Source organism: Burkholderia sp. Bp8994, assembly GCF_003853805.1.
GTDB lineage: Bacteria > Pseudomonadota > Gammaproteobacteria > Burkholderiales > Burkholderiaceae > Burkholderia.
Genome location: NZ_QTQH01000015.1, coordinates 1 through 57,671, shown reverse-complemented (window position 1 = coordinate 57,671; position 57,671 = coordinate 1). Strand labels below are relative to the sequence as shown.

The 57,671-nt window shown below is 66.3% G+C and carries 47 protein-coding genes, 1 tRNA gene and 1 pseudogene (1 of these 49 running past the window's edge); 17 read left to right on the top strand and 32 right to left on the bottom strand.

The window, feature by feature from the left end:
- The 4 genes from sdhA to DIE04_RS17850 form a co-directional block, all read right to left on the bottom strand.
- Nucleotides 1-452: the start of a succinate dehydrogenase flavoprotein subunit gene (gene sdhA, locus DIE04_RS17865; RefSeq protein WP_124521336.1), read on the bottom strand. It extends 1,324 nt beyond the left edge of the window; only the first 452 of its 1,776 coding nucleotides appear in the window; it begins with the start codon at nt 450-452; its stop codon lies off the left edge, out of view.
- Between the two features lie 3 nt (nt 453-455).
- The gene (sdhD, locus tag DIE04_RS17860; RefSeq protein ID WP_006399546.1) at nt 456-824 is read right to left on the bottom strand and encodes a succinate dehydrogenase, hydrophobic membrane anchor protein; all 369 of its coding nucleotides are present in this window, start codon (nt 822-824) and stop codon (nt 456-458) included.
- Nucleotides 825-828: 4 nt separating this feature from the next.
- Nucleotides 829-1,245: a succinate dehydrogenase, cytochrome b556 subunit gene (sdhC, locus tag DIE04_RS17855; protein ID WP_012365678.1), complete on the bottom strand. Its 417-nt coding sequence runs from the start codon at nt 1,243-1,245 to the stop codon at nt 829-831.
- Nucleotides 1,246-1,415: 170 nt separating this feature from the next.
- A complete protein-coding gene (locus tag DIE04_RS17850; RefSeq protein ID WP_082088449.1) occupies nt 1,416-2,246 on the bottom strand; it encodes a GntR family transcriptional regulator in 831 nt (276 codons plus the stop codon).
- Nucleotides 2,247-2,534: 288 nt separating this feature from the next.
- Here DIE04_RS17850 and DIE04_RS17845 point away from each other — a divergent pair, with 288 nt between their 5' ends.
- The 5 genes from DIE04_RS17845 to acnA all read left to right on the top strand — a co-directional run bounded on the left by DIE04_RS17845 (nt 2,535) and on the right by acnA (nt 9,687).
- A complete protein-coding gene (locus DIE04_RS17845; protein ID WP_044843799.1) occupies nt 2,535-3,521 on the top strand; it encodes a malate dehydrogenase in 987 nt (328 codons plus the stop codon).
- A gap of 184 nt (nt 3,522-3,705) precedes the next feature.
- Entirely contained in the window at nt 3,706-4,710 is a 1,005-nt protein-coding gene (locus DIE04_RS17840; RefSeq protein WP_124486401.1) for a CoA ester lyase, read from the top strand.
- A gap of 223 nt (nt 4,711-4,933) precedes the next feature.
- The gene (locus DIE04_RS17835) at nt 4,934-5,443 is read left to right on the top strand and encodes a hypothetical protein (protein WP_044845313.1); all 510 of its coding nucleotides are present in this window, start codon (nt 4,934-4,936) and stop codon (nt 5,441-5,443) included.
- Between the two features lie 22 nt (nt 5,444-5,465).
- Entirely contained in the window at nt 5,466-6,917 is a 1,452-nt protein-coding gene (locus DIE04_RS17830; RefSeq protein WP_124486402.1) for a bifunctional 2-methylcitrate dehydratase/aconitate hydratase, read from the top strand.
- Nucleotides 6,918-6,969: 52 nt separating this feature from the next.
- Entirely contained in the window at nt 6,970-9,687 is a 2,718-nt protein-coding gene (gene acnA / locus DIE04_RS17825) for an aconitate hydratase AcnA (protein ID WP_044845311.1), read from the top strand.
- A gap of 117 nt (nt 9,688-9,804) precedes the next feature.
- On the opposite strand, the gene DIE04_RS17820 is transcribed toward acnA, so the two are convergent.
- The 3 genes from DIE04_RS17820 to DIE04_RS17810 are packed head-to-tail and all read right to left on the bottom strand — an operon-like array spanning nt 9,805 to nt 10,993.
- Nucleotides 9,805-10,242, bottom strand: coding sequence for a DUF1801 domain-containing protein (locus DIE04_RS17820; protein ID WP_124486403.1), 438 nt, complete (start codon nt 10,240-10,242; stop codon nt 9,805-9,807).
- On the bottom strand, nt 10,239-10,670 hold the full coding sequence (locus tag DIE04_RS17815; protein WP_124521334.1) for an SRPBCC domain-containing protein: 432 nt from the start codon (nt 10,668-10,670) through the stop codon (nt 10,239-10,241). The genes DIE04_RS17820 and DIE04_RS17815 overlap by 4 nt, the downstream gene beginning before the upstream one ends.
- Nucleotides 10,667-10,993, bottom strand: coding sequence for a helix-turn-helix transcriptional regulator (locus DIE04_RS17810; protein ID WP_044845308.1), 327 nt, complete (start codon nt 10,991-10,993; stop codon nt 10,667-10,669). The genes DIE04_RS17815 and DIE04_RS17810 overlap by 4 nt, the downstream gene beginning before the upstream one ends.
- Before the next feature lie 700 nt (nt 10,994-11,693).
- On the opposite strand from DIE04_RS17810, the gene DIE04_RS17800 reads away from it, so the two are divergent.
- Nucleotides 11,694-13,433, top strand: coding sequence for a protease pro-enzyme activation domain-containing protein (locus DIE04_RS17800; RefSeq protein ID WP_124486405.1), 1,740 nt, complete (start codon nt 11,694-11,696; stop codon nt 13,431-13,433).
- 82 nt (nt 13,434-13,515) lie between these two features.
- On the opposite strand, the gene DIE04_RS17795 is transcribed toward DIE04_RS17800, so the two are convergent.
- The 5 genes from DIE04_RS17795 to DIE04_RS17775 form a co-directional block, all read right to left on the bottom strand.
- Nucleotides 13,516-15,006 carry an MFS transporter gene (locus tag DIE04_RS17795; RefSeq protein WP_260426910.1) on the bottom strand — a complete coding sequence of 497 codons (1,491 nt, stop codon included), beginning with the start codon at nt 15,004-15,006 and terminating at the stop codon, nt 13,516-13,518.
- 261 nt (nt 15,007-15,267) lie between these two features.
- Entirely contained in the window at nt 15,268-16,104 is an 837-nt protein-coding gene (locus DIE04_RS17790) for an ABC transporter permease (RefSeq protein WP_044845306.1), read from the bottom strand.
- Between the two features lie 37 nt (nt 16,105-16,141).
- Nucleotides 16,142-17,416 carry an ABC transporter permease gene (locus tag DIE04_RS17785; RefSeq protein WP_044845305.1) on the bottom strand — a complete coding sequence of 425 codons (1,275 nt, stop codon included), beginning with the start codon at nt 17,414-17,416 and terminating at the stop codon, nt 16,142-16,144.
- A 93-nt stretch (nt 17,417-17,509) separates the two neighbouring features.
- Nucleotides 17,510-18,556 (bottom strand): ABC transporter substrate-binding protein, encoded by a 1,047-nt coding sequence (locus DIE04_RS17780; RefSeq protein ID WP_044845304.1) that lies wholly within the window; start codon nt 18,554-18,556, stop codon nt 17,510-17,512.
- A 78-nt stretch (nt 18,557-18,634) separates the two neighbouring features.
- Nucleotides 18,635-19,729, bottom strand: coding sequence for an ABC transporter ATP-binding protein (locus DIE04_RS17775; RefSeq protein WP_044845303.1), 1,095 nt, complete (start codon nt 19,727-19,729; stop codon nt 18,635-18,637).
- Nucleotides 19,730-19,837: 108 nt separating this feature from the next.
- Here DIE04_RS17775 and DIE04_RS17770 point away from each other — a divergent pair, with 108 nt between their 5' ends.
- Nucleotides 19,838-21,364 (top strand): PLP-dependent aminotransferase family protein, encoded by a 1,527-nt coding sequence (locus DIE04_RS17770; protein WP_124521332.1) that lies wholly within the window; start codon nt 19,838-19,840, stop codon nt 21,362-21,364.
- Nucleotides 21,365-21,385: 21 nt separating this feature from the next.
- Here the strand turns inward: DIE04_RS17770 and DIE04_RS17765 are convergent, their stop codons facing one another.
- The 5 genes from DIE04_RS17765 to DIE04_RS17740 all read right to left on the bottom strand — a co-directional run bounded on the left by DIE04_RS17765 (nt 21,386) and on the right by DIE04_RS17740 (nt 27,028).
- Entirely contained in the window at nt 21,386-22,420 is a 1,035-nt protein-coding gene (locus tag DIE04_RS17765) for a lipase secretion chaperone (protein ID WP_124521330.1), read from the bottom strand.
- A 3-nt stretch (nt 22,421-22,423) separates the two neighbouring features.
- Nucleotides 22,424-23,518 (bottom strand): triacylglycerol lipase, encoded by a 1,095-nt coding sequence (locus DIE04_RS17760; RefSeq protein ID WP_124486408.1) that lies wholly within the window; start codon nt 23,516-23,518, stop codon nt 22,424-22,426.
- A gap of 232 nt (nt 23,519-23,750) precedes the next feature.
- Nucleotides 23,751-25,883 (bottom strand): TonB-dependent copper receptor, encoded by a 2,133-nt coding sequence (locus tag DIE04_RS17755; RefSeq protein ID WP_124521328.1) that lies wholly within the window; start codon nt 25,881-25,883, stop codon nt 23,751-23,753.
- A gap of 83 nt (nt 25,884-25,966) precedes the next feature.
- Nucleotides 25,967-26,335, bottom strand: a complete 369-nt coding sequence (locus tag DIE04_RS17745; RefSeq protein ID WP_124521326.1) for a DUF2946 domain-containing protein — start codon at nt 26,333-26,335, stop codon at nt 25,967-25,969.
- Between the two features lie 156 nt (nt 26,336-26,491).
- The gene (locus DIE04_RS17740; RefSeq protein WP_124521324.1) at nt 26,492-27,028 is read right to left on the bottom strand and encodes a cytochrome b; all 537 of its coding nucleotides are present in this window, start codon (nt 27,026-27,028) and stop codon (nt 26,492-26,494) included.
- Between the two features lie 231 nt (nt 27,029-27,259).
- Here DIE04_RS17740 and DIE04_RS17735 point away from each other — a divergent pair, with 231 nt between their 5' ends.
- Nucleotides 27,260-27,898 carry a Pr6Pr family membrane protein gene (locus DIE04_RS17735; RefSeq protein WP_124486411.1) on the top strand — a complete coding sequence of 213 codons (639 nt, stop codon included), beginning with the start codon at nt 27,260-27,262 and terminating at the stop codon, nt 27,896-27,898.
- 48 nt (nt 27,899-27,946) lie between these two features.
- On the opposite strand, the gene DIE04_RS17730 is transcribed toward DIE04_RS17735, so the two are convergent.
- Nucleotides 27,947-28,681, bottom strand: coding sequence for a peptidoglycan DD-metalloendopeptidase family protein (locus DIE04_RS17730; RefSeq protein ID WP_124486412.1), 735 nt, complete (start codon nt 28,679-28,681; stop codon nt 27,947-27,949).
- Between the two features lie 427 nt (nt 28,682-29,108).
- Here DIE04_RS17730 and DIE04_RS17725 point away from each other — a divergent pair, with 427 nt between their 5' ends.
- Nucleotides 29,109-29,429 carry a hypothetical protein gene (locus tag DIE04_RS17725; RefSeq protein WP_044845295.1) on the top strand — a complete coding sequence of 107 codons (321 nt, stop codon included), beginning with the start codon at nt 29,109-29,111 and terminating at the stop codon, nt 29,427-29,429.
- Nucleotides 29,430-29,544: 115 nt separating this feature from the next.
- Here the strand turns inward: DIE04_RS17725 and DIE04_RS17720 are convergent, their stop codons facing one another.
- From DIE04_RS17720 to DIE04_RS17705, 4 genes are all read right to left on the bottom strand, one after another.
- Nucleotides 29,545-29,889: a DUF4148 domain-containing protein gene (locus tag DIE04_RS17720; protein ID WP_044845294.1), complete on the bottom strand. Its 345-nt coding sequence runs from the start codon at nt 29,887-29,889 to the stop codon at nt 29,545-29,547.
- Nucleotides 29,890-30,089: 200 nt separating this feature from the next.
- The gene (gene gndA, locus DIE04_RS17715) at nt 30,090-31,502 is read right to left on the bottom strand and encodes an NADP-dependent phosphogluconate dehydrogenase (protein WP_124521320.1); all 1,413 of its coding nucleotides are present in this window, start codon (nt 31,500-31,502) and stop codon (nt 30,090-30,092) included.
- 97 nt (nt 31,503-31,599) lie between these two features.
- Complete coding sequence (locus tag DIE04_RS17710) at nt 31,600-32,241, bottom strand: DUF938 domain-containing protein (RefSeq protein ID WP_124521318.1); 642 nt, start codon at nt 32,239-32,241, stop codon at nt 31,600-31,602.
- Entirely contained in the window at nt 32,238-33,134 is an 897-nt protein-coding gene (locus DIE04_RS17705) for an NAD-dependent protein deacetylase (RefSeq protein ID WP_124486414.1), read from the bottom strand. Before DIE04_RS17705 ends, DIE04_RS17710 begins: the two co-directional genes overlap by 4 nt.
- Nucleotides 33,135-34,316: 1,182 nt before the next feature.
- Between DIE04_RS17705 and DIE04_RS17695 the strand changes: the two genes are divergently transcribed.
- Both DIE04_RS17695 and DIE04_RS17690 read left to right on the top strand, forming a co-directional pair.
- Entirely contained in the window at nt 34,317-35,276 is a 960-nt protein-coding gene (locus DIE04_RS17695) for an LLM class oxidoreductase (protein WP_124521316.1), read from the top strand.
- A gap of 352 nt (nt 35,277-35,628) precedes the next feature.
- Nucleotides 35,629-38,103: a mechanosensitive ion channel domain-containing protein gene (locus tag DIE04_RS17690; RefSeq protein ID WP_124521509.1), complete on the top strand. Its 2,475-nt coding sequence runs from the start codon at nt 35,629-35,631 to the stop codon at nt 38,101-38,103.
- 73 nt (nt 38,104-38,176) lie between these two features.
- Here the strand turns inward: DIE04_RS17690 and DIE04_RS17685 are convergent, their stop codons facing one another.
- On the bottom strand, nt 38,177-38,392 hold the full coding sequence (locus DIE04_RS17685) for a hypothetical protein (protein ID WP_124573158.1): 216 nt from the start codon (nt 38,390-38,392) through the stop codon (nt 38,177-38,179).
- Between DIE04_RS17685 and DIE04_RS17680 the strand changes: the two genes are divergently transcribed.
- From DIE04_RS17680 to DIE04_RS17670, 3 genes are all read left to right on the top strand, one after another.
- Nucleotides 38,372-38,629 (top strand): hypothetical protein, encoded by a 258-nt coding sequence (locus DIE04_RS17680; RefSeq protein WP_124573156.1) that lies wholly within the window; start codon nt 38,372-38,374, stop codon nt 38,627-38,629. The two genes, DIE04_RS17685 and DIE04_RS17680, sit on opposite strands and share 21 nt — an antisense overlap.
- A 318-nt stretch (nt 38,630-38,947) precedes the next feature.
- Nucleotides 38,948-39,133 (top strand): hypothetical protein, encoded by a 186-nt coding sequence (locus tag DIE04_RS17675; protein ID WP_124521312.1) that lies wholly within the window; start codon nt 38,948-38,950, stop codon nt 39,131-39,133.
- A gap of 240 nt (nt 39,134-39,373) precedes the next feature.
- Complete coding sequence (locus DIE04_RS17670) at nt 39,374-41,209, top strand: protease pro-enzyme activation domain-containing protein (RefSeq protein WP_124486419.1); 1,836 nt, start codon at nt 39,374-39,376, stop codon at nt 41,207-41,209.
- 136 nt (nt 41,210-41,345) lie between these two features.
- On the opposite strand, the gene DIE04_RS17665 is transcribed toward DIE04_RS17670, so the two are convergent.
- The 9 genes from DIE04_RS17665 to DIE04_RS17620 all read right to left on the bottom strand — a co-directional run bounded on the left by DIE04_RS17665 (nt 41,346) and on the right by DIE04_RS17620 (nt 54,657).
- Complete coding sequence (locus DIE04_RS17665; RefSeq protein WP_124521310.1) at nt 41,346-42,896, bottom strand: phospholipase D family protein; 1,551 nt, start codon at nt 42,894-42,896, stop codon at nt 41,346-41,348.
- Between the two features lie 411 nt (nt 42,897-43,307).
- Nucleotides 43,308-45,758: a glucose/quinate/shikimate family membrane-bound PQQ-dependent dehydrogenase gene (locus DIE04_RS17655; protein WP_124521308.1), complete on the bottom strand. Its 2,451-nt coding sequence runs from the start codon at nt 45,756-45,758 to the stop codon at nt 43,308-43,310.
- A gap of 630 nt (nt 45,759-46,388) precedes the next feature.
- A tRNA-Ile gene (locus DIE04_RS17650) sits at nt 46,389-46,467 on the bottom strand.
- A gap of 138 nt (nt 46,468-46,605) precedes the next feature.
- Complete coding sequence (gene rpoD, locus DIE04_RS17645) at nt 46,606-49,023, bottom strand: RNA polymerase sigma factor RpoD (RefSeq protein ID WP_124486422.1); 2,418 nt, start codon at nt 49,021-49,023, stop codon at nt 46,606-46,608.
- Nucleotides 49,024-49,111: 88 nt separating this feature from the next.
- The gene (dnaG, locus tag DIE04_RS17640; RefSeq protein WP_124521306.1) at nt 49,112-50,983 is read right to left on the bottom strand and encodes a DNA primase; all 1,872 of its coding nucleotides are present in this window, start codon (nt 50,981-50,983) and stop codon (nt 49,112-49,114) included.
- 72 nt (nt 50,984-51,055) lie between these two features.
- The gene (locus DIE04_RS17635) at nt 51,056-51,502 is read right to left on the bottom strand and encodes a GatB/YqeY domain-containing protein (RefSeq protein ID WP_059524656.1); all 447 of its coding nucleotides are present in this window, start codon (nt 51,500-51,502) and stop codon (nt 51,056-51,058) included.
- A 185-nt stretch (nt 51,503-51,687) separates the two neighbouring features.
- Nucleotides 51,688-51,900: a 30S ribosomal protein S21 gene (gene rpsU / locus DIE04_RS17630; RefSeq protein ID WP_006479415.1), complete on the bottom strand. Its 213-nt coding sequence runs from the start codon at nt 51,898-51,900 to the stop codon at nt 51,688-51,690.
- A gap of 105 nt (nt 51,901-52,005) precedes the next feature.
- Nucleotides 52,006-53,226 (bottom strand): NAD(P)/FAD-dependent oxidoreductase, encoded by a 1,221-nt coding sequence (locus DIE04_RS17625; RefSeq protein WP_124521304.1) that lies wholly within the window; start codon nt 53,224-53,226, stop codon nt 52,006-52,008.
- Nucleotides 53,227-53,718: 492 nt separating this feature from the next.
- Nucleotides 53,719-54,657, bottom strand: coding sequence for a LysR family transcriptional regulator (locus DIE04_RS17620; RefSeq protein WP_124521302.1), 939 nt, complete (start codon nt 54,655-54,657; stop codon nt 53,719-53,721).
- Between the two features lie 119 nt (nt 54,658-54,776).
- Here DIE04_RS17620 and DIE04_RS17615 point away from each other — a divergent pair, with 119 nt between their 5' ends.
- From DIE04_RS17615 to DIE04_RS17605, 3 genes and pseudogenes are all read left to right on the top strand, one after another.
- Nucleotides 54,777-56,108 carry an MFS transporter gene (locus DIE04_RS17615; RefSeq protein WP_124521300.1) on the top strand — a complete coding sequence of 444 codons (1,332 nt, stop codon included), beginning with the start codon at nt 54,777-54,779 and terminating at the stop codon, nt 56,106-56,108.
- On the top strand, nt 56,105-57,511 hold the full coding sequence (locus DIE04_RS17610) for an FAD-binding oxidoreductase (protein WP_124521298.1): 1,407 nt from the start codon (nt 56,105-56,107) through the stop codon (nt 57,509-57,511). Before DIE04_RS17615 ends, DIE04_RS17610 begins: the two co-directional genes overlap by 4 nt.
- Nucleotides 57,512-57,522: 11 nt before the next feature.
- Nucleotides 57,523-57,671: pseudogene (locus tag DIE04_RS17605) on the top strand (electron transfer flavoprotein subunit beta/FixA family protein); the annotation flags it as partial.

The following is a 57,671-nucleotide window of genomic DNA, read 5'->3' as shown; positions in this document are numbered from 1 at the left end:
AGCAGCGCGTGACCGGTACGGTCGGCGGCCGCGCATGCGCGCTGGACCGGCTTCTCGCCGTAGTTCGCGGTGTGGCCGCCGAACGGACGCTGGTAGATCGTGCCGTCCGCGTTACGGTCGAACGGCATGCCGAAGTGTTCCAGTTCGTACACGACGTTCGGTGCTTCGCGGCACATGAACTCGATCGCGTCCTGGTCGCCGAGCCAGTCGGAACCCTTGATCGTGTCGTAGAAGTGGAAGTGCCAGTTGTCTTCGCTCATGTTGCCGAGCGACGCGCCGATGCCGCCCTGTGCGGCCACCGTGTGCGAACGGGTCGGGAACACCTTCGACAGCACGCCGACCGACAGGCCCGCGCGCGACAGTTGCAGCGCTGCGCGCAAGCCCGAGCCGCCCGCGCCGACGATCACCACGTCGAACTTGCGGCTCGGCAGGGAAGTTTTGATTGCAGCCATTCTTTACACTCTCCAGAGAATCTGCGCGGCGTAGCCCGCACATGCGAGCAGCCAGACGATGGTCAGCGATTGCAGCAGCAGGCGCACACCGACGGGCTTCACGTAGTCCATCCAGATGTCGCGCACGCCGACCCATGCGTGGTAGAAGAGGGAAAGCAGCGTCACGAAGGTCGCGAGCTTCATCCATTGCGCGGAGAAGATCGATGCCCAGCCTTCGTACGAGAAGTCATGCGCGCCGAAGAACAGGACGAGCAGAATGACCGTGTAGACCGCCATGATCGTGGCGGTGACGCGCTGCGCGAGCCAGTCGCGCAGGCCGTAGTGAGCGCCGACGACGAGGCGCTTCGAGCCGATTCGGTTATTGGCTGCCATTTTCTTAGAATGCTCCGAACAGTTTGAGTGCCATGGCGATCGTCAGCGCGATCGAGACGACAAAGACGACGACGGCCGTCCGCTTGCCGCCTTCCTTCGAGACGGCGTCGTGGTTGACGTCCATCAGCAGGTGGCGAATGCCGGCGCAGAAATGGTGGAGGAACGCCCAGGACAGCGCGAGGACGATCAGCTTGACGACGATGTTGGAGAGGAAAGCCTTGAAGACTTCGAAGCTGAGCTCGGAGGTGAGGCTCTGGTCGAAGAGGAACAGCAGGAACGGCAGGAACAGGAACAGCAGCGCGCCGCTGACTCGGTGGAGAATCGACAATATCGCCGCCAGCGGCATGCGATATTTCAAGGTGATGTCGCCGATTCCGATGTTCCGGTATTCCGGCCTCGGCTTTCTTACTGCGTCAGTCATGCTAGACCCCTACTATGTTGTCACACTAATCCGCGATTTTAGCGCCTTTTTATATCGCGCTGCAGCGAAAGTCTGCTCTGGATCATTACGCGAACGGGAATAAAGGCGGCCCGAAACGTGCTACGCGAAAACGGGAAACCCGCGTGCACGCTGCTTGTGCCGATCCGTCGTCAGCTCAAGTCATTCTGATAGTAATACCCGGTTGTGACATACCAGCCGCGCCGCACTTCCACCGGCCGGTCTCCGTATGTATAGGACACGCGCTCGACCGACAGCAACGGAAAACCCGCCGGCACGTGCAGCAGGTCGGCCACCGCCGGCTCCGCCGCCACCGCGCGGATCTTCTCCGTCGCGCGGATCATCCGCGTGCCGAATTCCGTCTCGAACATCGCGTAGAGCGGGCCCTTGTACTCGCTCAGCCGCTCGAACGTCAGCCCGCGGAACATCGCGCCCGGCAGCCAGATCTCGTCGAGCACCGTCACTTCGTTCTCGAATTCCAGCAGGCGACGCACCTGCACGACCGGATCGGCCGGCTTCAGGTCGAGCTGCCGCGCGATCTCGGCCGGCGCGCGCAGGCGCCGGCATTCGAGCAGGCGGCTCACGTGCGGATGCTCGGCACCGTCGTCGGCCAGCAGCCGCAGGAAGCGGAACTGCGCGCGATCCTCATTGTGCGTCGCAACAAAAGTACCCTTGCCTTGCCGCCGGACCACGAGGTTTTCCGCGGCCAGCTCGTCGATCGCCTTGCGAACCGTGCCCTGGCTGACCTTGTAACGGGCAGCCAGCTCCACTTCGCTCGGGATGATCTCGCCCGGCTTCCATTCACCGGATTCGAGACTTTGCGTGATCAATGACTTGATCTGCTGGTATAACGGACTGAAGGTCGGCGACGGCGAAGCGGCAGGCGCAGGCGCCGGCACGGAATCGCCCGCGCCCGGCTGCCCTGGGCCGCCTGCGCCGGTCGGATTCGCGTTGTTCGCCTGGTTCGATGTCATGGCGCGCATTTCATCACAAACCGCGCTTTTCCGTCCACTCAAATTCCGCAAAACATCTGTCTTATATAAGACATATGATACCGTTTGACTTTGGGTCCATCGGCTCCTACACTCCGGGGCGAGCAAGGGTTCGCGGGTGCAAAATGCGTCCCCGGCTACGTGCCACGGCCGTCTCCAGGTTCACCGCGTCTGCCTTTCGCGAATCCTCCGCCCTGCTTCAATGCAACGCTACGCGTAACGCGCATAGAATGGCGTTTTGCCTAGCGTCCACCGCTTCACCCGTCCTGGAGATTTTCAATGGCTAAGCCCGCAAAGCGCGTTGCCGTCACCGGCGCCGCAGGTCAAATCGCTTACTCCCTGCTGTTCCGCATCGCGAACGGCGACCTGCTCGGCAAGGACCAGCCGGTCATCCTGCAACTGCTCGACCTCCCGCAAGCCCAAGCCGCCGTCAAAGGCGTCGTGATGGAACTCGACGATTGCGCGTTCCCGCTGCTCGCGGGCGTCGTGATCACCGACGATCCGAAGGTTGCATTCAAGGATGCAGACGTCGCGCTGCTGGTCGGTGCACGTCCGCGCTCGAAGGGCATGGAGCGCAAGGACCTGCTGTCGGCGAACGCCGAGATCTTCACGGTCCAGGGCGCTGCGCTGAACGAAGTCGCGAGCCGCGACGTGAAGGTGCTGGTCGTCGGCAACCCGGCGAACACCAACGCGTACATCGCGATGAAGTCGGCACCGGATCTGCCGAAGAAGAACTTCACGGCGATGCTGCGCCTCGACCACAACCGCGCGCTGTCGCAGCTCGCCGCCAAGTCGGGCAAGCCGGTCGCGTCGATCGAGAAGCTCGCCGTGTGGGGCAACCACTCGCCGACGATGTACCCCGACTTCCGCTTCGCGACCGTCGAAGGCGAGTCGCTGCTGAAGCTGATCAACGACGACGTGTGGAACCGCGACACGTTCATCCCGACCGTCGGCAAGCGCGGCGCGGCGATCATCGAAGCGCGCGGCCTGTCGTCGGCGGCGTCGGCAGCCAACGCGGCGATCGACCACGTGCGTGACTGGGTCCTCGGCACGAACGGCAAGTGGGTCACGATGGGCATCCCGTCGGACGGCTCGTACGGCATCCCCGAAGACATCATCTACGGTGTGCCGGTCACGTGCGAAAACGGTGAGTACAAGCGTGTCGAAGGCCTCGAAATCGACGCGTTCTCGCGCGAGAAGATGGACGGCACGCTGGCCGAGCTGCTCGAAGAGCGCGACGGCGTCGCCCACCTGCTGAAGAACTAAGCAGGCTGCATGGCCGGGCCGCCTGCGGGCGGCCCGGCCACGGCACGGGCGGCGGGGCTGCAACCGGCCCCGCCGCCCGATCCGATCCGGGCACGTTTTGCCGCTCCAGGCGCCCCGCGCGCCGGCCCAGAACGTGCCCGAATCCGATTTTCTCCACGTTGCCCGCTTCCTTGACGTAGAAGAGATGTCCGCGCTCACTCCTGCACAAGTGCTGTACGACGGGGCGTCCCCGCCCGCGATCCTGCCCTGCTGCGATCACTACGCGGGCAGCGAGAAGCTGATGCGCAAGTCGCTCGCGCTCCAGGCCGAACTCGGCCCCGTGTTCGACATCACGCTCGACTGCGAGGACGGCGCGGCCGTCGGCCAGGAAGCCGCGCACGCGCAGCTCGTCGCCGAACTCCTCGGCGGCGCCGAGAACCGCTTCGGGCGGGTCGGCGTCCGCATCCACGACTTTTCCCATCCGCACTGGCGCGACGACGTGCGCATCGTGCTGCGCGCCGCGCGCGCGCCGGCCTACGTCACGCTGCCGAAGATCGCGAGCGCCGCCGACGCGGCCGAGATGGTCGCGTTCATCGAAGGCACGCGCCGCGAGCTCGGCCTCGCGCAGCCGATTCCGGTGGATGTGCTGGTCGAGACGCACGGCGCGCTCGCCCAGGCGGCCGCCCTCGCCGCGCTGCCGCTGGTCGGCACGCTGAGCTTCGGGCTGATGGACTTCGTGTCCGCGCATCACGGCGCGATTCCCGATGCGGCGATGCGCTCGCCCGGCCAGTTCGACCACCCGCTCGTGCGCCGCGCGAAGCTGGAAATCGCCGCCGCCTGCCATGCGCACGGCAAGACGCCGTCGCACAACGTGACGACGGAAGTGCGCGACATGGCCGTCGTCGCCGGCGACGCACGCCGCGCGCGCGACGAGTTCGCGTTCACGCGGATGTGGAGCATCCATCCCGCGCAGATCCGCCCGATCGTCGACGCGTTCGCGCCGCGCACCGATGAAGTCGCGCTAGCCGCCGACATCCTGCTGGCAGCGCAGGCCGCCGACTGGGGCCCGACGCGCCATGGCGATACACTGCACGATCGCGCGAGCTACCGCTATTACTGGTCGGTGCTGCGCCGCGCACGGGCGACCGGCCAGCCGGTGCCGGCCGAGGCCGCGCCGCTGTTCGGCCCGGCCGCCGGAGACGCGCGGTGAGCGCGCGCCGACACACGAATTTCATCGAATCACCGGGGCGCGAACCCGAGACGGGTTGGCGAAACGACAAAAAACGTAACGGAGCCCGAAAACCTGATATGAGCGCGGCCAAATAGGTGAAAATAGCGGCCGCTGCGCGCTTCCGGGGCGCGTGCAGTTTCAAACCGGCCGGCGGTGTCAGCTGCCGGCCCTTGTCAACTGATTATCGAAAGGTTCTGACTCCATGAAGAAACTCCTGATCGCTACCGCCATCGGCGCCTTGTCCGCCACGATGCTGGTGTCGGCTCCGAGCGCGTTCGCCCAGGATACGGCGACGACTGCGAAGAAGACGGCCAAGCGCCCGGCGCCGGCCAAGCGCATCGTTCCGCGCAGCAAGAAGGCACAGGCGCGTGCCGCGGCCAAGGTCGATCCGGTACCGGACGGCGCGGCCAAGTGGTCGTGCAAGGACGGCCTGTCGTTCGACCTCGCCGGCGACATGAAGCGTGACCAGGTCGTCACGGTTCACTGGGCGAAGAAGAACTACAAGCTGCCGCGTCAGGCCACGACGACGGGCGCCGACACGTTCTATGATCCGGCAGCAGGCTTCAAGCTGGTCGTGATCCCGAGCAAGGCGATGCTGTTCAGCGACGCGAACGGCGGCGAGCGTCTCGCCGACGAATGCGTGACGCCGGAAATGGCGCAAGGCACGCCGGCTCCGACGCAATCGAACGAGCTGAAGCCGGCAACGAACTAAGCGCGCTCTCCCGAGCTCCTCGATGTCCGCCTCGGTCTCCAACGTCCGCCCCGCTCCGGATACGGTACTCGTCGATATCGTCGACTACGTGCTGAACACCGGCATCGACAGCGCGCTCGCGCTGGAGACGGCGCGTCATTGCCTGATCGACACGCTCGGATGCGGACTCGAGGCGCTGTCCTACCCGGCCTGCACCAAGCTGCTCGGCCCCGTCGTGCCGGGCACGATCGTGCCGAACGGCGCGAAGGTGCCCGGCACGTCCTTCCAGCTCGATCCCGTCCACGCTGCTTTCGACCTCGGCGCGATGATCCGCTGGCTGGACTTCAACGACACCTGGCTCGCCGCCGAATGGGGTCATCCGTCCGACAACCTCGGCGGGATCCTGGCGACGGCCGACTGGCTGTCCCGCACGGCCGTCGCGGCCGGCAGGAAGCCGCTTGCGATGCGCGACGTGCTCGTCGCGATGATCCAGGCCCACGAGATCCAGGGCTGCCTCGCACTCGAGAATTCATTCAACGCAGTCGGGCTCGACCACGTGCTGCTCGTGAAAGTGGCGTCGACGGCCGTCGTCGGCCGCCTGCTCGGGCTCACGCGCGACGAGCTGATCAACGCGGTATCCAACGCATTCGTCGACGGCCACGCGCTGCGCACCTACCGCCACGCGCCGAACACCGGTTCGCGCAAGTCGTGGGCGGCCGGCGACGCGACGTCCCGCGCGGTGCGCCTCGCGCTGATCGCGAAAACGGGTGAAATGGGCTACCCGTCGGCGCTCACCGCGAAAACCTGGGGCTTCTACGACGTGCTGTTCGACGGCAAGCCGTTCCGCTTCCAGCGCCCGTACGGAACGTACGTGATGGAAAACGTGCTGTTCAAGATCGCGTTTCCCGCCGAATTCCATGCGCAGACGGCCGCCGAGGCCGCGCTGCAGCTGCACGCGCAGCTCGCCGCGGCGGGCCGCACGACCGACGAAATCAGCCGGATCACGATCCGCACGCACGCGGCCGCGATCCGCATCATCGACAAGCAGGGCCCGCTCGCCAATCCGGCCGATCGCGACCACTGCATCCAGTACATGGTCGCCGTGCCGCTGCTGTTCGGCCGGCTGACCGCGGCCGATTACGAAGACGCGGTCGCCGCCGATCCGCGCATCGACGCGCTGCGCGCGAAAACCGTGTGCGTCGAGGATCCGCAGTTCACGAAGGATTACCATGACCCGGCCAAGCGGTCGATCGCGAATGCGCTGACGATCGAATTCGCGGACGGGTCGACGCTTGCCGAAGTAGCGGTCGAATACCCGATCGGCCATCAGCGACGCCGTGCGGACGGCATCCCGCTCCTGGTCGAGAAGTTCCGGACCAACCTCGCCCGCCGTTTCCCGGCAAAGCAGCAACAAGCGATTCTCGACGTGTCGCTGGACCAGGCAAAGCTCGAAGCGATGCCGGTCGATGAGTACGTCGACTTGTATGTGATATAGCCGTCATCTACAGGACTCTTTGTTTCCTAGCCTTAAACCCAGGAAAATCACCATGGCCCACAATCTCCACAAGACCCTCAAGGAATTCGACAGCGGTTCCGGCAAAGGCAAGTTCTACTCGCTGCCGCAGCTCGGCAAGGAACTGAAGACGAAGATCGAGCGCCTCCCGGTGTCGATCCGTATCGTGCTCGAGTCCGTGCTGCGCAACTACGACGGCAAGAAGATCACCGAAGAACACATCGAGCAGCTCGCGAACTGGCAGCCGACCGCGAAGCGCGTCGACGAGATTCCGTTCGTGGTGTCGCGCGTCGTGCTGCAGGACTTCACGGGCGTGCCGCTGCTCGCCGACATCGCGGCCATGCGCGGCGTCGCGGAGCGTTCGGGCAAGAATCCGAAGAAGATCGAGCCGCTGGTCCCGGTCGATCTCGTCGTCGACCACTCGGTGCAGATCGACTACTTCCGCCAGAAGGACGCGCTCGACCTGAACATGAAGCTGGAATTCCAGCGCAACAACGAGCGCTACCAGTTCATGAAGTGGGGCATGCAGGCGTTCGACACGTTCAAGGTCGTGCCGCCGGGCGTCGGCATCGTCCACCAGGTGAACCTCGAATATCTCGCGCGCGGCGTCCACAAGAAGACGGACGGCGGCGACACCGTGTACTACCCGGATACCCTCGTCGGCACGGACAGCCACACGACGATGATCAACGGCATCGGCGTGGTCGGCTGGGGCGTGGGCGGCATCGAGGCCGAAGCCGGCATGCTCGGCCAGCCGGTGTACTTCCTGACGCCGGACGTCGTCGGCGTCGAGCTGAAGGGCAAGCTGCGCGAAGGCGTGACGGCCACCGACCTGGTGCTGACGATCACCGAAATGCTGCGCAAGGAAAAGGTCGTCGGCAAGTTCGTCGAATTCTTCGGCGAAGGCACGAAGTCGCTGTCGCTGCCGGACCGCGCAACGATCGGCAACATGGCGCCGGAATACGGCGCGACGATGGGCTTCTTCCCGGTCGACGAAAAGACCATCGAATACTTCGAAGGCACGGGCCGCACGAAGGCGGAAATCGCCGCGTTCGAGAACTACTTCAAGGCCCAGAAGCTGTTCGGCATTCCGAAGGCGGGCGACATCGACTACACGAAGACGGTCACGCTGGATCTCGCCACGGTCGCCCCGTCGCTGGCCGGCCCGAAGCGCCCGCAGGACCGCATCGAGATCGGCAACGTCAAGTCGACGTTCACCGAGCTGTTCTCGAAGCCGGTCGCGGAAAACGGCTTCGCGAAGAAGGCGGACGACCTGAACGCGCAGTACACGACGAGCAACGGCGTCGACGTGAAGAACGGCGACGTGCTGATCGCCGCGATCACGTCGTGCACGAACACGTCGAACCCGAGTGTGCTGCTGGCTGCCGGCCTGCTCGCGAAGAAGGCCGTCGAAGCCGGCCTGACCGTCGCGCCGCACATCAAGACCTCGCTCGCGCCGGGATCGCGCATCGTCACCGAATACCTGACGAAGACGGGCCTGCTGCCCTACCTCGCGAAGCTCGGCTTCGAAGTCGCCGCCTACGGCTGCACGACCTGTATCGGCAACGCGGGCGACCTGACGCCGGAACTGAACGAAGCGATCACGAAGAACGACATCGTCGCGGCAGCCGTGCTGTCGGGCAACCGTAACTTCGAGGCGCGCATCCACCCGAACATCCGCGCGAACTTCCTCGCGTCGCCGCCGCTGGTCGTCGCCTACGCGATCGCCGGCAACATCACGCGCGACCTGATGACCGAGCCGGTCGGCAAGGGCAAGGACGGCTACGACATCTACCTCGGCGACATCTGGCCGACGAGCGAGGAAATCCACGCGCTGCTCAAGTTCGCGCTCGACCCGAAGAAGTTCGAGGACAACTACTCGAAGCTGACCAAGAAGGGCGACCTCTGGAGCAAGATCGAGGGCGAGACGGGCCAGGTCTACGACTGGCCGAAGTCGACCTACATCGCGGAGCCGCCGTTCTTCGGCAACGACTTCTCGATGGAGCCGGCCGATTCGATCCCGACGGTCAAGGGCGCGCGCGCGCTGGGCATCTTCGGTGACTCGGTCACGACCGACCACATCAGCCCGGCAGGCTCGATCAAGGAAGATTCGCCGGCAGGCAAGTGGCTGAAGGAGAACGGCGTGCAGAAGGCCGACTTCAACAGCTACGGTTCGCGCCGCGGCAACCACGACGTGATGATGCGCGGCACGTTCGCGAACGTCCGGATCAAGAACCTGATGATCCCGGCGAAGGCGGACGGCACGCGCGTCGAAGGCGGCCTGACGATTCACCAGCCGAGCGGCGAACAGCTGTCGATCTACGATGCGGCGATGAAGTACGTCGACGCCGACACGCCGACCGTCGTGTTCGCGGGCGAAGAGTACGGCACGGGCTCGTCGCGCGACTGGGCCGCGAAGGGCACGCAGCTGCTCGGCGTGAAGGCCGTGATCGCACGCAGCTTCGAGCGGATCCACCGCTCGAACCTGGTCGGCATGGGCGTGCTGCCGCTGCAGTTCAAGGGCGCGGACAGCATCCAATCGCTCGGCATCACCGGCGAAGAGACCTACGACATCGAAGGCCTCGGCGACGACTTCAAGCCGCAGCAGGACGTCACGCTCGTGATTCACCGCAAGAACGGCGAAACGACCCGCGTGCCGGTGCTGCTGCGCATCGATACGCCGATCGAAGTCGACTACTACAAGCACGGCGGTATCCTGCCGTTCGTGCTGCGCTCGCTGCTCGCAGCGTAAGCGCGCGGCTTTTGCAGGTGCCGCAGCCGCCTCGCGGCGGTTGCGGCCGATTTGGAAGCCCGACCTCGTGTCGGGCTTTTTTTTACCTGCGGGGCGGTGTACCGGCGCGCCGCCGCGTCATGCGGCCTTGTCGGCGCGTGTCCTGCCGCCTGCGGCCGGCCGCGCATTCTTCTTCAGGTGCGCGCGGTTGTAGTCGATCGCCGCGCGAACGAGACGCTTCAGCGCCCGTTTGTCGAGCTTGTCGCCTTCGAGGAAATCGATCGCACGCCGCGCATTGCCTTCAAGGCCCGCATTGAACAGCCCGTCGGGATCGGACAGGTGCGCGCCATGCATGAACGTGAGCTTCACCTTGCCCTTGTGCGCGTTCGCGACCGCGATCATCCCGTCGCACGACCATACCGGGCTGCCCATCCATTTCCATTCCTCGACGATGTCCGCTTCGGCGTCGAGGATTGTCTGGCGGAGATCGGCGAACGTCTTGCCGCGCCAGTCGGCAATACCGGCGATCAGCGCGTCGATGCGTTCCGACGGGCTCGGGTCCGATGCCGCGCTCATGAGCGGGCCTCCGTGCCTTCGTCAGGACGGGCCAGCACCTGTTCGAGCGACTCGAAGAACCGCGCCCACCCGTGCTGCGCACCGCGGTACGCCTGCTCCTGATCCGCGCGGAAACCGGCCTGCTCCATCCGCAACAGCGTGCCGACCGGCGTCGGCGTGAGCGTCCAGGTGACGACGCTTTCCAGGCCGTACGCGGCCCACGCGTAGGACAGCACGCGCTGCGGCTCGATCGTCAGCAACGTGCAGTCGACCGAACCCCAGTCCGCGCGGAAGCTGAACGCGCGGCCCGCGACGGGCTCGAAATCGCTCTGCATCAGCCATGCCTCGATCAGATGCGGTTGCGTGAGCGCACGCCAGACCTTCTCCGGCGGATGCGACAGTTCCCGTTCGACGACGACGGTGCGTGTTTCAGTGGTGGCCTGGTTCATGACTGATCCATCCTCTTGAGCAGATCTTCGAGCGCGTCGAACCGGTTCTGCCAGAAGCCTGCCATCTGGCTGGTCCAGTCGATCAACGGAGTCAGCGCTTGCGGCTGTGCGCTGTAGTGCGTCTGCCGGCCTTCGTGACGGTCGCTCACGAGCCCGGCCTGCTTCAGTACCCCCAGATGCTTCGATACCGCCGGCTGCGTCACGCCTGCGTGCGCCGTCAGCGCGGCAACCGTCAGCTCGCCCTCCTCGCACAGCCGCTCGAAGAGCGCGCGGCGGGTCGGATCGGCAAGCGTCCTGAACAGCATGTCGGGAACGTTTTGCATGGCTTGATTCATAACCCGATAGTTATGGATTCAAGAATATCCCCGGATCGACGCACGTCAAGGAGCGATTTCGCAGGAAGCATCAGGCGATCCTGCAGCGGGGCCGTTCGCCGGAACGGACGGAATGGCGGCGAATCGACTTGCGAAGAACATCACGCGCGCGTCGAGGCAGCGCCACCGTCCGATTCGAGCGTTTCTTCTAATCTGCTCGCCGGACGCTCCAACCGAAAGCACGCTGCAAGACTCGCCACTACGTCGTTCCACAGTTCGGGAAACGCGCGCGATCGACGGGTTCCGTTTTTATGCATTCGCGCATTCGTACGTCGTCGCGCCGGCCGCGCGGCAACGCCTGACCACATATTGCAACGCGCAATGCGTTCACGCGCGATCGAAAGCGCCGCTCACACACGGTCCTTCGCTCTGCAATCGCGCGCAATCCACTGCCGAAACGAACGAGTCGTGCGCGCAATCGCCAGCGACCGATGCGCGGTCGCGTGGCGAACCGGTTCCCTTTGCCGCGGGCCGCTGCCGCATGCATGAACGACGCATCGCCGGCACGCGAGCACGCCGATGTCAGAACTGACAGCTATGGAAACTGGCAGCTACCTGAACGGCACCGACGCCCTACGCTCGTCACCGCTCGCGGCCCCACAAGGGCCGGGGCTTCCAGCAACGTCGTCTCTCCTAAAAAGGACTCCCGATGAAAAGGAACGCCTGGTTTGCCCTTCCCCTTCCGTCGCCGCGCCGCCTCGCGTGCGCGTGGCCGCTCGTGCTCGCCGCCGGCGCGGCACATGCGGCGACGGACTGGGTCGACACCCACACGAAGGCCTTTCTGACCGGCCCGCAATTGATGGCGCGCAGCGCCGCACCGTCGCTCGAACTCGCGGCCGGCGAAACGGCCGACATCGTCGTCAGCCTGAAGCTGCGCAACGCGGCGCAGCTCAAGCAGCTCGCGCACGACGTGAACCGGCCCGGCAACGCGCATTACCGCCAGTACCTGACGCACGAACAGTTCCTCGCCAGCTACGCGCCGACCGACGCGCAAGTGAAATCGGTCGTCGACTATCTGCGCAAGAGCGGCTTCGTGAACATCGAGGTCGCGCCGAACCGGCTGCTGGTGTCCGCGCGCGGCACGGCCGGCACGGTGAAGACCGCGTTCAACACGTCGCTCGTGCACTTCGAGTACGCGGGCCGCTCGGGCTTCGCGAACGCGTCGGCCGCGCAGGTGCCGCGCGCGCTCGGCGACGTCGTCGGCTCGGTGCTCGGGCTGCAGAACGTCGCGCGCGCACGGCCGATGCTGCGCATCGGCAACGTCGCGAAGCCGCAGGCGCTCGCGGCCGGCACGGCCACCGGCCACTATCCGAAGGAATTCCCGGGCCTCTACAACGCGACCGGCGTGCCGACCGCGGCCGGCGTGAGCGTCGGCATCATCACGATCGGCGGCGTATCGCAGACGCTGCAGGACCTGAAGCAGTTCACGTCGAGCAACGGCTACGGCACGGTCGCGACCCAGACCGTGAAGACCAACGGCACCGGCACGACCGGCAGCTACAGCGACGACCAGGACGGCCAGGGCGAATGGGATCTCGACAGCCAGTCGATCGTCGGTTCGGCCGGCGGCCAGGTCGGCAAGCTCGTGTTCTACATGGCTGACCTGAACGCCGCCGGCAACACGGGGCTCACGCAGGCGTTCAACCGCGCGGTGTCGGACAACACCGCGAAGGTGATCAACGTGTCGCTCGGCTGGTGCGAGACCGACGCGAACGCGGACGGCACGATCGACGCCGAAGAGCAGATCTTCACGACGGCTGCCGCGCAGGGTCAGACGTTCTCGGTGTCGTCGGGCGACGAAGGCGTGTACGAGTGCAACAACCGCGGCTATCCGGACGGCGCGAACTACACGGTGTCGTGGCCGGCCGCGTCGCCGCACGTGCTCGCGATCGGCGGCACGACGCTGTACACCACGTCGGCGGGTGCGTTCTCGAACGAAACGGTGTGGAACGAAGGCCTCGACGGCAACGGCAAGCTGTGGGCGACGGGCGGCGGCGTCAGCACGGTGCTGCCGGCGCCGGCGTGGCAATCGGGCAGCAATCGTCAGTTGCCCGACGTATCGTTCGATGCCGCGCAAAGCACGGGCGCGTACATCTACAACTACGGCCAGTTGCAGCAGATCGGCGGCACGAGCCTCGCCGCGCCGATCTTCACCGGCTTCTGGGCGCGTCTGCTCGCGGCGAACGGCACGGGTATCGGTTTCCCGGCTGCGAAGTTCTATGCGGACATCCCGTCGAATCCGTCGCTCGTGCGCTATGACGTCGTGTCAGGGAACAACGGCTATCAGGGGTATGGCTACAGAGCAGGCACCGGCTGGGATCTGACGACCGGCTTCGGCAGCCTGAACATCGCGAACCTCAATAAGCTGATCCAGACGGGCGGCTTCTGAGCCCGACGCGACGGCCGGCGCGCGGCGGTCGTTCGCCGCGCACCGGCCGGGAAAGATTCGGGCAGCGGGCGGGCGCGGAGCCCTACTCCGTCGCCCGCTCGTTCGTCGCTGTCGTCGCTGTCGTCGCTGTCGTCGCTGTCGTCGCTGTCGTCGCTGTCGTCGCTGTCGTCGCTGTCGTCGCGACCGACGCGACCGGCGCGCCGGCCCGGTGCGATGGCGCGAAGAGCCGCAGCCCGCTCGCCACGCTCGCCGCCCCGGCAAAACCCGCCCCGAACATCAGCGCGAGCGTCGGCCCGTGACGCCCCGCGATCCCGAACGACAGCGCGACGAGCGCCGCGCCGGTCGCCTGCCCGATCAGCCGCGCGGTCGCGATGATCCCGCTCGCACCGCCGCTGCGCTCGGGCGGCGCGCTCGACATCAGCGCCTTCAGGTTCGGCGACTGGAAGAAGCCGAAGCCCGCGCCGCACAGCATCATCCGCCAGCCGATGTCGACGACGCTCGGCGCTGCCGGCAACGCGGCGAGCGACACCATCCCCGCGCTCAGCAGCGCGAGCCCGATCGCACCGAGCAATCCGGGCGGATAACGGTCGGACAAGCGGCCCGCGATCGGCGCGGCGAGCGCGACGATCGCCGACCACGGCGTCATCAGGAATCCGGTCTCGACCGCGTCGCGATGCAGGACGGTTTCGAAGTAGAACGGCAGCGACACGAACGCGAGCCCCTGCGCGGCAAACGCGCACACGGCCGTCAGCGCGGACAGCGTGAACACGGGTCGGCGAAACAGGTCGACCGGGAGCATCGGCGCCGGGTGCCCGGCCTGGCGGCGGATCAGCAGCCAGCCGAACGCGAGCGCGACCGCGGCGGCCGCGAACACGACGGACAGCGGCCCGCGCTGCGCGAACTCTCCGAGCGCGAAGATCAGCGACGCGAACGTGATCACGTTGAACAGCGCGGCGAGCGGATCGAATGCGTGCTTGCCCCGCGCCGTCTGCGGCAGCGACGGAATCGCCACGGCAAGCGCGAGCACGCCGAGCGGCACGTTCACCGCGAACAGCCACGGCCACGCGGCCAGCGACAGGATCAGCGACGCGATCGTCGGCCCCACCGCGAACGACACGCCGACGACGAGCGCGTTGAAGCCGACGCCGCGCCCGAGCCGGTGCGCGGGAAACAGGTTGCGGATCAGCGCGACGTTCACGCTCATGATCGCGCTCGCGCCGAAGCCCTGCACGATCCGCGCCGCCGTCAGCTGCGGCAGCGTCGCCGCGAGGGAGCAGCCGAGCGACGCGAGCGTGAACACCGCGAGGCCGCCGACATACACGCGCTTGTGGCCGACGATGTCGCCGAGCGACGCGAGCGGCAGCAGCGTCGCGACCATCGCGAGCTGGTACGCGTTGATGATCCACACCGACGCGGCCGGAGACGCGTGCAGGTCGGCGGCGATCGCAGGCAGCGCGGTGTTCGCGATCGCGGTGTCGAGCGTCGCGAGCGCGACGGCCAGCAGCACGGCGGACATCGCGCGCCAGTTGACGGCCGGCTCCCGGGTGCCGGCGGGGGATGCGAATTCGGACAAGATGAGGCTCGGCTGACTGACGAGCGACGCGCGGCGTCGCGGATTGAGCGGCGCGGCAACGGGCGCTCCGTGCGTGCGACGGCAACGGAACGCGCGGCACCACGAGCCGTATTGTTGCAGAGCCGCATCGAACGTGCAGGCAACCGCTTCGTCAGTCAGCGAAACGAAAGCTTCGCCGCGCCGGGTCAGGCGCGCGGCTTCGTCGAGAACGCAACGATCGCCGGCCCGGCAGCCGGCTCAACGTCACGCATCCGGCCGCCGTTACGACACCGCGCGCCGCGCGTTGCGGCCGCGCAGCCATTCGAGCGCGAGCAGCAGGCTCGTCGAGAAGATGATCAGGATCGTCGCGAGCGCGGCGATCGTCGGGCTGATGTTCTCGCGAATGCCGGTGAACATCTGGCGCGGCAGCGTCGTCTGGTCCGCGCCCGCGAGGAACAGCGTGACGACGACTTCGTCGAACGACGTCGCGAACGCGAACAGCGCGCCCGACATCACGCCCGGCGCGATCACCGGCAGCGTCACGCGGAAGAACGTCGTGACGGGGTTCGCGCCGAGCGACAGGCTCGCGCGCACCAGGTTCTGGTTGAAGCCCTGCAGCGTCGCGGCCACGGTCGTCACGACGAACGGCACGCCGAGCGCCGCGTGCGCGGCGATCAGGCCGGTGTAGGTGTTCGCGAGCCCGAGCGGCGCGAAGAACAGGTACATGCCGACGCCGACCACGACGACCGGCACGATCATCGGCGACAGCAGCACGGCCATCAGCAGCCCCTTGCCGCGGAAGTCCGCCTTCGTGAGGCCGATCGCGGCGAGCGTGCCGAGCACGGTCGCGACGACGGTCGCCGACGGCGCGACGATGAAGCTGTTCTTCGCGGCCATCCGCCACTCGTCGGATGCGATCAGGTTCTCATACCAGCGCGTCGAGAAGCCCGGAATCGGATAGACGAGGAACGTGCTCGACGAAAACGACAGCGGCACGATCGCGAGCACCGGCAGGATCAGGTACAGCAGCGTCAGCACGACGAGCACGCGCAATGCGACGTACCACGCGCGCTCGGCGAACGACATGTGCGGCGCGAACAGCGGCCTGGCGAGTTTCATGGTCGGCTTCCCCTTCCCGTTTTCCTGTCCCCGGCGCTCAGCCGAGGCTCACGTTGGTGCGCGTGAAGCGCCCGTACACCGCATACAGCACCAGCGTCGCCGCGAGCAGCAGCCCGCCGAGCGCGCACGCCATGCCCCAGTTGATCGTCACGTTGGTGAAGTACGCGACGTAGTAGCTGACCATCTGGTCGTTCGGCCCGCCGAGCAGCGCGGGCGTGATGTAGTAGCCGATCGCGAGGATGAACACGAGCAGCGCGCCCGCGCCGACGCCCGGATAGGTCTGCGGCACGTACACGCGCCAGAACGCGGCGAACGGATGGCTGCCGAGCGACACGGCCGCGCGCTGGTAGGTCGGCGGGATCGACTTCATCACGCTGTACAGCGGCAGGATCATGAACGGCAGCAGGATGTGCGTCATCGAGATGTACACGCCGACGCGATTGAACAGCAGCGTCAGCGGATGCGAGATCAGCCCGGCGCCGATCAGCGCGGTGTTGATCAGCCCCTCGCTCTGCAGCAGCACGATCCATGCGGCGACGCGCACCAGCACCGAGGTCCAGAATGGAATCAGCACGAGGATCATCACGAGGTTCGCGCGGCGCTCGGACAGCGTCGAGATCCAGTACGCGAGCGGATAACCGAGCAGCAGCGCGAACAGCGTGACCGCGACGCCGATCACGAACGTGCGGCCGAAGATCGCCAGATAGATCGACTGGTCCGGATCGGCCCGCACGATCTGGCCGAAGCCGTCCTGCTTGTGGTCGAGCGCGGCGAGCAGGTAGAACGGCGACACCTGGCTGCCGTTCTTCGCGATCGCCTGCCAGTACGCGGGCTCGCCCCAGCGCGAATCGAGGTCGATCAGCTTCGCGCGGGTCTGCGCGGGTGTCAGCGCCGCGGTGCCCGCGCCCTCCTCGCCCTTCAGCGGCATCGCGCGCGCCGTCTTCGCGACGAGCGAGCGGTAGCCGGGAATCTCGGTGTTCAGGCGCCGCGCGAGCGCGCCCATCGCCTCGCTGTCGGCGACCTTCGTCATGTCGGCCGCCAGTGCGGCATACGCGGCATCGGCCGGCGGTGTCTTGCGGTCCCAGCCCGACAGCGCGGCCACCGTGTTCGGCAGCGCGGTCGCGATCTCCGGGTTCTGCACCGCGCGCGTGAGCAGCGTGCCGATCGGCACGACGAAGATGAGCAGCAGGAAGATCGCGAGCGGCGCGATCAGCAGCAACGCCATCGTGCGCTTGCGGGCCTCGGCGGCCTTCAGCTCGCGCTTGAGCGCGGCTGTCGACGGCGAGGAAGGAGCGATCGTCATCGTGTTCAACGGTTCTCTCCGGCCGGGCTCGATCCGGCGGAATGCCGCGCGACGCGTTCGACGCGCCGCGCGGCAGGTTGCATCAGGACACCTGAGTAGCGGTTACTTCGTCGCCCACGCGGCGAAGCGCTGCTCGAGCTCGTCGCTGTGGTCGGTCCAGAAGCCGATGTCCTCCAGCACCGCGTTCTTGCCGTTGGCCGGCGAGTTCGGCAGGTTCGCGAGCGTCTTCGCGTCGAGCGACTTGATCGCCGCGACGTTCGCGGGGCCGTACGCGATGTGATGCGCATACTCTTGCTGCGGCTTCGGCGTCAGCGTGTACGCGATGTACTGTTCGGCCAGCGCCTTGTTCGGGGAGCCCTTCGGAATCGCCCAGTAGTCGAGGTCGTAGATGCTGCCGTTCCACACGACCTTCAGGTTCTTGCCTTCCTTCTGCGCGGCGTCGATGCGGCCGTTGTACGCGGTCGACATCACGACGTCGCCGGCCACGAGGAACTGCGGCGGCTGCGCGCCCGCTTCCCACCACTGGATGTACGGCTTCAGTTCGTCGAGCTTCTTGAACGCGCGATCCTGGCCGGCCTTCGTGCCGAGCACCTTGTATACGTCCTTCGTCGAGACGCCGTCGGCCATCAGCGCGAACTCGAGGTTGTAGCGCGCGCCCTTGCGCATCCCGCGTTTGCCGGGGAATTTCTTCACGTTCCAGAAATCGGCCCAGCCGGTCGGCGCGGTCTTCAGCTTGTCGGCGTTGTACGACAGCGCGGTCGACCACACGAAGAAACCGACGCCGCACACCTGCGGCGATTCCGGAATCAGGTCGGACTTCTTCGCGATCTTCGACCAGTCGAGCTTCTCGTACAGCCCTTCGTCGCAGCCGCGGTTCAGGTCGCCCGACTCGACTTCGACCACGTCCCAGTTGACGTGCTTCGCCTCGACCATCGCCTTCACTTTCGCCTGCTCGCCGTTGTACTCGACGGCCGTGACCTTGTTGCCGGTCGCCTTCTCGAACGGCTGGTTGAATGCGGCCTTCTGTGCGTCGCCGTTCGCGCCGCCGAAGTTGACGACCGTGAGTTCGGCCGCCGTGGCCGATGCGCCGACGACGGCGAGCGCCAGTGCGAGCGCGGTGCGACGCGCGGTAGTGCTTGCTCCGTTCATGATGGTTCCTCTCCTCTCGTGGTGGAAGTGGGCAGTTGTTGTTGACGACGTGCAGCGATAAAGCGGGAAAACCCTGTGTCAGGCGAACACGCGCAGGTGCTCGGGCGCGAATGCGAGCGATACCGGCGCGCCGGGCGAGAACGCGTCGAGCGCGCCCGTGCCGAGCGGCACCTTCACGAAGCATTCGTCCTGGCCCGGCAGCGCGCAGCGCATGCGCACGTGATCGCCGAAATAGATGAGGCTGCGCGCCTCGCCGGTGACGCGGTTGGCGGTGCTGCCGTTCATGTGCCCGTTCGCGAGACTCATGCGTTCGGGGCGGATGCACGCGACGGCCGGCGCGCCTTCGGCCGCGTCGCCGATGCGGCGCCCGACGAGCTGCGTACCGTCGTCCAGCCGGAATTCGCAGAATTCGCCGTCGACGCGCGCGATGGTGCCGCGCAGCCGGTTGCTGTCGCCGATGAAGTTCGCGACGAATTCGTTGCACGGCGATTCGTACAGGCGGTCGACGGTATCGAGCTGCTGCACGATGCCCTTGTCGAACACGGCGACGCGATCGGACATCGTCAGCGCCTCGCCCTGGTCGTGCGTCACGTACACGAAGGTCACGCCGAGCTTCTCGTGCAGCGCCTTCAGTTCGTACTGCATGTGTTCGCGCAACTGCTTGTCGAGCGCGCCGAGCGGCTCGTCCATCAGCACCAGCTTCGGCTCGAACACGAGGGCACGCGCGAGCGCGATGCGCTGCTGCTGGCCGCCCGACAACTGCGCCGGATAGCGCTTCGCGAAACGCTCCATCTGCACCATCTTCAGCGCATGCGCGACGCGCTCCGCGCGCTCGGCGGCCGCGAGCTTGCGCACCGTCAGCGGATACGCGACGTTCTGCTCGACCGTCAGGTGCGGAAACAGCGCGTAGTTCTGGAACACCATGCCGATGTTGCGCTTGTGCGGCGGCACGGTATTCAGCAGTTCCCCGTCGAGGCGGATCTCGCCGCCCGTCGGGAACTCGAAGCCCGCCAGCATCATCAGGCAGGTGGTCTTGCCCGAGCCGGACGGCCCGAGCAGCGTCAGGAATTCCCCTCGGTGGATATCGAGGTCGAGCGATTTGACGACCAGCGTCTCGCCGTCGTAGGTCTTCCGCACGCCGCGAAAGCTGACGATCACATCATCGGACTTCATCGTGGCTGTCCCCTTGCTGCGCGACAAACGTTTTTGAGATGCGAGCCACTATAAGGCGCGCACGGTTCTATACTAGGGAACCATTTCAATATTCCTAGTAGGACCACTTTGGATACCGTGATCCTGGGCGACTGGCTCTCGGCCCGTCTCGACCGCGGCTCGTCCGAGCCGATGTACCGCCAACTGCTGCAACTGATGCAGCAGGCCATTCTCACCGGGGAATTAGGGCCAGGCACAAAGCTGCCGAGTTCGCGCACGCTCGCGGCAGACCTGTCGATCGCGCGCAATACCGTGCTGCACGTGTACGACCAGCTGACGGCCGAAGGCTATGTGCTGACGACGACCGGCAGCGGAACCTACGTGGCCGACACGCGGCCGGACGCGGCCGCGATCCGCGTGCCGGGCGCCGCCGCACCGCCGCCGTCCGATGCCGATGCGGCGCTGCAGCAGGACGCACAAGGCGGCCTGTCGATGCGCGGCCGGCAGCTGATCGAGCACGCGGGCGTGTCGCGGCGCCAGTGGGGCGCGTTCATGCCGGGCGTGCCGGACGTGTCGGAATTCCCGAGCCGCACCTGGAGCCGCCTGCAGGCGCGCCTGTGGAAGGAAGCGAATCCCGAATTGCTGACCTATGCGCCGGGCGGCGGCTACCGGCCGCTGCGCCGCGCGCTCGCCGACTACCTGCGCGTCGCGCGCTCGGTCAAATGCACGCCGGACCAGGTGATCATCACGACCGGCATCCACCAGTCGATCGATCTCGCGGTGCGGCTGCTGTCCGATATCGGCGATCGCGCGTGGGTCGAGGAGCCGTGCTACTGGGGCGTGCGCAGCGTGCTGCAGGCGACCGGCCTCGCGCTCACGCCGGTGCCGGTCGACCAGGAAGGCCTCGATCCGAGCGCGGGCGACATGCAGCATCCGCCGCGGCTCGTGCTCGTCACGCCGTCGCATCAGTATCCGCTCGGGATGGTGATGAGCCTCGCGCGCCGCCGGATGCTGCTCGAGTACGCACGCCAGCACCGCTGCTGGATCATCGAGGACGACTACGACAGCGAATTCCGCTACGGCAGCCGGCCGCTCGCGTCGCTGCAGGGGCTCGACGACGGCGGCCGCGTGATCTACGTCGGCAGCCTCGGCAAGATGCTGTTCCCGGGCCTGCGGATGGGCTACATGGTCGTGCCGGAGCATCTGGTCGACACGTTCCGCACCGGGCTGTCGGAGCTGTATCGCGAGGGCCAGCTGATGCAGCAGGCCGTGCTCGCGGAGTTCATCATGGACGGGCACCTGACTTCGCACGTCAGGCGGATGCGCACGCTGTACGGCGAGCGCCGGCAGTTGCTGATCGATGCGATCCATGCGCGCTTCGGCGACGCGCTGCCCGTGATGGGCGACGAGGCGGGACTCCATCTGGTGCTCGGCCTGCCCGACACGTGCGACGATCGCGCGGTCACGCAAAGCGCATTCGACGCGGGCGTGATCGTGCGCCCGCTGACCAGCTACTACAGCAGCCTGGACACTGCGCGGCGCGGGCTGCTGCTCGGCTACGCGTGCGTCGCGCACGAACGCATCGGCCCCGCGTTCGACACGCTCGCGGCCACCATCGAACAGCATCTGCCGCGGCGCTTCACGCGCGCGGCATGAGCGCGTGCGCGATTGCGCGCATTACTGCGCGGCAGCCGCGCCGCGGTCGAGCGACGCCGCGCGCAGCGCTTCGCCGGGCTTCGTGAACATGCGCTGCCGCAGCGCGGCGATCTGCGCGTCGCGATCCTGCGGCGACAATCCGGCCGCGCCGATCTGCGCACGCTGCGCCGCATAGTCGGCGTAGCGGCTCTGCCACGACGCGTCCTCCTGCTGCATCTGCGCGACGCGCGCGGCGGCTTCCGGGCCGAGTGTCTGCGTCAGTTGCGCGCGCATCGCATCGGGCGTCGCCCCGCTCTTCCGTAATTGCGCGATCTGGTCGATCGTGGCTTGCTGCCGGTCAGCCTTCTGCCGTGCCGCGCGTTTGTCGGCCGGCATCTGCTGCGCGAGCGCCGCGAGCCGCTCCGCCTTTTGCGCCTCCGTCAGCGCAGGGTCCTGCGTAATCTTCAGCCGCGCGAGATCGTAGCGCTGCCGCCACTGCTCGGTGCCGAAGAACGGCTGGCTCCAGTCGCCGAGCGTCCGATACGCGATCGACGCGCGCTGGTCGAGCGCGAGTTGCAGCGCGCCGAGATCGGACTTGTCGACCGCACCCGCCTCCGGCAGCTTCGCGAGCGCGTCGAGATACGCGCGGTATCGATGCCAGACATCGAGCGCCTCGGATTGCGCGACCGTGCCGTCGAGCTGGGCGGCGATCTCGCGCACGACGAGCGCATCGAGCGCGGGCGCGCTCAAGTCGCTCCGCGCGGTCAGGCAGTAGTCGAAGAAATCGCGCACCGCGCGCGACTTCGCGAGGTGGCCGCCGGTGTCGAGCGGCAGCCGCGGCGCACTGGAACCGGCGAGCGGCGGCGGCAGGCCAGCGCTCGCCGGCAATGCGGGCTGCGACAGCGCGGGGTTCGCGCCGCCGAGGGCTGCGGCATCCGCCGACGCATGCGTCGCGTCGGCACCGCGATGCGATGCCGTACCGGTCCAGATCGCGACGCCGGCGATCGCCGCCAGCCCCACCGCGCCGTAGACCACGACGCGCCGCGCGAGCGGCGCGCGTCCTTCACGTGTCGTCATCGATCACACGCCCGCGAGCTGCAGCCGGTTCGCATGCGTGCGGATCACCGCGACCGGATCTTCCGCATACGCACCGCGCACGCCGAGCAACTGGTTGATCTCGTCGAGATGGTTCCACTTGTAGCTCGTGCCCAGCACCTTCCCGTACAGCGCGCTGCACTTCGACACGAGCCCGTCGTTCTGGCCTGAGCCGCGATTGATCATCACCGTGCCCGTGCCGAACAATGCGAGTGTCGACAGGTCGAGCGCATTCGCCGGATCGATCACCGGGATCGTGCTGGTATCCGTCGCGCCGGTGACGCCGAATGCGGAAACGGTCGGCTGGACCGCCGTGCCGGCCCACGAATACAGCAGGTGCGTATTGCCGCCGACGGTCTCCGTCGGCGCGCCCGTCTGGCAACTGCCCGGCGCGCCGAGCCCGGCACTCGGGTAATTCCGGTTGTACGCGGCGGCCTGGGCGGTCGTCAGCGTCTTCAGTGCGGCGAGCGCATCCTGGTTCGTGTTGTTGCTGCTGCTCGTCAGGATGCCGAACACATTGACGAACGCGGCGATCACCGACGACGACAATCCGGTCGGATCGTAGGCGAGCACGCCCTGCACGAAATCGGCGAACTCCGAGCCGCGATGCGGCGTGCCGATCGTCGTGACCGACGCGACGAGATCGGGCGCGACGGCAGCGACATAACGCGACGTGAGGCCGCCCTGGCTGTGACCGACCAGGTTCACCTTGGTCGCGCCGGTCGCGGCAAGCACCGTCTTCACGTAAGCGAGCAGCTGTTCGCCGCGCCCGTTCGGCCCGTCGTCGCTCTGGAACCCCGACAGGTTCGCGACGTAGACGGTCGCGCCGTGCTGCTGCAGGTCCTCCTGGATGCCGTACCAGTACTCGAGCACGCCCGCGTACTTGTCGGTGCCGGTGAGCCCGTGCACGAGGATGATCGGGTAACGCGTCGCCGCGTAATTGTCCGCCGGCGCGGTTGCCGCCATCGCCGCGTGCGTCGTCGCGAGCGTCATCACCGCGGCCGTCCCCGCGAACGGCGCGACGCTCATCGCGCATGCCACTGCCCCTGCCACCATCCTGGAACGCATCGATCTGGCCATGCATGTTCTCCTGATTATTGTGCTGCCGGTGCGAATGAGATCGGATCGACGCGCACGGCACGTCGCGAACGGTCGCGGGTACCGTGTGCATCGAATGCGGGAGTGAATCACGAGTCGCGAACGTTTGCGCCCTGACTAGATACGGTTCTCTAATCGGTTGACGCGCCCCGCCCGTTCGGGCGGGGGCTGCATTCACGCGCCCGCATGCTGCATCGCACACGCGCGCCGCACGTCACAGTTTCGCGCTCACGCGCACCCATGCCGTGCGCCCCGGCTCCATTACCGGCGCGTTCGCCGGATAGCCGAAGCCCGCGTTGCCGGCGAGGTTGAGGTGCTCGGTGTAGGCCTTGTCCAGCACGTTGTCGACGCCGATCGAGATCTGCACCTTCTTGCTGACGTTGTACTGCGCATGCAGCGACAGCACGCCGAAGCCGGCGCTCGGGCCGAAGTCCTTGCCGACCACGTTGCCTTCGTTCACCGCATAGCGATGCTGCGGCGCAACGACCCGCCACAGCCCGCCGGCCGACCATGCGCCGCGCGTGTACTCGAGCCCGAAGCGCGCCTCGAGCGGCGGCATCTGCGGCAGCGGATCGCCACTCGTCGCGTTGCGCCCCCACGCATACGCGAGCGACGTCTCGACGCGCAGCGGCGCGACCGGCCGCCACGATACGCCGGCTTCGCCGCCCATGATCTGCGCGTTGACGTTGGTTGCCTGTGTGGTCGTTCCCATCATCCCGGCCGCGTAGTTGAACAGGATGTAGTCCTGTACATATCCCGCGTAGGCCGACACCCATGCATCGAACCGATCGCTCTTGTACTGCGCGCCGATGTCGAGCTGCGTGGTCTTCTCCGGCTGCACTGCCGAGAACGCGTTGATCGAGCCGGCGGGCCCGCGCTTCGCGGAGAACAGCTCCCAGTAGTCGGGATAGCGTTGCGCATGGCCGATCCCCGCATACCATGTGACCGGCAGCGACGCGAGATCGCGCTCGTAGCGCACGAATCCGCTCGGCAGCACGCGCGCGCGATCGTCGTCGAAAGTCGGATTCGGCTTGCTCGCCATCATCCCGCTCGTCGTCGCACGCTTGTCGCGCGCGCTCGCGTAGTCGACCCGCGCGCCGCCGATCACGCGCGACGCATCGCTCGCATACCACGTCAGCTCGCCGAACGCACCGGCGTTCCACATCGTCGCCTGCGCATTCCACGGCTGGTCGCCGTAGTTCTGCCGCCCCATCGCCGAGCGCGCGTCGAGCCGGTTCGACTGTGCGTCGACGCCGGTCACGAGCTTGAAGTCGTCACCGAAACGGAAGGTCGCCGCCGCCCGCGCGCCGAGCGTGCGGCGCCGCACCTCGGATGCCATTCGCATCGGCATGCTGCTGGTCGGGTCGGGCTGCCGCAACGTATAGTTGTCCATCACGTGGTCGGCTTCGTTGTAGTACACGCGCGCCTCGATCCGGTCGAGCACGTCGCCGAGATGCCGCTTGTCGAACGACAGGCCGAACGTCTCGCGGCGGAAATGCGCGCCGTCCATCCCGCGCCCGGCGTAGCGCGCATAGCCGTCGCCGGTGCCCGCCGTCAGCTCGACGCGCGTGTGATCGTCGGGGGTCCAGCCGAGCGCCGCGTCGGCGTTCCACTTGTCCCATTGCGACGGCACGGCATTGCCGTTGCCGTCGTCGTAGTCCTGCGCATGCGCGTGGTTCGCGGTCACGCGGCCGTAGACGTCCGGCGTGCCGGCCGTCACGTCGACGTTCTGGTCGTTGCGGCCGAACGAGCCGCCGACCACGCTACCGTCGAACCTCATGCCGGGACGCTCGAAACGCGGCGTCACGCGTTCGAACAGCACGGTGCCGGCCGAGGCGCCGGGGCCGTACAGCACGGTCTGCGGGCCCTTCACGACCGTGACCTTGTCATAGCTTTCCGGCGCGATATACGAGGTCGGCGCGTCCATCCGGTTCGGGCAGGCGCCGAGCGTCGGCATCCCGTTCGCGAGGATGTTCAGCCGCGAACCGAACATCCCGCGCAGCACGGGGTCGCCGTTCGTCCCGCCGCTGCGGATCGACGTGAAGCCGGGAATCGTCTTCAGGTAGTCCGCGCCGTCGCTCGCCGGCAGCGGCTGGCGCGGCGTCTTCGGATCCGTGACGACGACGAGCGGCGTCGTCAGCGGCGACGCAACGACTTCGACGGGCGGCAGCAGCGTGGCCGCGTCGTTCGTCGGCGCCCCGGACGCACGTGCGGATTCGGTCGCGGCCGCCGCCGCGGTCATCGCGCCGACGGCGAGCGCGGGAACGGTGAGTTTCAGCATGCGCGACACGCGCCGCACACGGGAATGGCGCGACGCCCTCGGCGCGCGCAAGGAAAGAATGGTCATGATCGAAAGCCCGAGTGACGCCCTCCACGCGGCCTCGACGGACCGCACGGATATCGGCGATGAAAGAAACGGAAGGCAGCGCGTCAGGCGCGCTCGGGCGGTGCGCGTGGATATGCGCGCGGGTAGCGGTCGGCGCGCGCCGCGACGGCATGCGGCGCGGCGGCGGAAACGGCATGAGCGGGGACGAAGGCGAACGATACGGCGGCCGCGCCGCCGATCGCTGGACTGTGCGCGAAGAAGCCGCAGTAGCCGCACGCATCGAGATGCCGCGCGTAATCGTGCGCGTGGCCTGCATCGGGCGCACGGTGCGCACCATGCTCTGCACTACAGACGATTGAGTCGGGAGTCGTCGCCTGCGCGATGCGCCACTGCGACACCAGCGGCGCCGCGATCGCGAGCCAGATCGCGAACACGCCGAGCCAGGCGGTCAGGTGACGATGTCGGTGCAGCATGCGCGGCGATGCGTAAGCGGAACGTAAAAACAGCCGAGATGTTACAGAATGTTCGCCGCGATGGCCAGCCGCGCGTCGGGGTAAACGGATCGGGGGCGCATGGTTGCGTCAACAACCATGCGCCCCCGGATGCTGCGCGGCTTCAGCGCGCGGCGATCACGGCGCCATGCGTCGCAGCACGTCGTCGCGCCGGATGAAGTGGTGATAAAGCGCGGCCAGCGCATGCAGGCCGATCACGAAGTAGAACGCGTTGCCGATCAGTTCGTGCGCTTCCTTGATCGTCGGCCGCAGCGCCTTGTCGGGGCCGAACAGCGTGAACGACACGCCGATCCAGTCGAGCGACACGGGCTTGCCACCCATGTTGATGAGCATGATGCCGAGCAGCGGCTGCGCGATGATGAAGACATACAGCGCGACATGGGCGAGCATCGACAGCCACTTGAGCAGCGTCGCCTGCGGAATCGGGTCCGGCACGCGGCTGATCATCCGCCACAGCACGCGCAGCACCGACAGCACGAGCACGAACGTGCCTGCCAGCAAGTGCACGTTCATCCAGAACACGCGGCTGTCGCTGCCTTTCGGTCCGCGAATCTCGATGGCCAGGTAGGCGAGTGCCACCAACAGGAAGATGACCCAGTGGAAGAAAATTGCGGGCGCGCTGTAGCGCGTCTGTTTCGCGAGGATGTTTTTCATGCGTTGTCTCGTGTTTCTCGTGTGGTATGCGGGGGAGGCCCGTGCCGGGCTGGCCGGTGCCCGGCGGCTGCCCCGATTGTAGCCTCGCGCGTGGCCGGCGTTGTGCGACCGGATCAAATATCCGACGAATCCGCGCGGCCCGTTCCACGGTGCCGCCATATGGAAAATCCGCATCGCGCGCGTGCGCGGCTGTGGCACGATGAAGCTTTGGTGCGACGTTGCGCGGGCATCATGAGCAAAGCGATCTTCGTTGCGGCCTACCGGCTGATCGCCGCGTTGCTCGCGGTGTCCACCACGCTGCACAGCGTCGCCGGCAACTGGGGCATGCCGGCCTTCCATCTCGGCAACTACCTCAGCTACTTCACCCAACTGAGCAGCCTGTATGCAGCGGCCATGCTGGTCGCGGGGCTGTCGCGCATCACGCGTCCCGGCTCGGCCCGCTACGAATCGATGCGCGGCGCCGCCGTGCTCTACGTGCTGATCACCGCGATCGTCTACGAACTGCTGCTCGCACGGCTCGATGCGCTGCGCCACGTCACGCCGGCCCTCAACAACTGGGTCCTGCACCGGATCGTGCCGCTCGTGGTGCTGTGCGACTGGCTGTACGTGGAGCCGCGCTCGCCGATCCCGTGGCGCAGCGCGGTCGCGTGGCTCGGCTTTCCGGTCATCTATCTCGGCTATACGCTCGTGCGCGGCGCGCTGGAGAACTGGTATCCCTATCCGTTCGTCGATCCGCGGCCGCACGGCTACCTGCCGGTCGCGATCCAGTGCTCGCTGATCGCGCTCGGCGCGGCAGGGCTCGCGCTAGGCATCCGCTGGCTCGGCAATCATGCGAGGCAGTCCGACGCCGCGGCGCTCGAGGAAGGGTGAAGGCGGGAGCGTGTGCGCCGCACGGCGCACACGTCGTGAAGCGGCGCGTCAGCCGCCGTTGCGCGGCAGGAAGTTCATCGGGTCGACGACCTTGCCGTTCTGCCGGACTTCGAACTCGAACGTCGCGCGGCCGCTCGCGTCGGTGCCCATCTCGGCGACCGGCTGGCCCGCGCGCACCGCGTCGCCTTCGTTGACGAGCAGCCTGCCGTTGTGCCCGTAGGCCGTGATGAGCCCGTTGTCGTGCTTCAGGATCACGAGCGGGCCATACGCCTTGACGCCGGAGCCGGCGTACACCACCCGCCCGTTGGCCGCGGCCCGCACCGAACGGTCGGGCCCCGACGCGGCGATCACGATGCCGCGCGTCTTGCCGGCCGAGAACGGCGTCGCGACGATACCCGTGGCCGGCCATGCCAGCGAGCCCGGCTGCGCGGCCGCCGCGGACGGCTGCCCGAGCGACGTCGCCGCAGGCGGCGGCGCGACGCGCAGCACCTGGCCGGGATACACGGCGTCATTCGGCGACATGTGGTTCCAGCCGGCCAGGTCCTGCACGCGCTGCCCGTAGGCGGCGGCGATGCCGGCGAGCGTGTCGCCCGGATTCACGCGGTAATAGCCGGCGATCACACCCGGCGTGGCGACCGACGCCGGCGTCGACGGCCGCACCGGCTGCCAGCTGTCGGTCCACGGCGTCATCGTACAGCCCGTCAGCGCGGCGGCCGCGGCGACGAACGCCGCCTGCGGCAACCAGCGCGTGAGCGCATCGTGGATCGGAATCGTTTTTCTCAAGGGTCCTCCCGGATTTGCGTCGTTGCGCCGCCCACCGCCCTCCGGCGTGCGACGCACGATGTCCGGCCGAACGGCCGGACCAACCAGTATCCGACCGCTCTCGCGGCCGTCAGTTTCCACCGCGGGACGTCGACGCGAAAGGGCTCACCGGCCCCTTTTTCGCGCCATTTCTGCGTCGTCCCGACCGGCAAAGATACCATTTGTCGCGGTCAGGACCGCGGCAGGCGCCCCAGCCGGCAACAATCTTGCGGCGCCACGAACGGGTGCCGGCGGGCTGCGGGCCGCGCCGCGCAGGGTGTCCCGCGGACTTCGGGCCGGCCGTCCCGCGGCGGGCAGCCGTATCGCGCCCATGAGCGCCGCCCCGCTGCCGGCCGCCTCCTATACTCGGAGGAGCACCGCACGTTCCAGCGATAACGAGGAGAAAACCATGAACAATGCGACGTTTCTGTCCGTGCAGCTCAACGCCGAGGATTTCGCCGGTTCCAGCGGCCTCGTCGAACTGCTCAACCGGCACCTGCTGTTCGCGACGGACGTCGCCGAAGCCGCGGACGCCCTCGTCCAGCTGGCGAGCGTCGCGCACCTGAGCGGCGCTACCCGGCACAGCGTCGAGCTGCCGGTACTCGCGATCGAGCGGCTGCGCGACGCGCTCGACACGCTGAGCGGCTACGACGAAGCATGGCTGCAGGCGCTGGAACCGGGCGACGCGCTGTTCCGGGACATCGGCCGCGGCCCGCGGCCGCTGCACTGACGCGGCGGGCGCCGCCAATGAAAACAGCCCGTCGTTCCGTGATTCGGAACGACGGGCTGTGTGTACTGCGCAGGGGTCAGATCAGGCCGCCCATGCGGCCGGCGATCGATGACGATCAACGACCCTTGTAGACCGGTGCACCGTCCGACACGCGCTTGACCTGCCAGCCGGTCTTGGCAGCGGCCGGGGCGCCCGATTCTTGCTGGGCGGCCGGTTGCGCACCGTAGCCGCTCGTATCGGCAGCGGCGACGTTCTGTTGCGGGTTTACGCGGGCTTCAGCTGCCTGGATGCTTGCCGGGTAGTCGGTACGGTCGCTGCCCAGCTTGTAGCCGGCCTGTTGCAGCTGGGCCAGTTCGGCCTTCACCTGCGCACGGGTGACGGGGGCGTTCTGTTGGGCGAACGAGACGGCGGGAACGGCGAGGACGGCAGCTGCAGCGAACGTTGCGATCAGCGATTTCATGATTACCTCCGGGATTTTTTTGCTCCGCCGCACACACCATGTCTGCAGCGATGGAACAAAGTTTAGCCCCGAGATCACCTAGGGAAAACCATGAAAGAGCGAAAACACTGTTTCCTCGGAACCAACAATTGCGGGATCCGGGAACGAAAAACCCTACTCAAGGAATAGAATTTCGCAACAATACCGTCCTCGCCTGCCGGTTACGACCAGTTCGCGTGGAAGCTGCCCGGCTTGTCGGTACGCTCGAACGTGTGGGCGCCGAAGAAGTCGCGCTGCGCCTGCACAAGGTTCGCCGGCAGCCGCTCGGAACGGTAGCTGTCGAAGTACGCGACCGCCGACGCGAACGCCGGCACCGGCACGCCTGCCTTCACCGCGGCCACCACCACGTCGCGCAACGACGCCTGGTAATTCGCGGCGATGTCCTTGAAGTACGGGTCGAGCAGCAGGTTCGCGAGCGCCGGATCCTTCGCGTACGCGTCCGTGATCTTCTGCAGGAAACGCGCGCGGATGATGCAGCCCGCGCGGAAGATCTTCGCGATCGTCCCGAGATCGAGGTTCCAGCCGTACTCTTCGGATGCCGTGCGCAGTTGCGCGAAGCCCTGCGCGTACGAGATCACCTTGCTCAGGTACAGCGCGCGGCGCACGGCTTCGACGAACGCGGCACGATCGCCGTCGAACGGCGCGGCGGCCGGGCCCGACAGGATCTTGCCGGCCGCGACGCGCTCGGTCTTCAGCGACGACAGCACGCGCGCGAACACCGACTCGGTGATCAGCGGCAGCGGCACGCCCAGGTCCAGCGCGTTCTGGCTGGTCCACTTGCCGGTGCCCTTCTGCGCGGCGCGATCGAGGATCACGTCGACGAGGTGCTTGCCGGTCTCTTCGTCCTTCTTGCCGAAGATCTTCGACGTGATCTCGATCAGGTAGCTGTCGAGTTCGCCCTGGTTCCACTCGGTGTAGACCGCGCCGAGTTCGTCGTTGGTCAGGCCCGCGACGTCCTTCAGCACCGCATAGCTCTCAGCGATCAGCTGCATGTCGCCGTACTCGATGCCGTTGTGGACCATCTTCACGTAGTGGCCCGCACCGTCCGGCCCCATGTACGCCACGCACGGCTCGCCGTCCGACGGCGCCTTCGCGGCGATCTGCTTGAGGATCGGCTCGACCAGGTCGTACGCGTCGCGCTGGCCGCCGGGCATGATCGACGGGCCGCGCAGCGCGCCCTCTTCGCCGCCCGACACGCCGGTGCCGATGAAATGCAGGCCCGATTGCGCGAGCTCCTGGTTGCGGCGGATCGTGTCCGTGAAGTGCGTATTGCCGCCGTCGATCAGCACGTCGCCCTTCTCGAGCAGCGGCTTGAGCGATGCGATCGTCGCATCGGTCGCTTCGCCGGCCTTCACCATCATCAGGATCCGGCGCGGCGTCTCGAGCGACGCGACGAACTCCTCGAGCGTATAGGTCGGCACCAGATTGCGGCCGGGGAATTCGGCGATCAGTTCGTCGGTTTTCTCGCGGCTGCGGTTGTACACCGACACCGCGTAACCGCGGCTCTCGATATTGAGTGCGAGATTGCGGCCCATCACCGCCAGCCCGATCACACCGATTGCTTGTTTGCCCATTAGTCAATTCTCCGGAAAAAACGGGGCGCGACCCGAGCCGGGCCGCGCGCACAGGCGAAAGGATAGTGGAAACCCGGCCGCGATGCGCGCTTGCGTGTCATTGCTCCGCGTGCGGCAGGCGCCGGAACACGACGCTCAGGTTGTTCGCCGGCATGTCGACGACCTCGATGCAGTCGAGCCCGCGGTCGAGGCCGAGCGCGACGACCGCCTCGAGATCGCGCACGCCCCACGACGGATCGCGGCTGCGCAACTGCTGGTCGAACGCCTCGTTGGATGGCGCCGTGTGCCGGCCTGCGAGGCGATACGGGCCGTACAGGAACAACACGCCGCCCGGACGCAGCACGCGCGACGCGCCGGCGAACAGCGCATCGGTGCAGGCCCACGGCGAGATGTGGATCATGTTGATGCAGACGATCGCGTCGAACGCCGCGGCCGGCCACGACGCGTCGCGCACGTCGAATGCCAACGGCTCGGCCAGGTTCGCGAGGCCGGCATGCGCGACCCACGCGGCGATCGAGCGGCGCGCGTGCGCGTCGGGATCGCTCGGCTGCCAGCGCAGCCCCGGCAGCGCCTGCGCGAAATGGACCGCATGCTGCCCGGTGCCGCTCGCGATCTCGAGCACGTCGCCGGTAGCCGGCAGCACGCGGCGCAACACGTCGAGGATCGGCCCGCGATTGCGCTCGGCCGCCGGCGCCGACAGCCGCGCGGACGGATCCGACGACGACGTCGGCCCGGTCACGATGCGTGCTCCGGCGCGCTGCCGGCGACGCCCAGCCGCGCGTTCAGCGCGTCGAGCGCGGGCGCGCAACGCGCCTCGACCTTCAGCGTCAGCATCGGATCGGCACGCGTATGGCCGAGGTTCAGCGCGGCGACGGGCTTGTTCTGCGCCTGGGCCCACACGCAGAACCGGTAGCCGGAATACACCATCAGCGACGAGCCGACGACGAGCAGCGCATCGGCCGCATCGAGCGCCTGCGACGCCAGCGCGACGCGCTCGCGCGGCACGTTCTCGCCGAAGAACACCACCGCCGGCTTCAGCAGCCCGCCGCAGGCCGGGCAGGCCGGGATGCGGAACGTGTCGAGCGCGGCCCATTCGAGATGCGCGTCGCCGTCGGCGGCGGGTTCCGCGTGCGCGCCGAGCAGCTCGGGGTTGTCCGTTTCGAGCACGGCCTGGATCGTCGCGCGCGCGTGATGCGCGCCGCAGTCGAGGCACGTGACGCCGTTGATGCCGCCATGCAGTTCGATCACGTCGCCGCTGCCCGCGCGCTGGTGCAGCCCGTCGACGTTCTGCGTGACGAGGCGCTCGATCCGGCCGGTGCCGCCGAGCCGCGCGAGCGCGACATGCGAGCGGTTCGGCTGCGCACGGCCCACCACGGGCCAGCCGATCATGCTGCGCGCCCAGTAGCGGCGGCGCGCAGCGTCGGAACCGAGGAATTCGTGGAGCTGGATCGGCGGCGAGCGCATCCATTGACCGTTGCGGTCACGATAGCCGGGAATGCCGGAATCCGTGCTGATGCCCGCACCGGTCAGCACGAGCAGCCGCGGATGGCGCTCGACGAACGCGTGCAGCGCATCGAGCGCGGCCGGTTCGATGCCGGCGGATGAGGGGTCGGGCAAGGCGATGTCGTTCATGTTGGCGGCGCGTGATCGGGCGCAGTGGCCGGCCGTGCGGCCGGCGCGCCAGCACATGATACAGAACGCCGCGCGATCCGGCCGGCGGTCCGCGCGCGACACCGGCGCCGCAAAAAAAAGACGCCCATCGACCACATGGCGATGGGCGCATCAACAATTGATCCATCGGGGTAGTGGATCAACTGACAGCACAATGTCGTCGGATCCGCCGCAGCGCTGCCGGCAGACCTTCCCCGGGACTACACCTTCGAATTCCTGAAATTGCCCTGATGTTTGCGAGGATCGCCGCGCGGCACGGCGCACGGCACACGCACGCATGCTTCGCGTGCGGCGCGCGTGCGTTTCGCGCGTCGGCATGACGATCCGGAAGTCATGGTCGCCCATCCGCGCACCGGCGGTTCATCCCCGACGGCCGACCGGCACGGGTCGGCCTCGTGCGTCACGCCTGCACGTCGTCGTTCGGAACGAACCGGATGGGTCCGGATGAAGCAAAAAGCCGCGCGCTCATGTCGCCGTAATCAACGGCGACGCGAAATCACGGGCAGGTCGGCGATTCATGTTTGCAACATGGCACGTTGCGATTCGGTCTGTTCTCATTCTCTTGTCCCCGTCTTCGATGCGTCCGACCTACTGAAGCGACGGCCGGGCCCCTGCTGCGCCCGGCGATCGCGCTCACGGCGCCTACAGACATGCAAGGAGCGCACCATGCTTCGCCGTGCAAGGCTGCGCGGGCCGTGAAACGACCCCGATGCAAATCGCACGACGACAGACAGGCGCGAACGTTTCGAAAGTGAAACGAGGGGAAACGGCCCGCGCGATCGATCGCGCCGGACACGACGTCGGTGTTGCACGCATGTGACGCGTGCGCGGGCGGCGCGTTTGTGTCGGTTCGATGCCGACGATCCGCTTACAGTCGCGCGACCCTGGTCGCGCATGCATGGTCGAACGCGCTCGTCGAACCTGTGAGCGCCGCCTGCAACCACGGACAGCACGCTGCTCGCCGCAAGACCGGCCACCACGCGCTGACGTACGTTCATGCCGATTGATTGCCGGATGACCGAAGGTGCCGATCATGCCAATACCGCCGATACCGCCGCGCGCCGCAAGCGGCGCGCAAACACGTTAGCATTCGGACACGGTGCGGCGCGCGCACCGGCTTCGCCTCGTCTCCAAGGAACGAACATGACCCTGCCCGCCTCCGGCCGCGCCGACGTCGCGCGGCGCGTTTTCTCGGCCGAGCGGCTGTCGATCGGCCTGACGCTGCCGCTGCTGCGCAGCGGCCATACCGTCGCGGATTTCAACGAGCAGCTCGAACTCGCGGCGCTGGCCGATTCGCTCGGCTTTCGCGCACTGTGGGTTCGCGACGTGCCGCTCAACAGCGCCGATTATCCCGACCCGGTCGGGCATCTCGATCCGTGGGTGCTGCTCGGCGCGCTCGCGTCACGCACGCGCCGGATCGTGCTTGCCAGCGGCGCGATCGTGCTGCCGCTGCGTCATCCGCTGCATATCGCGAAAGGCGCGCTGTCGGTCGCGACGCTGTCCGGCGGGCGCTTCCTCCTCGGCCTCGGCTCGGGCGACCGGCCACCCGAATATGCGGCGTTCGGCGTCGACGCGCAAACGCGGCGCGACCGGTATCGCCGGCATTGGGACATCGTCGCGGCCGCGCTCGGCGTGCCGTCCCGTGTGCTGCCCGACGAGACGCCACCCGACGCGCCCGAGTTCACGCTGATGCCGCGCGGCGACGACGCGGTGCCGATGCTTGCCGTCGGCTCCGGCGGACAGAGCGTCGACTGGATCGCACGGAACGCGATCGGCTGGATGACCTATCATCGCGACCCGGATACGCAGCGCGCTCGTTATTCAATGTGGCGCGCGGCCGTCGACCGGCTTGCACCGCCGGGCTTTCGCGCGTTCGGCGTATCGATGCGGCTCGATCTCGATGCGAATCGCGATGCACCGCCCACCGCGCTGCCGCTCGGCTATGCGACCGGTCGGAATGCGCTCATCGACATCCTGCGGGACATGCGGGCAGCCGGCACGCACCACGTCACGCTGAATCCCGGCTCGGACCGGCCCGTGCGCGAGGTCATCGAGGAAATCGCCGAGCATGTATTGCCGGTCTTTCACGACGATCAGGGGTGATTCATCAGGAATCCGGAATTCTCCACCCATAGCCCATAGTCGAAGCCACGGTTGGCCACCCATCGAATCACCGGCGAGCACGTCTCGTTCCCGATCCTGCGCTTTCGCTTGCGGCGGGACCGCATGCCAACACCCGACGACCCGCCCTCATCACGGATCGTGAACGGCCGGCGCGAGACACCGCCACGCGAAAGGAACCGCACGGCAGCGCGCAAACGCACGCACCGCCTGCCGCATGCCCGATTCGAATATTCGTCGACGGAACTATCCGGTTCCGCTGGCAATCATGTTAACTTCCGTCCATCGTCCAGACCGGCGGGTCACGTTCCGATGCGCGCCCGCACGCCTACCCATGCGATATTTCCTGCTCGGCTGGCTGCTCGCCGCCGTCGTATCGGCCGCCCACGCGGCCGCCCCTGCCCCGGCCGCCGCCTCGGCCGCCTCCGGCGCCGTGCCCGCGCTGACGCCGCAGCAGGCGCAGCAGGCCCTCTCCGTCCTGCAAAACCCGCGCGAGCGCGAGCAGGTCGAAACGACATTGCGCGCGATCGCGGCCGTCGGCGTGCTGAGCACGCCCGCGCTTGCGGCGAGCGCCGCGGCGCCGGCCAGCGCGGCATCGGCTGGCACCGCTCCGGCCGCACTCACGACGAACGGGCTCGCGTCGATGCTCGTGCGGCAGGGATCGCGCTGGGCCGGTGAAATCGGCGGCGCGCTGAACGAATCGCTGCGCTCGCTGCTCGATGTCGGCTCGGTCGGCAACTGGTGGCACGAGCGGCTCGTACGCGCCGACCAACGTGCCGATCTCACGCGCGCGATCTTGATCATCCTCGCCGTGCTCGTGCCCGCACTCGCCGTCGAATGGTTCGCGAAGCGGCTGCTGCGGCGCGCGCTGGCCGCGCTGAGCGCGCGCCGCACCGAATCGTCGCGCCGGGCCGATGCCGACGCCGATTCAGCTGAACCCGAACCGCCCGGTCCCGGCGACCGCGCTTCGACGCCGGAACCGGCCGCCACCGCTGCCCGTGCCGACGGCACCGGCACGCCCGATACGTCGTCGCAAGGTCGCGGCCATGCGCGGCGCCACACCACGCTGCTGCGCCGGATGCCGCGCGCACTGGTCAGCCTCGCACTGCGGGTGATACCGCTGCTGGTATTCGTCGGCATCGCGAGCCTGACGATGTCGGTCCTCGACGGCGCCGGCACGCCGACCCAAACGGCACTCGAATCGCTGATCGACATCTACGTGATCTGCCGCCTCGTGACGATCGTCAGCCGGCTGTTCTTCCAGCCCGACGCGCGGCAGCTGCGGCTGCTGCACATCAGCGACGCATGGGCCGCGTTCGCGCAGCGCGCGATCGCGCGGATCGTGATGGTCGTCGGCGCCAGCACGGCCGCGGTCGAGATCGCCGCGAGCTTCGGCCTCAGCGACGCCGGTCACGTCGCGCTGCTGAAGGCGGTCGCGCTCGTCGGCCACTTGATGATCTCGGCGCTGATCCTCCGGTCCCGCCAGCCGGTCGCCGCGCGCATCCGCGCGGCCGGCGAGGATCGGCCGGCCTTCGCGATGGTCGGCAATGCGCTCGCCGACGCGTGGGCGCCCGTGTCCGTGTTCGTCGTGATGGCGTTGTGGTTCGTGTGGGCGCTCGACGTCCACAACGGCTACCGCGTGCTGATCACGCTCGGCGGCCGCTCGATCGCCGTGATGATCGGCATGCGGATCGTGTCGATCGTCGTGTTCGGCGCGCTCGCGCGGGTGTTCCAGCGCCGCGACGACGACCGCACGCTCGTCCACCTGCACGCGTACCGCTACTACCCGCTGGTGCGCCAGGTCGTGTCGGCGGCGATCGCCGTCGTGACCGTCGTGCTGCTGCTGCAGACCTGGGGCGTGCCGATCTTCCACGCGTTCGCGACCGGCACGATCGGCCATCGGCTCGCGTCGGCGCTGATCACGATCGCGATTGCAGCCGTCGTCGCGCTGATCGTCTGGGAAGCCGCGAACATCGCAATCGAGCGCCGCCTGCAGCAGTGGACACGCGAAGGCAACCTCGTGCGCGCGGCGCGCTTGCGCACGCTGCTGCCGATGCTGCGTTCGCTGCTGTTCATCATGATCGCGCTCGTCGTCGTGCTGACCGGCCTCAGCGAAATCGGCGTGAACATCGGTCCGCTGCTCGCCGGCGCCAGCATCTTCGGCGTCGCGCTCGGCTTCGGCTCGCAGAAGCTCGTGCAGGACTTCATCACCGGGATCTTCCTGCTGATGGAGAACGCGATGCAGGTGGGCGACTGGGTCACGCTCGCCGGCGTATCCGGCACGGTCGAATATCTGTCGATCCGCACCGTGCGGCTGCGCGCGGGCGACGGATCGCTGTACACGATCCCGTTCAGCTCGGTGACGACCGTCAACAATACGAATCGTGGGCTCGGCAACGCGGCCGTCAAGGTCAGCATCGCCTACGGCCAGGACATCGATCGCGCGATCGCGACACTGAAGGAGATCGGCGCCGCGTTGCGCGACGATCCGGATTACAAGGACGGCATCCTGTCGGACTTCAGCTACTGGGGCATCGACCAGGTCGACGGCGCGGCGATCGCGCTGGCAGGACAGATCCAGTGCAAGGACTCGGCGCGCTGGGGCGTGCAGCGCGAATTCAATCGGCGCATCGCGGTGCTGTTCCGCGAACGCGGAATCCGGATCGCGAATCCGCAGCGCAGCCTGGTCGCGTATGACGAAGGTTCGCGGCCCGTCGCGCCCGAGAACGATGAGAACAGCGACCACGCCGCCGGCACGCCGGACGCCGAACCGCCACCGCCCGTTGCGCCGGAGCGCAAGCCGGACTGATCGTACGGATGCCGCTGGCGCGACCACCGCCGGTCGCGCCGTGCGCGCGCCAACGAACGACGGATAGCCGCGCTCAACGCGCGGCGGTTTTCTTCGCGCGCCGAACGCGCTTCGCTGCGTTCGCCGGCGCGGCCGGCGTCGCGCCGGCATCCCGCTCACCGCCGCGCACGCTGCCGGCCGGATCGCCGCCGACGATCTTTCGGTGCGCGCGGTTTACCGCGACGGTTGCCCGAGCGCCATGTCGCAATTCATCGAGGACTTCAATGCCATGACCGTTCGCCTCAAGCACGCAATTACCTTCGAAACGACCTCGCCCGCCGATGCGGACTGCATCGTGCGCGCGCCGCTTGCGGAACTCGAAGCGCGGCTCGACGAGATCAAGACACTTGCGTCGGCAAGCGGCGACGCGCCGGACGAACGCCTGCTGCACTGTATCGACGGCCTGTTCCGGCTCGTCGACGACCTGCAGGCCGTCGAGCGGCACGACACGCCGAAGCTCGAGCTTCGGCGACGGGAGCGCCGTTGAAGTTTCCGTGCGAATGGCAGACCGGATTGCGTTACGCATTCGCCGGCGAGCGCGCTGCGCGACGCGTGACCGGCTCAGCCGGTGTCTACGGCTCGAATGTTTCCTCCACAACCATTCGCTCATTACGAATGGAATCGTCAATTATCCGGCGCGCCGATCCGGCATTACATCCGACAGCGCCCTTGAAAATTACAAAATACCCCACAACTTTTCAAAATTATTTCAGCTTATTCAATTTAATTTTGTTTCATATAATCAGAAAAAGTTTGACACCGAACTTTCGTTCTTGATACCGTCCGATTCAAGCAATCTGACGGATTGTCCACCACGCAATCGATTCCGCTCGACGCATTGCGCTTGCGCCGCACCGACGTTCTCGCCGCCGACCGCCTCTTCTTCCGTTGGCGCATGCAACATCCCGATGCAATTGATTGGGCAGCTGCCGTCCGGCAGCAGGCCGAAGGACCGAACCGAATGAGCAGGACACCGAAACTGTTGCTCTAGTCATCCCGCCTGCATCAAACCCGCTGGCGCGGCCGCCTGCTTCGCGGCGCAGCGCCTCCATTGCCGAGCATTCCAGCATTTCGCCCCCGGAGAATCACCACCCTTGCGGATCGGGCGAAAGGCCCCGTCGCGTCCGCGCCATCCGCGCGAGCGCGGCGGATATCGGCGGCGCACGATCCGCGCCGCTGTCGACCGTCGTTGTTCGTGCCGTTCGATGTTCAACCGGAGGGGTAATTCAACATGAATCAGGTTGCAGACAAGAAACAAAAGCACATCCGCTTCGTCAAGCTCGCCTTCGCCGCCGCGGCAGCCGCTTCGTTCGGCATGGCGAGCGTCCATGCCGCACCGGCCGCCGGCTGGACGGAAACGCGCACCAAGGGCTTCCTGCCGCTCGTCCAGCAAGGTGAAAGCAGCAGTACCGCCGGCGCGCCGGCGGCCAGCACCGCCGCCGCTGCCGCGGCTGCCACCGAGATGGCGCCCGGCGAATCGGTCGACATCGTGCTCGGGCTGAACCTGCGCAACGAAGCGCAACTCGACCAGTACCTGCACGACCTGCATACGCCCGGCTCGCCGCACTACAAGCAGTTCCTCACGCCGGCGCAGTTCGCCGCGCAGTACGCGCCGACCGACCGGCAGGTCGCCTCCGTCGTCGCGCACCTGCGCCAGGCCGGCTTCGTCAACATCGTGGTTGCGCCGAACCGCCTGCTCGTGTCCGCCTCCGGCACCGCGGCAACGATCAAGTCGGCGTTCCGCACGACGCTCAAGCGCTTCACGCGCAACGGCCGCAGCGTCTACGCGAACACCGATGCCGCGCAGGTGCCGAACGCGATCGGCGGCATCGTCGGCGCGGTGCTGGGCCTGCAGAACGTCGAACTCATGCACACCGGCGCGGGCAGCAAGCCGCAAGGCAACACCAGCAACCTGACGATCCCCGCGGGCGCATCCGCGGTGCCGCACAACCCGACGGAATTCTCGTCGCTCTACGGCGGCGACGGCACGCCGACGGCCTCGCAGACCACGGTCGGCATCATCGCCGAAGGCGACCTGTCGCAGACCGTCAGCGACCTCAACACGTTCGCCGCGAACAACGGTCTCGGCACGATCAGCAGCAGCGTCGTGCCGACGGGTCCGTCAGGCAGTTCGTACACCGATACATCCGGCACCGTCGAATGGAACCTCGACAGCCAGTCGATCGTCGGCGCCGCCGGCGGCAGCGTGAAGCAGGTCGTGTTCTACGTGGCACCCTCGATGACGCTCACGGCGATCACCGCCGCGTACAACAAGGCGGTGAGCGACAATGTCGCGAAAGTCATCAACGTGTCGCTCGGCGTGTGCGAATCGTCCTCGTACAGCACCGGCTCGCAGGCGACCGACGACACGATCTTCAAGCAGGCCGTCGCGCAGGGGCAAACCTTCTCCGTGTCGGCCGGTGACCACGGCGCGTACGAATGCGCGAGCGGCACGCCGTCGCGCTCGACCTACACCGTGAGCGAGCCCGCGACGTCGCCGTACGTGATCGCGGTGGGCGGCACGACGCTGTTCACCACCACGTCGACCAATGCGTACAACAGCGAAATCGTCTGGAACGATCCGAGCTGGCAGCCGGGCACCGTGTGGTCGACGGGCGGCGGCTACAGCAAGTACGAAGCTGCGCCGACGTGGCAATCGTCGAGCCTCACCGGGTCGACCAAGCGCGCGCTACCGGACGTCGGCTTCGACGCCGACCTGCGCACCGGCGCGATCCTCGTGGTGAACGGCCAGACGTCCGACACGCTGTGGGGCTCGGGCTACCTGAACAACGAAGGTGGCACGAGCCTCGCCGCGCCGATCTTCACCGGCATCTGGGCGCGGCTGCAATCGGCGAACAACAACGCGCTCGGGTTCCCGGCGTCGAGCATCTACAAGTACTTTCCGAGCAATGCGGCGCTGCTGCACGACGTGACGTCCGGCAACAACGGCAGCGGCACGTACGGCTACAAGGCGAAGGCCGGCTGGGATGCGACGACGGGCTTCGGCAGCGTGAACATCTCGAAGCTGAACGCGTTCATCCAGAGCACGGCGGATTTCGCGCGCTGATCGTGCGATGAGGTGCGGTTCCGGGTGCATGTCGTTGCGCGCACCCGGAACCGTGTCGGCGGCTGTGCATGCGGCGCGTCCCGATCGACGACGACCGTCGGCACACGTCGCCCGCGGCTGTCGCGCGCAGGCGAAATCACAGCTGCGATTCGATCGGAAACAAGCCGAGAAACCACACTTCCATGCGCCGCGCCGCCGACACTTCCGGTTCGTGATCGAGTTCGGTCACCTTCCCGTCCGCGTCGGTCTGAATCCACTTGAGGCGCCCTTTCCCGGCCGGATCGGTCCGCAACTCGACGCGCCACGCGATTCGATCGAGCCGCGGCTCCAGATCCATCGCGACTTCGGATGCAATCGCCGGGCTCTCGCAGTAAACGCCGATCTCGGTATTGAGGTTCAGCGAGCGCGGGTCGAGATTCATCGACCCGATGAAGATGCTCTTGCGATCGAACACATACGTCTTCGCATGCAGCGATGCGCGCGACGAGCCGATGATGACCTGCTTCGAGATGCTCTTGTCGCCGGACGGGCGTCGCTCGTAAAGCCGCACGCCGGCTTCGACGAGATCGCGCCGATAGCGCCGGTAGCCGGCATGCACGGCCGCGACGTCGGTCGATGCGAGCGAGTTGGTCAGGATCGTCACTCGGACGCCGCGCGCCGTGAGCGCACGCAGCCGTTCGACCATGTCCTTGCCCGGCACGAAGTACGGCGACACGATCAGCAGCTCCTGCTCGGGCCGCAGCGCGAGTGCGCGCAGTTGCGGCATCAGGTGCCCGTCGCTGTCCTTCGGCGAGCGTGCGATCTTCGCCGGATCGTCGTACAGGACCGTCGCCTGCCCCCACGACAGCTCGGTCCCCTGCCCGTGCACGATCTGGTCGAGCCGTTGCCGCGCTTCGAGCACGTACGGATTGTCCTCCATCGCGCGCAGGTAATCGCGCAGCCGTTCGCGCTCCCGGTCGAGGCCGCCGGGCGCCGCGTCGTGCCCGACCAGCGCATCGACCGGATATGCATACGGCGAATTCCAGAACGTATCGAATTCGGTCGAGATGTCGTTCACGACCGGGCCGTGCACGACCACGTCGAGATCGCCGAACTCCAGCATCGACGACGCGCCGAAGTACTCGTCGCCGATATTGCGGCCGCCGACGATCGCCGCCTGGTTGTCCGCGATCATCGCCTTGTTGTGCATGCGCCGGTTGACCCGCGAGAACTCGAGCACCGTGCCGATCTTCTTGAAGTGGCGCGTGGCGACCGGATTGAAGAGCCGGATCTCGATGTTCGGATGCGAGCTGATCTCGAGCAGCTTGCGGTCGTCCGCGTTCGTCCCGAGATCGTCGAGCAGCGCGCGCACGCGGACCCCGCGATCGGCCGCGCGGATGATCGCATCCGCGAGCTCGTGTCCGGTCAGGTCGTCGTGCCAGATGTAGTACTGAAGGTCCAGCGAGCGGTCCGCGCGATCGGCGAGCAGCACGCGCGCGTCGAGCGCATCGACCGGGTCGCGCAGCAGATGAAACGCATCCTGCCCGGGATGGGTGGCGGCCTGCTGGCGGAACGCCGCGCCGAGGCGCGTGTTCTCGGTATCGGAGAACGCATGCGTCGGCGCACGATCAGCCTGCGGCGGCAGGCTGGCGCACGCGGCAAGCATCAGCAACGCAAGAATCGCACTCCACGAACGCAACATGATCATGATGGCCACCCCCACGGTCGGGCGAAGTCTGTTTGTGTTTGTTCTGGCTGCCGGACGGGGCGCGGCGCGGATCCCCGGTCCGCGCGCTGGACGAATCCCGAGCGCGCGCGCCGGTCGCGCCACAGCATACTTCGATTGACATCGGGACGGCACGCGCTCCGTGTTTCCCGGTGGCGGCGATACGACATGCGACACGGACGTGAACACGTTCGACACGTTCGCCACGTTCAGGCGGCGCGCAAAAGAAAAACCCGCGAGGCCTTGCGGCGTCGCGGGTTTCGAGATTTTGCCGAAGGCCAAAGAGTCGCCAGAAAGCGGGAAAAAAAGCGGCATGCCACGCATGCCGTTTCGGGGATCGGACCGTGCGCAGCGATACCTCTGTCCGGCGCTCCGTGCGAACAGCAACGCGTGTTAGTTCGGCAGCGCGTAAGCGATCACGTAATCGCCGAGCTTCGTGCCGAAGGAGCCGTGGCCGCCTGCGGCGATCACGACGTACTGCTTGCCGTTGATCGAGTAGCTCATCGGCGTGGCCTGGCCGCCTGCCGGCAGGCGGGCTTCCCAGAGTTGCTTGCCGTCGTTCACGTCGAACGCGCGGATGTAGTTGTCCGCCGTTGCGCCGATGAACGCCACACCACCGGCCGTGATCATCGGGCCGCCCAGCATCGGCATCCCCATCTTGAACGGCAGCGGGATCGGCGAGCTGTCACGCACCGTGCCGATACGCTTCTTCCAGACGATCTCGTTGGTCTTCAGATCGATACCGGCGATGTAGCCCCATGCCGGTTGCTTGCAGGGCAGGCCAAGCGGCGAGAGGAACGGGTTCAGCGTCACGCCAAACGGCACGCCGTACTGCGGCTGGATACCCGATTCCGTACCGCTCCCCTTGGCACCCGATGCCGGTTCGATCGGGTTGCCCGGACCGCGTGGGATCAGACGCGACACGAACGGCAGCGCAATCGGGTTGGCGATGGCGATCTGACGATCGGTGTCGAGCGCAATGCCGCCCCACTCGAACATGCCCAGGTTGCCCGGGAACACCAGCGTGCCTTGCAGCGACGGCGGCGTGAAGGTGCCTTCATACCGCAGCTTGTGGAACATCACGCGGCAGACCAATTGGTCGTACATCGTCGCGCCCCACATGTCCTTGTCCGTGAGCAGGTTCTTCGGACGGAACGTGAGTTCGGAGAACGGCTGCGTCGGCGAAGTACGGTCGCCAGGCGCGGCGCCTTGCGGCACCGGCAGTTCCGGAGCCGGCACGACGGTTTCGCCGGTGCGGCGGTCGAGCACGAACAGGTTGCCGGTCTTGGCCGGCCCGTACACGACCGGCACGGTCTTGCCGTCCTTGGTCGTGATGTCGGCGAGCGTCGGCTGCGACGGCATGTCCATGTCCCACAGATCATGGTGAGCGGTCTGGTAGAACCAGGCCAGCTTGCCCGTCGACGCGTGCAGCGCGAGCAGGCCGCTTGCGTATCGCTCCATCTCCGGCGTACGGTCGCCGCCCCAAATGTCCGGCGTACGCACGCCCATCGGCAGATAGACGATGTCGAGCTTCGCGTCGTAGGCGGCGGGCGCCCATGAGTTCGGCGAGTTCCAGGTGTAGTGCTCGTCCGGGCCCGGGATATGGTTCGGATCACTCGCGCCCGGATCGAACGCCCACATGAGCTGGCCCGTGCGCACGTCGTAACCACGGATCACGCCCGACGGTTCCCGATTCGAGAAGTTGTCTTCCACCGCGCCCGCTACGACGATCACCTTGCTGGTGACGACCGGCGGCGAAGTGGGCTCGTACATACCCGGCGTGGTGACCGGCATGGCATGCTGGAGATCGAGGTCGCCATTGCTGCCGAAGCCCGCGCAGCGCTCGCCCGTCAGTGCGTCGAGCGCGTACAGGTGGCCGTCGTTGACCGGCAGGTAGATACGGCGCGAGCACGCCCCCGTAGCCGATACGGCTGCGTCGCTTGCCGGTGCGGCGGCCTGCGGCGCCGAAGCAGCAGCGTCGCTAGCCGGAACAGCCGTTGCCGATACATCGGCGCTCGCCGTCAGATCGACATACGACACGCCGCGGCAAGTCACGTGCTGGAACGACGGATCGGTCTTGAGCTTCGGATCGAAGGTCCACTTGAGCGCGCCGCTCTGTGCGTCGAGCGCGAAGAGCTTCTGGTGCGGCGAGCACAGGTAGAGCAGATTGCCGATCTTGATTGGCGTGACTTCGTCGGTGATTTCACCCGGATCGTTCGGGCCTTTCATGTCGTTCGTGCGGAACGTCCAGGCCACCTGCAGGTTCTTCACGTTGTCCCGCGTGATCTGCTGCAGCGGCGCGTAGCGCGTGCCTTCCTGAGTGCGGCCGTACGCGGGCCAGTCCGAGGCGTCGATGCCGTTGGCGTTCGCGGCGGGCGAACCGACAGACGAAGCCATCGTGCCATTGACCGTCTGCGGATCGTTGAAGCAGGCGTACACGAGCACGCCCGCCCAGATCACCAGCGCGCCGACGAGCGACTGCACGCCGAACTTGCGTGGCGCGTCGAGACGCCAGCTCACGAGCAGCAGCAACCACACGCCGAACACGACGAGCACCCCCGAGCGCGGCGCGAGCGCCCAGAAGTCGGGACCCGACTCCCACAGCGACCAGATGGCAGTGCCCCCGAGCACGAGCGCGTAGAGCACGAGCGCAGTGGGACTGCGGCGATACAGCAGCCACGTCACTGCCAGCAGCACGACGCCGGTCACGACGTAATACGCCGAGCCACCGAGCGAGAGCAAGTACGCGCCGCCTATCAGCAGAAAGAGCGATGTAAGCGCGATAAACAGGAGCGTTACGACGCCGATGAACCCCGGCGATGATGATTCGCTTGATCTGGTCATGATGATCTCAACCTTCTTTTGAGGACGGCGCCAGCATCGCTTGTCACGCGATGCCTGTGGCGAGGCTCGCCCGCGCGAACACCGGCGAGTCGTCCAGCCACTGCGCTGTGCCCGCAGTGGCCGGCTGTGCGGAAAACGCTCCGCGAAACGGCCTGTTGCTTTAGAAGACGTGCATCATCCCGACGTACGCGCCGGTTTGCCCTTCGTCCATGTTCGGACGGGTCGGCGAGCTGGAAGCTGGAATCGCGAGCCGTCGCAAACACCGGGAATTTACCGTTCTTGCTGTTGTCCACGTGTGCGACCGTGCCGTACAAGGAGGCGCGCTTGCTCGGATTATAGGTGGTAGCGAGTGCGTCGAGCTCGCCTGCGTATGCCGATGGTCGGCTTCGATGCGCACCGGTCTGTCGTCGAATACGCAGACAAGCGATCGCTCGCCGCGAAATCTTCGGGAAGGCAGTTTAGGGATGGGGAACACGAACGGTCCCTACCCGTTCGGGTAGTCCGGAGCCATGGATTGCCCGGGTCCGACGCGTTGAAGCCCGGAAACGAAAAAGCCGGCCCACCGGGCCGGCTTTTCGCGTCCAATCGCGGTCGGTTGCACCGCGTGGAAACTCTCGAACAAAGCGAATCTGGTGGGCCCCCCGGGAGTCGAACCCGGCACCAACGAATTATGAGTTCGCTGCTCTAACCAAGCATGAGCTAGGGGCCCAGACGGGAAGCAACCTGTGCTACACGCCACCCCGGCAACGAAGCCGGGCCGGCATTGTAACAACAAAGCCGCTAAAGAGGACAAACGCCACCGGCATCACGCGGATACCGGCGGCGTTCGCAAGTGAGACGCTGGAAATCAGTTCCCTTCGAGGAACGACTTCAGCTTGTCGGAACGGCTCGGGTGACGCAGCTTGCGCAGCGCCTTGGCCTCGATCTGACGGATCCGCTCGCGGGTAACGTCGAACTGCTTGCCGACTTCCTCGAGCGTGTGATCGGTGCTCATCTCGATACCGAAGCGCATCCGCAGAACCTTCGCCTCACGCGGCGTCAGCGAATCGAGCACGTCCTTCACGACGTCGCGCATGCTGGCATGCAGCGCGGCATCCGCCGGCGCGACCGTGTTGTTGTCCTCGATGAAGTCGCCGAGATGGGAATCGTCGTCGTCACCGATCGGCGTTTCCATCGAGATCGGCTCCTTCGCGATCTTCATGATCTTGCGGATCTTGTCTTCCGGCATCTCCATCTTCTCGGCGAGCGTTGCCGGATCCGGCTCGAGACCGGTTTCCTGCAGGATCTGCCGCGAGATGCGGTTCATCTTGTTGATCGTTTCGATCATGTGAACCGGAATACGGATCGTGCGCGCCTGGTCCGCGATCGAACGCGTAATGGCCTGGCGGATCCACCACGTCGCATAGGTCGAGAACTTGTAGCCGCGACGGTATTCGAACTTGTCCACCGCCTTCATCAGGCCGATGTTGCCTTCCTGGATCAGGTCGAGGAACTGCAGGCCGCGGTTCGTGTACTTCTTCGCGATCGAGATCACGAGACGCAGGTTCGCCTCGGTCATTTCACGCTTCGCCTGACGCGCCTTCAGTTCGCCGGCCGCCATCTGGCGGTTGGTTTCCTTCAGGTCCTTCAGCGGCAGCACGACGCGCGCCTGCAGGTCGATCAGACGCTGCTGCTGCTCGCGGATCGCCGGAACGTTACGCGACAGGACCGCGCTGTACGCATGGCCTTCGGCCGCGATCTTCTCGGCCCAGTCGAGATCCGTCTCGCTGCCGGGGAAGCGCGCGATGAATTCCGAACGCGGCATGCCGCACTTGTCGACGACGATGTGCAGGATCTGACGCTCGACCTGACGCACTTCGTCCACTTGCGCACGCAGCGTGTCGCACAGACGCTCGACGGTACGCGCGGTGAAGCGGATCGTCATCAGTTCGGTCTGGATCGTTTCCTGCGCCTTCAGGTAGGACTTCGACTTGTAGCCTTCCTTCTCGAACGCGCGGCGCATCTTGTCGAACCACTCGCTGATCTGCGAGAACTTGTCGAGCGAGGCACGCTTGAGGGCTTCGAGCTGGGCGGCATTGGCCGACGCCTGAGCGGCACCGTCGTCTTCCTCCTCTTCCTCTTCTTCCTCTTCCTCTTCGGCTTCCTCGTCCTCGTTCTCGATCGCTTCCGCTTCCTTCGCGGAGAAACCGTCCGTATCGGCGGAGTCCGAAGCATTCGGATCCAGCAGGCCGTCGACGAGCTCGTCGACGCGGATCTCTTCGTTCGCGACGCGCTCGGCCATCGCGAGGATGTCGGCGATCGTCGTCGGGCACGCGGAAATCGCCATCACCATGTGGCGCAGGCCGTCCTCGATCCGCTTCGCGATCTCGATTTCGCCTTCGCGCGTGAGCAGCTCGACCGTGCCCATCTCGCGCATGTACATCCGGACCGGATCGGTCGTGCGGCCGAATTCCGAATCGACGGTCGACAGCGCGACTTCCGCTTCTTCCTCGACTTCATCGTCCGACGACGCGGCCGGCGCGTTGTCGTTCAGGAGCAGCGTTTCCGCGTCCGGAGCCTGCTCGTAAACCGCCACGCCCATGTCGTTGAACGTGCCGATGATGCCTTCGAGGGCTTCGGTCTCGGTGAAGTTGTCCGGCAGATGGTCGTTGATTTCGGCATACGTGAGGAAGCCGCGCTCCTTGCCGAGCTTGATCAGCGCGCGCAGTTTCACGCGGCGCTCTTCGAGCTCCTCGGCCGTGCCGGGCGTGCTCGTCGCGAACGCTTCCTTCAGCAGCGCCTTTTCCTTGGCGCGACGATCGCGCACCTTGGATTTGCCCGGGGCAGCCGCGGCTGCGGGCTGCTCGTCGCTCTGATTTGCGTCGTCATCGACGGATACTTCGTTCAGCTTTTTGGTCATGGAGTTCGCCGTACCGGCTATATCGACTCGCGGCTGCTGGACGACAGCCGGTTGAACCGTAGGTGCATGAGTAGTACGTACTGCCGTTTCGTCCGCGGCGGCAGTCGTGTCCCTTGCGCTTTTCGCACTTGCCCGCTTCGCCGCCGGCTGGGCCGGCCCGGAGTCGGGTCTGGCGGCAGCCCGTGTTCTGGCTGCCGGCGCCGGCGCAGCCTGAGCAGTGCCGGCCGCGGTTTTCTTTCCTGCAGGGGCTGACGTGGCTGAAGACGTTGTCCTGGTGGAAGAAGCAGACTTGGCCGCTGTGACCTTGGTGGTCGGCTCCGTCGAGCCCTTGCCTGTTGCTTTCTTTCCGCCTGTCGTCTTTGCCATCGCGAATCTCGCCTCTGCTTAGAAAACAAACCGCTGGAAACCTTATATTATAGCACGCTGGGGCGCCCTCTCTCAGCGCCCCGGCCGCCTACAGCCCGAGCCGACGTTTCATGTCGGTTCGCTGCTGGTTCAATTCCGTCAATTCGGCCAGTTCCTCGGGTGTGAAGGTCGATTGCCGCGCCAGCCGATCGAGCCGGTCGCAGCAGGCGTCATAGCGCATCTTGAGCACCGCGGCCTGCAGTTCCTCCCCCGCGATCCGTTCCTGTTCACGCTGCCGCTCGGGCACCGTCTCGTCTTCCGGATTCTGTAACAGCAAATCGCGGACGTTTTCATCATAGTCCAGAATTTCGCGGAAGATTTCCTCGTAAGTCGCGCCGTTCGAGGAGGTCCGCAGGACATCGGACAGCAGCCGGAACTCCGCGCCGTCACCCAGCGCACGCGCATGCTCGACGACTTCGGCGAACAGCTCGCCGATCCGCGGCAGCGCGCGCAGGGTCGCAAGCTGTTCGTCGTCGAGCTGCGACGCGATCCGCGGATGCATCACGAGCGTGCGCAACGCGCGCTTTTCGCTGTCCGTCACGCGCCGCCGCTCGCTGCGCGCGGGCGCCTGGCGCGGCGGCGCCGCGATGCGCGCATCGACGTCCGACAATCCCGCGACTTCCTCGAACGGGATATCGAGACGGTCGGCGAACATGTGCATGATCTGCGCGCGCAACGCGTTCGCCGGCAGCGCCTGCAACAGCGGCTTCGCGTCGAACAGCGCCTTCGCGCGACCTTCCGGCTGATCGAGCGCCTTGCCCGCGATTGCTTCGTTCAACAGAAATTGCGACAGCGGCATCGCGCGCTCGACCTGCTCGGAGAACGCGTCCGCACCGAATTCGCGTACATAGCTGTCCGGATCGTGCTCGGCCGGCAGGAAAAGGAATCGGATCGTCCGGTTGTCCGCCGCATGCGGCAGGCACGCTTCGAGCGCGCGGCGCGCCGCGCGCCGGCCGGCCGAGTCGCCGTCGAAGCTGAAAATGACCGTGTCGGTCTGGCGCAGCAACTTCTGTACGTGGATCGGCGTGCATGCCGTGCCGAGCGTCGCGACCGCGTTCGGGAAGCCGAGCTGGGCGAGCGCGACGACGTCCATGTAGCCTTCGACGACCAGCACGTACTTGCGCTCGCGGATCGCGAGGCGCGCCTCGAACAGCCCGTACAGTTCGCTGCCCTTGTTGAACAGCGGCGTTTCCGGCGAATTCAGGTACTTCGGCTCGCCGCTGCCGAGCACGCGTCCGCCGAACCCGATCACCTGCCCCTTCACGTTGCGGATCGGGAACATGATCCGCTCGCGGAACCGGTCGTAGCGTCGCGCCACACCCTGCGCGTCGGTTTTCTCGCTGACGATCACGAGCCCCGATTCGACGAGCGAGTCGTCGCGATAGTCCGGGAACGCCGTTTCGAGGTTCTGCCAGCCGTCCGGCGCATAGCCGAGCCCGAAGCGCGCGGCGATCTCGCCGGTCAGGCCCCGGTTCTTCAGGTACTGGATCGCGACGGTCGCGCCACGCAGTTGCTTGCGGTAGTAGTCGCACGCGGCGGCCATCACGTCGGACAGCGCGGTCGCGACCGATTTCGACACGGGCGCCGGATAGTCGCCGCCGCCTCCACCGCCGCCGCCGCGCATCGACGGCTCGTGCGGCACGGTCAGCCCGACCGACTGCGCGAGCTCCTGCACGGCTTCCGGGAACGTGAGCCCCGCATGCTCCATCAGGAAGCCGATCGCCGTGCCGTGCGCGCCGCAGCCGAAGCAGTGATAGAACTGCTTGGTCGGGCTGACGGTAAACGACGGGCTCTTCTCGTTATGGAACGGGCACAACCCCATGAAGTTGGCGCCGCCCTTCTTGAGCTGCACGTACCGGCCCACCACGTCGACGATATCGACGCGGTTCAGCAAATCCTGCAGGAACGAATGCGGAATCACCGTGGGATCGAGCGAAAAAAAGACAATACGACGCCCCGGCGCACGCGCATGCGACGCGCCGGGAAGCGGGTTTTACTTCGACAGCGCGGCCTTGACCTGCGCGGAAACGGCCGTCATGTCGGCGCGGCCGGCGAGCTTGCCCTTCAGCACGCCCATCACCTTGCCCATGTCCTGCGGGCCGGCTGCGCCGGTTGCCGCGACCGCGGCCTGGACTTCGGCGGCCACTTCGGCGTCCGACAGCTGCGCGGGCATGTAGGCGCCCAGCACCGTCAGTTCGGCCTGCTCCTTCGCGACGAGATCGTCGCGGCCGGCGGCCTCGAACTGGCTGATCGAGTCCTTGCGCTGCTTGATCATCTTGTCGATCACCGCGGTGATGCCCGCGTCGTCGAGGGTCACCCGATCATCGACCTCGCGCTGCTTGATCGCGGCCATCAGCAGGCGAATCGTCGCCAGACGCTCGCTTTCCTTCGCGCGCATCGCGGCCTTCATGTCTTCGCTGATCTGCTCTTTCAAACTCATCTTGCACCCGGGATGGAAACGTGACTTCGACGCCCGCGAACGGGCGTCAACACAAAAACCCGCTTGGGACTAAGTCTCAAGCGGGTTGCTCGAATCCGGCATCGGCGACTCGCGGCCCCGGAACGAGGCCGATCGTGCGGAGGTCGCCGGTGCGCCGCTCAGCGAACCGCGCGGCGCTCAATCGTTCAGTACAGCTTCTTCGGCAGCGTCTGGCTGCGAATCCGCTTGTAATGACGCTTCACCGCAGCAGCCTTCTTGCGCTTGCGCTCGGCGGTCGGCTTTTCGTAGAACTCCCGCGCACGAAGCTCGGTCAGCAGACCGTTCTTCTCGATCGTGCGCTTGAAGCGACGCATGGCGACTTCGAACGGCTCGTTTTCTTTAACGCGAATGATCGTCATGATCCGACACGAATAAAGGTTTGCAGGGAAGACTTACGAGTATAGCAGAGCGTCGTGCAAAGACATAAGGGCCGGGTCCCGTCAACGGCAGGGCGCGCAGCCGTGTCAGGCGCCGCGCGAGAACTCCGCCGCAGCCTGCCCGGCCGCCGTGCCGGACGCCCATGCCCACTGGAAGTTGTAACCGCCGAGCCAGCCCGTCACGTCCACCGCCTCGCCGATGAAGAACAGCCCCGGCACCCGCGCGCTCATCATCGTCGCCGACGACAGTTCGCGCGTATCGACGCCCCCTTTCGTCACCTCGGCCTTCTTGTAGCCCTCGGTGCCGTTCGGTGTCAGCGTCCAGCCGGACAGCGCGTCGCCGATCTGGCGCAGCGTCTTGTCGGGCAGGTCCGCGAGCCGCGCGTCGGCCGCGACGCGGTGCGTGTCGAGCCAGACGTGGGCGAGGCGCGACGGCACCCAGTCCGCGAGCAGCGAGCCGATCTGCCGCTTCGACGTGCGCTTTGCGTCGAGCAGGTCGGCCACCGCGTCGCGCTGCGGCAGCAGGTCGATACGGATCGGGTCGCCCGACTGCCAGTAGCTGGAGATCTGGAGGATGCCCGGGCCCGACAGGCCGCGATGGGTCAGCAGCAGGTCCTCGACGAATTCGCCGCCGCGCTTCTTGTCGCCGGTCGACACGCGCACTTCGAGCGACACGCCGGACAGCGCCGCGAACGGCTCCCAGTCCTGCGACGCAAAGGTGAGCGGCACGAGCGCGGGCCGCGTATCGACGAGCTTGTGGCCGAACTGCTTCGCGAGCCGGTAGCCGAAGTCGGTGGCACCGATCTTCGGGATCGACAGGCCGCCGGTGGCGACGATCAGCGCGCGTGCGCGGATCGGCCCCGCCTGCTGCGTGTCGAGCGTGAAGCCGTCGGACGGCGCGTGGCGCACCGCGTCGACGACCACCGGCCGGCGCCAGGCGATGCCGCCCGCGTCGCATTCATGCTTCAGCACGTCGATGACCGCGTCGCTGCCGTGATCGCAAAAGAGCTGCCCCTTGTGCTTTTCGTGCCAGGTCACGTGGTGACGCTTGAGCAGCCCGAGGAAGTCGCGCGGCGTGTAGCGCGCAAGCGCCGAGCGCGCGAAATGCGGATTCGACGACAGGTAGTTGTCGGGACCCGCATGGAGGTTCGTGAAGTTGCAGCGGCCGCCGCCCGAGATGCGGATTTTCTCGGCGAGCCGCGGCGCATGGTCGATCAGCACCACGCGGCGGCCGAGTTGCCCGGCGACCGCGGCGCTCATCATCCCGGCGGCGCCCGCGCCGATCACGGCGATGTCGTAAGTTTCCATGGCGCGGTTTGTTCAGGAACTTTGCATAGGCTAGGAATTATGCATATTTATCAGCCACTTAGAGGTAGGCGACTGATGAATATCTTGAGGAAGGGCGAATGATACATGCGACGGCGGAGAACGCAACGCTTGGATGGCCGCAGCTTCGATTCTCAGGTAGGGCGCATGCAACCGCGAATCGACAGCCTTCGTCCTTGCTGATCGCCAGGAGAACCTGAATGCGGCTGAACTCCGCGACCAGCGACTCCTCATCAGCAGCCGGCCCTATCCCGGTTTCCCGATCCTGCTTTGGGACAGCATGGAGGGTTGTCGTTCGGTCAACAGGTTTCAGCTCAGCCTGCGTGATATCCAAGAGCGGCTGTTCGAGCGCGGATCAACCTTGTATCGATACATTCCGGACAACCGAAGCTCGCGACATTTTCCCAAATTCACATCGTGGCTCCGATTTCGAATCGGCACGTTGGACGGACGTACCCGTGCGACAGCACTGGATCAACATTTGACGCGTCGCCGAGCTATTCCAAGCGACTCCATACCACTCAACGAGTCTACAAGGTATTGACGGAAGCCCTCAGCGGCTGGCGAGACCGCGCGGCTTGCCGAATGGTAAAGACATACTTGGCGCATGACTTCCGGCTCTACAATCCGGCGCATAACCAAACCAAGCGGTCGCGCCAGCAGGCCGACATACGCCGGCGCCAGCGTCAACGCAAGTCCAACCGCTGCCATCCCAAGAGCGGTGCTGATGTTGTCGACGACGTCCATAGGCGCGATACGCTCGTCGTCAGCGACGCCTGCGCGCATGAGTGAAACGTTACGTTCATAGTCTCGACCCGCCGCGACAACCGGCTGCTTTCGCAGGTCGGACCACGTAATCCGTCCACGTTTAGAGAGAGGATTGTCCGGCGCGCACCAGAGCACCCAGGGGCTTTTGAACAGTTCGATACGCGCCACGTCATCACCGACCGTCTGATCGGGGCCGACTCCGAGGTCGACGTCTCCGTTGGCAACCATGTCTACAAGGTTATCGACTGCCGCATCCCGAATCCGTATCACCACCTTGGGATGCGTTTGCCCGTATCTCTTAATCGCAGTGGGCATCATCGTCGTCGCGATTACAAGCGGAGCTGCAATCCGAACGATCCCTGCGGCGCGATTCCGTATATCGTCCGCCGCGGCCTGAGCCAGTTCGATATTCCTCATCACGCTCTTCGCGTGAACGACGAACTCCCGGCCGGCCGGCGACAGTGCCACGCTACGCGTGGTGCGATCGAACAGGCGAAATCCCACACCGCTTTCGAGTTCCGCAATCAGCAGACTTACGGCGGACGGCGACAAGTTCAGGCGCTCGCCAGCTCGCGCAAAGTTGCGAACATCCGCCACGGCAAGGAAAGCAGCAAGCTGCCTCGGCGTGAATCTGGCCCCGGACATGCCCCCTCCATTGAACAGTTTTTCTCGATAATAGGTCAGAAATCATCGTTTGTCTTATTGAATAGCCCGACGCAAACTTTCGCCACAAAGACCGACTATTCCAACTCAGGAGACACACTGTGGCGCAATCATTCACCGCGCACCTCGAGCAGGAGGAACAGCTCGAAGAACGCGCTTACTCGATCGTTACCTGGCGGCTTGTGCCGTTCCTCTGCCTGTGCTTCGTCATCGCGTTCCTCGATCGCGTCAACATCGCGTTCGCGAAATTGCAGATGGTGTCGGAGCTGGGCTGGAGCGAGCAGATCTACGGTTTCGGCGCCGGAATCTTTTTTCTCGCGTATTTCGTATGCGAGGTTCCGAGCAATCTGATCATGCATCGGGTCGGCGCACGCCGCTGGATCGCCCGAATCATGATTTCCTGGGCCGTGCTGACGGGCCTCATGGCATTCGTGCACACGACGACGGCCTTCTATGTGATCCGCTTCCTGATTGGCGCCGCCGAAGCGGGCTTCTTCCCTGGGATCATCCTCTACCTGACATATTGGTATCCAGCGAAGCGCCGAAGCCGCGTGATCGCAACATTCATGACCGCCATTCCGATCGCCGGCGTCTGCGGCGGCATTCTCTCAGGATGGATTCTGTCGACGTTTCACGGCGCGGCTGGTTTATCCGGGTGGCAATGGCTGTTTGTGCTCGAGAGCGTACCGTCGCTGATTGTCGGTATCGCTGCATTGTTCTATCTCGACGACAGTATCCGCAACGCGAAGTGGCTGGACGACGAAGCGCGCGTCCGGCTGATTGCAAACATCGAAGCAGAGTCGAAGAACAAACAAACGGTATCGCTTTCCGAAGCGTTGCGTCGGCCCGCAGTATGGCTGCTGGCGTTCGCGTACTTCGGTGCCGCGATGGGTCAGTATGGTTTCGGTTTCTGGCTTCCGTCGATCATCAAACACATGGGCGTCGCGTCTGCGCTGAATGTGGGCCTGCTGTCGGCAGTTCCATACGCGTTCGGCATCGGCGCGATGCTGGTGGTCGGGCGTAGCGCGGATCGAAGCGGTGAGCATCGCTGGCACTATCTCATACCGTGCGCTGCCGCGGCTCTCGGGCTCGTCGCGAGTGCGCTGTACAGCGGCCAGCAGGTGGTTTCGCTTGTGGCGCTGACGGTTGCCTGCATGGGATTGCAGTGCCTTGCGCCTGTGTTCTGGCGCATTCCAACTTCGTTGCTGGGTGGGGTTGCTGCGGCCGCTGGCATCGCACTGGTCAATTCGATCGGCAACCTTGCCGGGTTCGTCAGCCCTTACATGATCGGTTGGATCGTAGACCGCACGGGCAGCGCGAGCGTCGCGCTTTACGTCACCGCAGTGTTTCTGCTGCTGTCGGCCGGCATCGTCGCTGCGATGCCGCGCAATGCCGGGCGGGATCGGCAACTCAACATCGGACATACTCAATGACTCCGTTCATCGAACAGCCTGTCGACCTATTCGTCGCGGCGCTCGAAAGCACGCTCGGCGACAGCTCGGTCGTGCTCGACTCGTCTGTCGCGTCGGCTCACGCCGGCGACTGGAGTGAAGCACCACATTGCATGCCGGGCATCGTCGTGTTCCCGCGCACGCCGCAACAGGTGGCGGCGACACTTGAGATCTGCAGCCGCTTTCGTCGCCGTGCTGTCGTGCAAGGCGGCTTGACGGGTCTCGCCGGTGGCGCGACGCCGCGCGAAGGGGAAATCGCGCTTTCGTTATCGAAGCTCGATGCAATCGAGGAAATCGACGCCGTAGGCGGCACCGCCACCGTGCAGGCTGGCGTCGTTCTCGAAGAATTGCAGCAACGCGTCGAAGAACAAGGCTGGTACTTTCCGCTCGATCTCGGCGCTCGCGGTTCATGCCAGATCGGCGGCAACGCCGCTGTCAATGCTGGTGGTAACCGTGTGATCCGGTTCGGCACAATGCGCGATATGGTGCTTGGCCTCGAAGTCGTGTTGCCCGACGGGCGTCTGCTCAGCATGCTCAATCGCGTCACGAAAAACACAACCGGCGTAGATCTGAAGCACCTGTTCATCGGCAGCGAAGGTACTTTGGGCGTGATTACCAGACTCGTCCTCAAGCTTTCTCCGCTGCCTACGAGCGCATGCACTGCGCTCTGTGCGCTTCCGTCGTTTGACGCCGCAACGCAGCTCATACGCGACGCTCGCGCCACACTGCCGGGCCTCTCCGCGTTCGAGGTCATGTGGGACGACTTCATGGCCGCCGCTCGCGAAGTCCACGAGTTGCGGCCAGCCTTCGATGCCCCCGCGCCGGTGTACGCATTGCTGGAGACGCTCGGTACCGACGAAGCAGACGAACGGCGACAACTCGAGGAGTTTCTGGCCAATGCGTTCGACCACGGTCTCGCGACCGATGCCGTCGTAGCCCAATCGATCGACGACGCGCAGCGGCTTTGGGCCTATCGCGAAGCCATAGGCGAACTGCTGGCGCACCTCAAGCCGCATGCCGCTTTCGATGTTGGCGTTCCGATGGCAGCAATGGAGCGGTTCGTTGATTCGACGCGCAAAGCGCTGACGCAGCAGTTTGCGCGCCAACGTCACCTGTTCTTCGGCCATATCGGCGACGGAAATCTTCACGTGCTTTCGGGTCCCCACGACAGCCCGGACGACCTGCATCGCGTTGAAGATCTCGTCTACCGGGCAGTCGCCGACGTGGGCGGCTCGATCTCTGCTGAGCACGGCATCGGAGTCGTGAAGCGAGACTTTCTGCACCATAGCCGTTCTGCTGACGAGATTGCGTTGATGCAGGCGATCAAGGACCTGCTGGATCCGGCAGGCGTACTGAATGCTGGTCGGATTCTACGAAAAGACTGAACGGAAGATACATGAAGATAATCGTCGCGGTGAAAAGAGTGGTCGATTACAACGTGAAGGTCCGCGTGAAGTCGGACAACACCGGCGTCGACATCGCGAACGTGAAGATGTCGATGAACCCGTTCGACGAAATCGCGGTGGAAGAAGCGGTGCGCCTGAA

Bases quoted from the DNA above. Each gene is read 5' to 3' on its own strand.
- sdhD (WP_006399546.1), bottom strand. From the start codon at position 824: ATGGCAGCCAATAACCGAATCGGCTCGAAGCGCCTCGTCGTCGGCGCT.
- sdhC (WP_012365678.1), bottom strand. From the start codon at position 1,245: ATGACTGACGCAGTAAGAAAGCCGAGGCCGGAATACCGGAACATCGGA.
- DIE04_RS17850 (WP_082088449.1), bottom strand. From the start codon at position 2,246: ATGCGCGCCATGACATCGAACCAGGCGAACAACGCGAATCCGACCGGC.
- DIE04_RS17845 (WP_044843799.1), top strand. From the start codon at position 2,535: ATGGCTAAGCCCGCAAAGCGCGTTGCCGTCACCGGCGCCGCAGGTCAA.
- DIE04_RS17840 (WP_124486401.1), top strand. From the start codon at position 3,706: ATGTCCGCGCTCACTCCTGCACAAGTGCTGTACGACGGGGCGTCCCCG.
- DIE04_RS17835 (WP_044845313.1), top strand. From the start codon at position 4,934: ATGAAGAAACTCCTGATCGCTACCGCCATCGGCGCCTTGTCCGCCACG.
- DIE04_RS17830 (WP_124486402.1), top strand. From the start codon at position 5,466: ATGTCCGCCTCGGTCTCCAACGTCCGCCCCGCTCCGGATACGGTACTC.
- acnA (WP_044845311.1), top strand. From the start codon at position 6,970: ATGGCCCACAATCTCCACAAGACCCTCAAGGAATTCGACAGCGGTTCC.
- DIE04_RS17820 (WP_124486403.1), bottom strand. From the start codon at position 10,242: ATGAGCGCGGCATCGGACCCGAGCCCGTCGGAACGCATCGACGCGCTG.
- DIE04_RS17815 (WP_124521334.1), bottom strand. From the start codon at position 10,670: ATGAACCAGGCCACCACTGAAACACGCACCGTCGTCGTCGAACGGGAA.
- DIE04_RS17810 (WP_044845308.1), bottom strand. From the start codon at position 10,993: ATGCAAAACGTTCCCGACATGCTGTTCAGGACGCTTGCCGATCCGACC.
- DIE04_RS17800 (WP_124486405.1), top strand. From the start codon at position 11,694: ATGAAAAGGAACGCCTGGTTTGCCCTTCCCCTTCCGTCGCCGCGCCGC.
- DIE04_RS17790 (WP_044845306.1), bottom strand. From the start codon at position 16,104: ATGAAACTCGCCAGGCCGCTGTTCGCGCCGCACATGTCGTTCGCCGAG.
- DIE04_RS17780 (WP_044845304.1), bottom strand. From the start codon at position 18,556: ATGAACGGAGCAAGCACTACCGCGCGTCGCACCGCGCTCGCACTGGCG.
- DIE04_RS17775 (WP_044845303.1), bottom strand. From the start codon at position 19,729: ATGAAGTCCGATGATGTGATCGTCAGCTTTCGCGGCGTGCGGAAGACC.
- DIE04_RS17765 (WP_124521330.1), bottom strand. From the start codon at position 22,420: ATGACGACACGTGAAGGACGCGCGCCGCTCGCGCGGCGCGTCGTGGTC.
- DIE04_RS17760 (WP_124486408.1), bottom strand. From the start codon at position 23,518: ATGGCCAGATCGATGCGTTCCAGGATGGTGGCAGGGGCAGTGGCATGC.
- DIE04_RS17755 (WP_124521328.1), bottom strand. From the start codon at position 25,883: ATGACCATTCTTTCCTTGCGCGCGCCGAGGGCGTCGCGCCATTCCCGT.
- DIE04_RS17745 (WP_124521326.1), bottom strand. From the start codon at position 26,335: ATGCTGCACCGACATCGTCACCTGACCGCCTGGCTCGGCGTGTTCGCG.
- DIE04_RS17740 (WP_124521324.1), bottom strand. From the start codon at position 27,028: ATGAAAAACATCCTCGCGAAACAGACGCGCTACAGCGCGCCCGCAATT.
- DIE04_RS17735 (WP_124486411.1), top strand. From the start codon at position 27,260: ATGAGCAAAGCGATCTTCGTTGCGGCCTACCGGCTGATCGCCGCGTTG.
- DIE04_RS17725 (WP_044845295.1), top strand. From the start codon at position 29,109: ATGAACAATGCGACGTTTCTGTCCGTGCAGCTCAACGCCGAGGATTTC.
- DIE04_RS17720 (WP_044845294.1), bottom strand. From the start codon at position 29,889: ATGAAATCGCTGATCGCAACGTTCGCTGCAGCTGCCGTCCTCGCCGTT.
- gndA (WP_124521320.1), bottom strand. From the start codon at position 31,502: ATGGGCAAACAAGCAATCGGTGTGATCGGGCTGGCGGTGATGGGCCGC.
- DIE04_RS17705 (WP_124486414.1), bottom strand. From the start codon at position 33,134: ATGAACGACATCGCCTTGCCCGACCCCTCATCCGCCGGCATCGAACCG.
- DIE04_RS17695 (WP_124521316.1), top strand. From the start codon at position 34,317: ATGACCCTGCCCGCCTCCGGCCGCGCCGACGTCGCGCGGCGCGTTTTC.
- DIE04_RS17690 (WP_124521509.1), top strand. From the start codon at position 35,629: ATGCGATATTTCCTGCTCGGCTGGCTGCTCGCCGCCGTCGTATCGGCC.
- DIE04_RS17680 (WP_124573156.1), top strand. From the start codon at position 38,372: ATGACCGTTCGCCTCAAGCACGCAATTACCTTCGAAACGACCTCGCCC.
- DIE04_RS17670 (WP_124486419.1), top strand. From the start codon at position 39,374: ATGAATCAGGTTGCAGACAAGAAACAAAAGCACATCCGCTTCGTCAAG.
- DIE04_RS17665 (WP_124521310.1), bottom strand. From the start codon at position 42,896: ATGATCATGTTGCGTTCGTGGAGTGCGATTCTTGCGTTGCTGATGCTT.
- DIE04_RS17655 (WP_124521308.1), bottom strand. From the start codon at position 45,758: ATGACCAGATCAAGCGAATCATCATCGCCGGGGTTCATCGGCGTCGTA.
- rpoD (WP_124486422.1), bottom strand. From the start codon at position 49,023: ATGGCAAAGACGACAGGCGGAAAGAAAGCAACAGGCAAGGGCTCGACG.
- DIE04_RS17635 (WP_059524656.1), bottom strand. From the start codon at position 51,502: ATGAGTTTGAAAGAGCAGATCAGCGAAGACATGAAGGCCGCGATGCGC.
- rpsU (WP_006479415.1), bottom strand. From the start codon at position 51,900: ATGACGATCATTCGCGTTAAAGAAAACGAGCCGTTCGAAGTCGCCATG.
- DIE04_RS17625 (WP_124521304.1), bottom strand. From the start codon at position 53,226: ATGGAAACTTACGACATCGCCGTGATCGGCGCGGGCGCCGCCGGGATG.
- DIE04_RS17620 (WP_124521302.1), bottom strand. From the start codon at position 54,657: ATGTCCGGGGCCAGATTCACGCCGAGGCAGCTTGCTGCTTTCCTTGCC.
- DIE04_RS17610 (WP_124521298.1), top strand. From the start codon at position 56,105: ATGACTCCGTTCATCGAACAGCCTGTCGACCTATTCGTCGCGGCGCTC.